The organism is Haladaptatus sp. R4, assembly GCF_001625445.1.
GTDB lineage: Archaea > Halobacteriota > Halobacteria > Halobacteriales > Haladaptataceae > Haladaptatus.
This window is the reverse complement of record NZ_LWHG01000021.1, coordinates 499,141-555,353: the sequence shown is the minus strand read 5'-3', so window position 1 is coordinate 555,353 and position 56,213 is coordinate 499,141. Positions and strand designations below refer to the sequence as shown.

The window sequence follows — 56,213 nt, the reverse complement described above, 5'->3', positions numbered from 1 at the left end:
AATTCCGTCTCCTCACGAACTTCCCGTCTCGCCGCCTCGACCGTCGTTTCCCCACTTTCGACACCGCCGCCGGGAAGGATCCATCCGTCCGACCACCCGTTCTTCACGAGGGCGATTCGTCCGTCGGCGTCCCGCACCCGCGCGGCGGCGGTCACCCCCGTCCCGTCGAGCGCCCACTCCCGAAGCGACTCCAGTTTCGACTCCGGAAGGTGGAGCGTCTGTCGTTCACGCGGTGCGCCGCGCGCGATTTCGTCGGACATGCCCGTCGATTCGTACTCCCCGACAAAAATCGGTCGGGAGAAATCACTCCTCGTCGCCGAACTTGGCACGGAGCGCCGCACCCAGACCGGCGATGCCGCCGACTCCGGCGAGGATGCCGAATCCGGGTTGTCCGTCCGAACTGGTCGTACTCGTCGCCGTGCTGGTATTCGTCCCGCTGCCAGCGGCGTCAGTCGTGTTCGTCATCCCCGTTCCGGGGCTTCCCTCCGTGGTCGTCCCCGTTCCGGTCGTGGTCGTTGTTCCAGTCGTGGTCGTTGTTCCAGTCGTGGATGTCGTCGTGTCGGTCGTCGAATCCCCAGTCGTCGTAGTCGCCGTATCCGTGGTGGTTCCCGTGGTTTTGGTCGTCGTCTCGTCGGTGGTCGTGGTATCCGAAGTCGTTTCCTCGGGCGTCGTAGTCGTCTCCGTGGTCGTCTCGTCGGTGGTCGTGGTATCCGTGGTCGTTTCCTCCGTCGTCGTGGTCGTCGGTTCGCCGTCGCTTCCGAGGACGTAGAAATCGCCGTACTTCGTGTATTCGTAGTCGATGGTCGACTTCATCGGGTACGTCGCGGTGTACACCTTCCCGTCGGCGACGACGGGCGAGTTGGCCGCGGGGCCGGTGTCCGCGGTATCCCACCCTCCGAACTCGTACTGCCAATCCTGTTCGCCCGACCGCCGCGTCGATGGCGAGGAGCACCGCGTTCCCCCCGTCGCCGCCGACCCGTCCACCGGCGTAAAGGGTCCCGTCGGCGACCGTCACCGCCCCGGCGAGCGTGGCGTTTGCCTCGCGTGTCCACACCGTCTCCCCGCTCTTCGCGTCGAGCGCCAGCAGCGTATCCCCTGCGTGGAAGTAGACACGTCCGTCCGCGACCGTGAGTCGATCGTGAGACCAGTAGTCCGAATAGTCGATCGACGTCGTCCACCGAACCGTCCCGTCGTCCACCGACCGCGCCGTGACGGCGTGATTCGTCTTGCCATCGTTGACGACTCCGTACACCACTCCATTGGCCACCGCTTGCAGTTCGTCGTCGTCGCCCGACGCGTCCCACAGAACGGACCCGTCACCCGTGTCGAGCGCGACTCCCGTCTCGGAGAACAGCGTTCCATCGGCGTAGCACGCGCTCCCGTTCGCGCTGTCGGTCTTCCAGATCGGGTCACCAGTTCCGGGGTCGAGTTGGGCCATGCCGTTCGCCACCTCGGCGAACAGTGTCCCGTCCACCACCATCGGATTCGAGAATCCGAGGGAGTCCTCCTTGTGCCACTTCGTCTCGCCGTTGTTGCTGTCGAGGGCGAAGAACCCGGTCGCTTCCGCGTCCTCGGAACCGTACGTTTCGAAGTAGATGGTCCCGTCGGCAAGCGTCGGCGTCCCCGGGCGCGAGATGTCGTCCTTCTTCCACACCGTCGCTCCCTCCCGTTGGTCGTAGGCGGCGACGTATCCCTCGCTGCCCGACGGGGAGTTCGTCGTCGTCACGGCCAGATATATCGTCCCGTCCGCGACGAGCGGTTCGACGGTGACCATCCCGCCGTCCAAATCGAACGTCCACTCCGTGTCCACGTTCGAGTTCGGTCCGCTATCGGTCGTCGCTCCGGTTCGCCCCGCGTTCCCCCGAAACGTCGTCCACGAACCGGCCGAGACACCGGTCTCTTTCGCCTGTACCGCGAAATCCGCGCCGACCGCGAGGGTCGCGCCGATAACGGTCGTCGCCTTGAGGAAATCACGCCGATTCGTTGCGCGCATGGAATATTCGAAAGTATGGCGTTTGGATATAGTTTTCGACCAATTTCGTGTGAAAATGGTTTCGAATGTTGGCAATTCTGGGATATGTCTCTAAGTTTGTTCGAGACCGTCCCGCTTCGAGTCGAATCGGCTTCGGCGTGTGATATCCTTCCTTCGGGAAGTATCTCATGACGGAAAAATAGCTTTCAATCGTCGACGTGCAAGCCGTCGAATGTGACCCAATGCAAACGCATTGAAAAGGTAGAATTATCGCCTTTACTACTATTCTTTTTCAGTCCTGTCGAACACGCAAATCAGAGATTTGCTGGCTCGACGAGACTCACGCCTCGTCAAACAACGTGAGTCGGAGGCTCACTGGCTCGACGAAGCTCACGCTTCGTCGAACAATTCCTCGCCCTCGACCATGTGCTCCTCGACGGCGTCGATGTCGAGCGTCAGGCCGAGACCGGGCTTCTCGGGGATCGTGATGTAGCCGTCCTCGATGACGTCCTCCTCCACGAGGTCTTCCCACCAGCCGAGCTGGTAGGAGTGGTATTCGACCGCCAGCGAGTTCGGGATGGCCGTGCCGACGTGCGCGCTCGCCATCGTCGCGATGGGCGAGGAGACGTTGTGCATGGCGACGGGGACGTAGTACTGGTTGGCGACGTCCGCGATTTTGCGGGTTTCGCGCATGCCGCCGACCTTGGGCAGGTCGGGCGCGATGATGTCCACGGCGAGGTTCTCGATGAGGCGGCGCTCCTCGGTGACGCGGTAGCGGTTCTCACCGACCGTGATGGGCGTCGAGGTGGACTTCGTGACCTCTTCCTGTACCTTGAGGTTCTCCGGCGGAACGGGGTCTTCGAGCCACCACACGTCGTAGTCCTCGATGGCTTTGGCGAGTCGTTTCGCGCTCCCGGCCGAGAAGGTCCAGTGACAGTCGAAGGCGACGTCGGCGCGGTCCTTCACGCGCTCGGTGACCGTCTCCACGATTTCGGCTTTGTGACGGATTTCGCCGGGTCGCAGGTGACGGTTCGCGCGGTCCTTTTCGAATCCGGACGGCACGTCGAGGTCGAACTTGAGCGCGTCGTAGCCCAGTTCCTCGACGACGCGCTCGGCCTCGTCGGCACACGCCTCGGGGTCGGCCTCGTCCGCGGTGTGGCAGTCACAGTAGACGCGAACCTTGTCGCGGTACTTGCCGCCGAGCAGTTGGTAGGCGGGAACGTCGAGAATCTTGCCCGCGAGGTCGTGCAGCGCGATCTCGATGCCGGAGATGGCGGTGATGGTCACGCCTTCGATGGAACCCTCGCCGGACATCTTCTGGACGAGGTGTTCGAACAGTCGGTCGATGTCGAGCGGGTTCTCGCCGATGACGAACGGCTTCATGCGCTCGATGAGTTCGGGGACACCCGCACCCCAGTAGGCTTCGCCCGTGCCGACGATTCCCGCGTCGGTGTACAGGCGGACGAGTGTCCACGGGAAGTTCCCGTCGATCATCGTCGTCTGGACGTCCGTTATCTCGATGTCGCGCTTATCGCCCCGCGAGGCCTTCGTTCCCATCGTCTCGCTGGAGAGATTGCGCATCGTGTACTCTGCGTTGGGGTCGTGCAGTGTCGCATAGTCGCGTCCCATACCCGCGGGTACTTCTTCGGTAGTAAAAGTTTACGTGGTATCGTCCGTAATTACTGGAGCACATCTACGGGGGTCTCCGCACTGATCCACGCGTGGATCGAATCCTCTGCGCGAAGTTCGTATCTCCCGCGTCGATAGTAGCCGACGACCAGCGAATCGGTCTGCTGATTGGGCATCTCGTGTATACCTTCGACCCTCCTCACCCTTACTATTGACCAGTTAACCGATTTCGTCCCCTGATAGTCCCACCGTTCCTGTCCGTTGAGATACCAATGTCGGTCCACTCTCGTTCCCAAACCCCCACCGTCTGCATGCGGTTATACAGGGGTTAATCCGGGAGTAGCGGGGGAAACACTCAGTGAGGTGACCCTATCGAAGGGACGTACTCCGATCCCCGATATCGACACGACGTTTTCGACGACGTGGCTCGCGCGGCGTTCCGACACTCGATACTCGGAAGCGGTTTTCCGTCCCATCAAACGGCCAACGACGGAAAATGTCAGACGAAAGGTTACTACTTTCAGGTGTGCGGCCGTTGTCGGCGATTTCATGACACGTCGGTGTACGAGACGGGGGTTTCTCGCCGGTGTCGCGTCCGCGGTGTCGCTTTCCGGATGCGTCGCAGACATCGGGACCCCTCCTGTGGACGTTCGGGGCGCGATGTATCTCCCCTCACGCGCGATGAATTCTTTTCAGATGTGGAACACGTACGACCGTGGGGTCACGGAGCGAGACATGGGGTTTGCCGACCGCTTGAACCTGAACGCGATTCGAACGTGGTTGAGTTACGAGGCGTGGAAACGCGACCCCGACTCGTTCGGCCGAGCGCTCGACCACTTTCTGGCGACCGCTGACGACCACGGTATCCGAGTTCTCCTCGGCGTCTTCGAAGGTGTCGGGCGTCCGCCGGTCCCGAAGAACCTCTACGACACCGACCCGTGGACGGGCACGTCGGTTTGGTCGCCCGGAAAGCACGTCATGCGAAATCCCGGCCAGTGGGACGAACCGAAGCGCTTCGCAGAGTGGGTGACGAACCGCTACCGCGACGACGAGCGACTGCTCGCCATCGAGGTGATGAACGAACCCGGCTGGCGGCCGTGGAAGAAGCGGTTCGCGCGCGCCATGTTCGACTACGTCCGCGAGCGACGTGGCGACGTCCCGCTGACGATCGGCGCGACGAGCTTTGCGAACGCCACCGATTACTACGACTGGGGGATCGACGTGATCCAGTTTCACTACAACTACCCGAACACGACGGACATCTATCGTGGCGTCCTCCGACAGGCGAACGAACTCCGCAACAGCATCAACATGCCCGTCTGGCTGACCGAGTGGCAACGCATCGCGAATTTCGGCTGGGGTCAAAAGGAGGTCTCCGTGGCCCAGCGCGGCCCGGATTACGCCTCGCTCGCCCCCGTCATCCGGAACTCGGGCGTCGGCAACTTCTTCTGGTCGCTCATGCTCAAACCCGCCTACATGCTGAGCCAGCGCAAACGTGGCATCCTCAACGGCGTCTTCCACGAGGACGGCGCGGTCTGGAGCACGGAGGACGCGAGCGCGCTCAAATCGATGTCTGGCGACGGCACGTTTCACGGAACCGAACGCAAGGAGTGGCCGGATTGGGCGAAGGAAGTCATCCGGAGGGCGTGAGTCCGGCGTAGGCCAACACGTCCGCTTGGTCGAAGTTACCGTCGCCGTCAAAATCCAGGGCCGACCGCTGTCGTGCTGGCACGTGTGCGAGGCCACTCGTCTCCGCGGCGGCGATGATCGGGAACGCAACCGCGTCCGAGACGCCCGTCTTTCCGTTTCCGGTCAGGTCCTCGTATCGTCCGTCCTTGTCGGGGTCGAGCGGCGGGCCGACGTTCAGTTGATACCCGAATCCGTGCACCAGTACCACCGGCGCGTAGATGTCGATGGCGCGATTGTGATGAATCCGGTTGTCGAGCAGCCTATCGTCCCACGAATCGTCGAGCGTGACGCCGCGGAGGTCGCCCCTCACGGTGTTGTTCACCAATCGAGTGTCTGACCCCGTCACGCCGATTCCGATGGCGTTGTTCACGGCGACGAGGTCGCGCATCCTCACGTCCGAGGCGTCCTCCACGTACATCCCGCGATTCCAATCCTGCGTTCGGAGATTTCGAACCGTCACGTTCGACGCCCCATCGACGTGGACGCCGCTGGTGTCGCTGACACCGTATCCGTCGAGGGTGTGTCCCTCGCCGTCGAGAACCACGTCGTTCGCGCGGATTTCGATACAGCCGGTCGAGATGGCGGTCTTCCCGTTGTGGACGTCGCGCGTCAGCACGTAGGTTCCCGGTTTCGTGATCTTCGTACAGGAATCGACGGTCGTGGCCGTTTGCGGTGTCGGCGTGGATGCGGCGGACGCAGTGGATGCGGCAGGCAGTCCGCCGTAGCTGGCACTGACGATGCAGAGGAGAACCAACCCGACGGCGAGAACGCGCGACTGAGGCATGATTCCACGCACGACGGCCCCCCTGTTATACGCTCTCCCGGTAAGGGCGGCCTACTCGTGGAAATCAGTGTTTAAAAGGGGGAAATCAGAGCACGCCGAGCGCGCGAAGGTCCGATTCGAGCGTCGCGCGGTCGGCGTCGTTCATCTTCCGAAGCGGGCTCCGGAGCGGCCGGGGGAGAAGTCCACGTCGAGCAGGTCGAGCGTCGTCTTCACACCGGCCATGTACGACCCGCCCTTCAGCGCGCTCCGAATCGCGTACACCTCGCTTTGGAGTTCGCGGGCGCGTTCCTCGTCGCCCTCGTCGTAGGCGTCGTAGAGGGAAACGATCAGTTCGGGGAAGGCGTTCGCCACTGCGCTCACCGTTCCGGTACAGCCGAGTTGGAGTCCGGGCAGAATCAGGGAGTCCGACCCCGAGAGGAACGTGAGGTCCGGGTTGTCGTCGATGGCCTGTCCGAGCCACGGAACGTCCTTGCTCGAATCCTTGAGTCCGGCGAGGTTCGGAATCTCGGCGAGGTCCGCGAGCGTGTCGAGCGACAGCGAGTTGCCGGTCTTGCTCGGGATGTGGTAGATGTACACCGGCAGGTCCACGGCCTCGCAGACGCGGCGGTAGTGTTCGAGTGCGCCGTCGTGGTCGAGCGGGTAGTAGTACGGCGTGATGACGACGAGTCCGTCCGCGCCGACCGACTCGGCGTGTTCCGCGTTCTGGATGGTTTCGTACGTGCTCGGCGCACCGACGCCCGCGATGACGGGAACGTCGTCCACCGCATCGACGACCGCTTCGACGACGCCGCGCTTTTCCTCGCCGGTCAGGAGCGGGAACTCGCCGTTCGTCCCGAGCGGGAAGACGCCGTGTGCGCCGCCCTCGACGACGTATTGAGCGTGGGCCGCCGTGGCTTCGTAGTTCACCGACTCGTCCTCGTGAAACGCCGTAATCGTGGGCGGAACGACGCCGTGCAGCGAAAGCGGGTCGTCCGTCCCCGGTTCTGGTGCGTGCGACATACTCGGACGCTTGTCCTCCGACCTGATAAGCGATTTCGTCTCGGCAGGGTTCTTTTCCGGAAACGAGTAAAATTCACCCGAGAGCTGTTTTTCGAGACTGAGTAAACTTTTTGTTGCAGGGGGGACAATGTGTGAGTATGAACGTCACAGTTAAGCTTACCGGACCGATGGTGGCGCGCACCGGGACTCGTGACGCACGTGTGGCAGTCCCCGACGAGGCAACCGTCGCGGACGTCGTCGACAAACTCGGCGAGCGTTACGGCCCGCAGGTCCGCGCCGGAATCATGGACGGACTCGGCCTCCGCTCGGACACCTGCCTCTTCCGGGAGTCCGACCACGAACCGCTCTCGGTCCGCAGTCCCGTCGAACCGGGCGAAACCGTCCGCGTACAGGTTCACGCCTGACGACGGTTCCCACGACCTCTACCTCGGTTCCTTCCGTTCGAACGAACGGACCTTTCCCTCGATTTTCACACCCTTCAGTCGCTACGCTCTACTTCCCTCGCTTCTTCGTGACGAAATAGTGCGCGATATCAGACGTATCCGCCTGGCGCTTCCTCGAACTGCGTTCGATGGTCGGCCGAGCAGAACCGATACTGTCGGCCGAGATGGCGCGCCACGAACTCCGTCTCCCGATCAACGTATAGTTCCGTACCACACACTGGGCATTCTTCCATGTTCGGTACTTCGAACGCCTACCGAAAACGCGCTGTGCTTGCACCCGCAAGCGTCGGCTATCCCAGTCTCGCCAGACGGTTCAACGCGTACACCGTCCGGAGCACGTCGCCCGCCTTCCCGCGGTCGAAGACGAGTTCGTCCGTCTGAATGACGTGGTTCAACACGTCGCGCGAGGCGTGTTCCGGCGCGGCACCGATGCCGCAGTCGTTCTCGTCGACCCACTGCATCACGCGGAGGTCGCTCTTGCTGTCGCCCATCACGAGGGTGAACGGTTCGTCCACGCCGAGGACGTCCAACGCGGCCTCCACGCCGACCACCTTGTTCAACTCCCGACTGCCGATTTCGGCGGCGTCACCCTCGTAGTACGCCACGTCGATTCTGTCGAAGGTGTCCCGCACGTCCGCCGGAATCTCCGAAACGTCCGCCTCGGGCATCCCGTTCGCCGCTTCGAGGACACCGCGGATTTCGGGGTCGCTGTCGGCGTAGTACGCTCGCGCCCACTCGCTGCCGTCTTCACCATCCCCGACCACCGTCTCGCCGAGCAAGTCGATTTGATAGACGAGCGCGCGGTCGATGACTTCGACCGCCCGCGAACTCCCCGTCTCGAAGTTCGGCTTCATCGTGATGTTGAACTCGTTGCCCTGCAGGTGGGTGCACCGCCGGAGTTCGTCGGGTGCCGAGGAGAGCACCTCCGAGCGTACCGTGTCGAAGACGGTTCGAATCTCGTCGTCCAACTCCTCGAACAGCAGTCGCTTCGTCTCCGCGCCGTGGCCGGGTGTAAACACGCCAGTTCCCGCCTCGTAGACGATGCTCAGAGTTCCAGAGTGAACGATTTCGTTGCCGAGTCCCTGTATGGCGAACCCCTTCACGTTCTCCAGCGTCTGGCCCGTACAGACGACGATGGGAACGCCCTTCTCGTGGAATTCGGTGAGCAGATTCAGGGTTTCGCGCGGAATCTCGTTGTCCGTCCCGCCCGCCGACCGCAGCGTCTCGTCCACGTCCAACACGAGCGCGTTCACCGACCGGCCGTACTTGGAGTAGAGGTCGAGCGCGGTGAACGCCTGGTCGCGGGTCGCGTGGGCCGCCACGTCCGCGTAGGTTTCGCCCGCGTCGAACCCGTCCCGAACCTCGTCCTTTCGCCGTTCCAGTTCGTCGCTCGCCGACTGCCAGTGCTCCAGCGCGACGCGGGAGTCGACCGGCGGGAACACATCCACGAAGTCCTGATACGCTCGAAGGGTCTTCGCGTCGAATTCGTCGTAGAGCCGATAGAGAGCATCGTACCGTTCCATACTGGATGTGGGTCTCATTCCGGGATAAAGGTCGGGGCAGGTGGCAGATAGTGTCGGATCGAGTATTCGACCGCAACCACGGTTCCGATACGGTAGAATTCGGCCTACGAGATGGTAACTTCGAATATCGCTCTCCCGTTCCCCCACGCCGATAAAAATCGATAGCATCTCCGCACCGGTGCTCGCGTCGCTCACTCCTCGACGGTACCGCCCTCCGTCTCGTCCACTCGCTTGCTGATGTCCACTTGGTAGTGTTCGAGGATGTCGCGGCCCAGCAGGACGGGGTTGTTCATGTGGCTCCTGTCCTCGACGTTCGCGGAAACCGTGTAGTGGTTTCCGGCGATGCCGACGACCACGTCCACGACCGGTCGGGTTCGGCTCGATTTCGAGCTTCCGGAGCGCACCCGCGAGATTCGCCGAATCGGTCCCGCGCCCACGTCGGCCGCGATTCCGGTGTCGATACTGGTTCGGCTCGCGCCCGTGTCGGACTTGGCGACGACGGTGCGCGACCCCGTCGTCCCGCTGACGACGACCTCGGTGGTGTAGCCGATGGTGGGCTGGTCCGACAGTCGTTGGCTACCCGTCGCCGGTTTGCAGTCGGGAACCGAATCGTCGAGCGTCGTCGTCAGTTCCGTAACGCGGCCCTCCTCGACGCCCCCGCCGCCCGCTTCGATGGCGCGCGTGCGATGTGCGGTGCCGGACTGTGGCCCGTGGCTCGGAAGAACCCTTTGAACCCCGCCGTCGGGTTGACTTCGAGCACGTACCACTCGTCCTCGTCCCGGATGAGGTCTACCCCAGCGTAGTCCAGCCCGAGGGCGTGGGCCGAATCGAGGGCGATTTGGACGATTTCGTCCGTGAGGACGTCCCCTGCCGCCGTCACGTCGCCGCCGAGCGCGACGTTCGTCCGCCACTCCTCGTCCGGGGCCGACCGGATCATCCCGCCGAGGACGGAATCCCCGACCACGTAGACGCGCAGGTCGCTGTGCGGGCCGTCGCCGTCCTGTTCGATGAGCTGTTGGATGAACGCCTGTCGCTTCCCGACCCGTGAACTGATGGGCGTGTTCAAATTCACCTTCCACGTTCCACCGCCGTGGGTCCCGATGGCGGTTTTGTACACCGCCTCGGTCCCGTACGTCTTGCCGATCTCGTTGAGCCGATCCGTGGAGAGCGCGAAGATAGCGTCGGGAACCGAAATCCCCTTGTCCGCCAACCGAACGGCCGCCGAGAACTTGTGAGTGGCCTGTAGGACCGACATCGGCGGGTTCAGCATCGGCACGAGGCTTTCGTACAGGTTCGCAAGCCCGAGGAGTTCCTCGGGGTTCTCCGTCTTCGACAACAACAACCGATTCGCGATGACGTCCACGTCCGGTTCGAGCACGATACGACCGTCCCGTATCTCGATGGACGTGTTCTCCCGCCGGAGCCAGACCGGATCGTGGCCCAACGCTTCGACGGCGTTCAAAATAGCCTTCGTCTCCTTGCTGTTGTGGAGACTGAGTACTCCCACTGACACTGCTTTTTCTCCCGGCATCAGTTTGCCATTCGCTAACGTATTGCAAAACAGTTATTGCTCTTTCGCTAATATTTCTCCCCCGTATCCCGTCCAACTATCGGCTATCGAATCTTGTCGAAGACCGTGCTCTGACAGCGGCCGCACTGTCGAGGGTTGCGCCAGTACTTCTTCCCGCACGAGTGGCATTTCCAGTTCGGCGTGAGGAAATCGGGTTTGAGCGATTCCAGGTTCATGGGACGAAGTAGGGTCCCGACGAATAAACGCGTCTCGCCGGGGTCCCTCGAACCCGAACTGTCCCTCGATTCGAGTTCGTGCCGTTTTCCGATTCGAACCCGAACCGTCCCCCAACTATTACTGTGGCGGCGTCGTCTCGGCGTCTATGACTGGGGGGAACCAACCAGCGAAGCGGTTCGGCTACATCACGCCCGAAAATTTGGGGCTGTTCACCGACCTCTACGAGTTGACGATGTTGCAGGGGTATCACGCCGCGGGCCACAACCCGCGGGCGACGTTCAGCCTCTTCTTCCGCAAACTGCCATCGGATAGGGGGTACGTCCTCGCGGCCGGACTCGAACAGGCGATGGCCTACATCGACTCCATCTCGTTCGGGGAGCGAGCAATCTCGTATCTCGCCGGTCGCGGGTTCGACGATGACTTCCTCTCCCGACTCGCGGAGTTCGAGTTCACCGGCACCGTGCGGGCGCTCCCGGAGGGGACGCCCGTGTTCCCGAACGAACCCATCGTGGAGGTGACCGCGCCCATCTTCGAAGCCCAACTGTTCGAGACCCTGCTGTTGAATCAGGTCGGCTTTCAGAGCCTCGTGGCGACCAAAGCCGCCCGGATGCGCGAAGCGGTCGAACGGCACGGTGACGGCCAATCGCTCGTGGATTTCGGTGCCCGACGCGCCCACGGCACCGACGCCGGGATGAAAGCCGCCCGCGCCGCGGCAATCGGCGGCTTCGACGGAACCTCGCTCGTCTCCGCAGGGGAGGCGTTTTCCCTCCCGGTGTACGGGACGATGGCCCACTCGTGGGTCCAGAGTTTCGAGAGCGAGCGCGACGCCTTCGAGACGTTCCTCGATCAGTATCACGAGGACACGATTCTGTTGGTGGATACCTACGACACCGTCGAAGGGGCGAAGTTGGCGATGGAACTGACCGACGAGCACGACGCCGAGGTCGGCGTGCGACTCGACTCCGGCGACCTCGTTTCCCTCTCGAAGGAGGTCGCCGAAATCGTCGGCGACCGACCGATTTTCGTCTCCTCCAGCATGGACGAGTACAAGATCGCCGACTTCCTGCGCGAGGGCGGCGTGGCGACCGGGTTCGGTCCCGGTACCGCACTGACGACGAGCGGGGATGCCCCGTCGCTCGACCTCGTCTACAAACTCACCGAAATCGAACGCGACGGCGAGATGCACCCGAGCATGAAGTTGTCGTCGGGGAAAGTCACCTACCCCGGAGCAAAGAGCGTCCGCAGAGTCGAGGAGGACGACGACGGTACCTACGAAAAGGACGTGCTCGCACTCCGTGGCGAGGACGCGCCCGGCGAGGACCAACTGGTGTTCGTCTACGAGGACGGGGAGCGCGCCGCCGACTCCTCCGAACTCGGCGCGATAGCCGAACGAGCGGGAAGACGACGGCGATGCCTCCCGGACGACTGTCGCGACCTCCGTGCGCCGGGTTCCTACCCCGTCGAAATCAGCGACGGCCTCCGTCAGCTAACCGAGGATTGCCGGGCCGACCTGCTGGACCGATGAGATATGCGACGTCGAACTCGTAGCGGCATCCGAGCAGACCGCTACGGAGTGCGGCGGAAGCGGACCGCCACGAAATCGAAATACGGAGGACGCCGATACGCGGACGCCGACCCGCCTCCGCTCATTCGTCCGTGTAGTCCGTTCCCGATCCAGTTTTATCGCGCTGACCCGTCGTCTGCTTTCGACTCAAAACCTCGCTCGCACTCTGCAGCACGCTGTTCTTCCACGCTTCGATGTCGTTTTCCTCCACCGACGCTCGTAGCGGCGCCATTCGGTTCGCTCGCTCCGATTCGTCCATCTCCAAGGCTTCCTCGATGCTATCCGCGAACGCTTCGGTGTCGTTCGGGTGGACGGTTATCGCCCACTCGCCGAGCGCCTCGTGTGCGCCGACGAGTTCGCTGAGGACCAACACTCCCGGGTCGTCGACCTGTGAGGCGACGAACTCCTTCGCGACGAGGTTCATCCCGTCGCGGAGCGAACTCACGAGAACCATGTCCGATTCCCGATAGAGCGCGGCCAGCGCGGCCGGTGAGAGGTGGTCGTCGATGTAGACGATCGGTTGCCACGTCGCCGTCCCGAAGCGGTCGTTGATCCGTTCGACTTCGCTCGTCACGTTCTCCTTGACGCGCTGATAGTCGTCGATCTGACTTCGACTCTCGCTCGCCTTCTGGACGTACGTGAACGTCTCGCGCCGCTCGGGATACTTCTCCCAGAGCCGTTCGAGTGCGGCGAGGCGTTGCTCGATTCCCTTCGTGTAGTCGAGTCGGTCAACCCCGACGGCCAACCGGTCGGCGTCGAGCGCGTACGTTTCGCGGAGCGATTCCCACGCGTCGTCGGCCTCCGACGACTCCGCGAGTTGTCGCCGTTCCGCGGCGTCGATACCGAGCGGGAAGGATGCGACCTGAATCGTTCTCCCTTCGTAGCGAACCCACCCCGTTTCGTGATCCACCTCGGCGTCGAACGTCCGTTCGACGCAGTCGAGGAAGTGCTCGCAGTAGCGGTCGGTGTGGAAGCCGAGCAGGTCGTTCGCCAGCAGTCCGTCGAGCAGTTCCTCGTACTCCGGACAGCTTCGAAACACGTCCCACGACGGCCACGGGATGTGCCAGAACTGCATGCAGAACGCGTCGGGACACTCCTCCCGAATCCGTCGTGGGGCGAGCGCGAAGTGATAATCCTGAAACCAGATCACCGCCTCCGACGGTCCACCTGCTCCCGTATCGCGTCCGCGAAGCGTTCGTTGGTGTCCCGATAGTGCTCCCAGAACTCCGGCTTCGGCGTCATCTTGGCCGTATCGGAGTGACACAACGGCCAGAGTACCTGATTGCTGTAACCGTAGTAGTAGTTCTGTACCTGTTCGTCCGTGAGCGAGACCCGCTTCAGGTCGTACGAGGGAGACTCCGGCGGAACCCGGACACAGCCGTTCTCGTCGCTCATCTCGTCGTCGCCGTCGCCGCTCCCCCACGCGACCCACGTTCCCCCGGTGTTCGCCATCATGGGATCGAGCGCGGACGTGAGGCCGCCGGTCGGTCGAACGACTCGAATTTCTCCGTCCACCCGCTCGTGGACGTACGGTTCCCTGTTCGACACCAGGACCAATTCGCGGTTTCCGAACTGAAGAGCGGTATCAGACATCGTGTCTTCCCTCCCTGCGTCGGCGGCAAATCCTTCAGCAGTCTCGTTCATTAGTTTTGTCGCTCATCACGCATATTCGGGTGTCGAACCAATCACTGCACGGGTTGCGTTTGCAAGTTTCTTTATTAGGCTCTGACCCCCCGTATCGACCCGATTCACCCCGTATCGATCCTACTCGAACAGTCCTTCGTGGCGCTCGGCGAGTCCCGTATACTCGCCCGACGAGTACGATTCGAAGATGTCCGCCGCGTCGATGGTCGTCTCCGAGAGCGGCGTCACCTGCGCGGGAACCCCCCGAACGAACGATTCCGGCGGGATGTCCGCCTCTTCGAGCGTGACGGTCCCTGCGGCGACGATGCTCCGCTCGCCGACGTGGACGTCCGTGTTTATCGTCGCGTTAAATCCGACGAGGGACCCGTCGCCGATCGTCGCTTCGTTCAGCACCGCGCCGTGACCGACCATCACTCGGTCACCGACGGTCGACGCGTGGAGCACCGCGTTGTCCCCGATGTGCGACTCCCGGCCGATTCGAACCGGTGCCGCATCACCGCGTAGCACCGCACCGGGCCAGACGCTGGCGTCGGCACCGACCGTCACGTCCCCGACCAACGTTGCCTCCCGGCAAACGTGGGCCTCCTCGTGTATCGACGGCTCACCCCCTTCGAACTCGTACGTTCGAACCATACACCTGACACGACGTTCGACCCCAAAGCTCTGGCGGGGAGACTAGCCTTCCGATCCGCTCCACTCGTGTTCGTCCAGATACTCCTCGAACAGCGTGAACCGTCCGTCGTGAGACGACCGCAACTCGGCGAGGTCGATGGGTGCATCCCCGCGGTTGAACCAGCGGTACATGGCCGCATAGTCCTCTCCCGCCCGCTTTTCGAAGGCGTCGATCGGAACGTGATCGGCGGTCACGTCGATTCCGATACTCTTCGACAGCCGAACCGCCATCGCCGACAACGTGAGTTCGTCACCCGCGAGGTCGATTTCCCGCTCGACGTAGTTCGTTCGCTTCTCGAAGGCCTCCGCGACGACTGCGCCGATGTCGTCCACGTCCACCATGTACAACGGCGTGCGCGGTTCGAGTGCCATCGAAAGCGTCTCGTTCATGATGTCGTCGCGCATGCCTTCCAAGTTCTGCATGAAGAACACGGGCCGGACGACCGTCAACGGCAGATCGAGATCCGACAGTCGGCGCTCGATGGTCGCTTTCGTGTCGAAGAACGGAACGCCCGACCCCTCGTTCGCACCCCACACCGAACTGAACACGAAGTGATCGACGCCGTGGTCGGCGGCGACTTCCCCGAGGTTCGTCCCCTGTTCGACTTCGGCGTCCAATCCGGCGACCGACGTGGTGACGCCGTACACGCCGTCCACATCGTGCACGGCGTCCACGAGCGACTCCTTCTCCCCGAGGTCTCCCTCCACGACGACCGCACCCCGTTCGTCGAGTTCTCGGGCAGCGTCGCTTCCCCCGTCCCTGGTCAGGGCGTGGACTTCGACGCCGCGTTCCAGGAGGTGGCGCGCGACGGCCCCACCCTGTCGCCCAGTCGCTCCCGCCACGAGTACGCGTTCCGGTGGCATAACGGACGGAAAACGCCACGAATTTGCTTAGTCGTTGTCGCCGTCGCGGGTACCCTCGCTCTGATTCCCCGACTGCTACAGCAACCTCGAAATCCTCCGCTCGCGGCAAATCCCGTAATCCCTGATCCCACGAATCAGCACGGATTTGTGCGCGGCGAAACGACTCATCGTATGACCGACATCGGGAAGATCGACCGCGATTTCTTCGACGAACACGTCTACCCCTATCTCGGCGCGGAGCGCGAGGACGAACTCCTCGGGCCGAAACACGGCGTGGACTTTGGCGTCATCGATATCGGCGACCACGTCGTCGCGCTCGCCACGGACCCGCTCTCGCTGCTCCCGGAACTCGGCTTCGAGAAGGCCGGATGGTTCGCGTTCCACGTCGTGATGAGCGACGTGGCGGTGAGCGGCCTGCAACCGAGCCACCTCGCGGTGGAGTTCAACCTCCCGCCGGAGATCACGGACGAGGAGTTCGCTGCGGTCTGGAAGACCTTCGACCGCGAGGCGAAAAAGCTGGACGTCAGCATCGTCACGGGCCACACCGCCCGCTATTCGGGGTGTCAGTATCCGTGGGTCGGCGGCGCGACGACGTTGGCCGTCGGAAAGAAGGAAAACCTCGTCCGCCCGGACGGCGCGAGACCGGGCGACCGCGTGTTGGTGACGAAGGGACCGGGCGTGGAGACGGCGGGCTTTCTGGTGACGCTGTTCGAGGACCGGATCGACCTGCCGGCAGACGATATCGAGGACGCCAAGGACCGGTTCTACGACATGAGTCCGGTCGAGGACGCGCTGGTCGCGGCCGATGCGGGCGGCGTGACGGCCATGCACGACGCGACGGAGTGCGGGATTCACGGTGCGCTGGTCGAGATGGCGCGCTCGGCGGGCGTCCGCTTCGACGTGCGCCACGACGACGTGCCGGTTCTGCCGGGCGTGCTGGAAGCCTGCGAGTTTTTCGACATCGACCCGTGGGCGTCCACGACCGAGGGGACGCTCGTCCTGACGGTCGAAGCCGACGCCGCCGAAACCGTCCTCGCCGCGTTCGACGACGCGGATATTCCGGCGGCCGAAATGGGGAAGGTGAGCGAGGGCGATGGCGTCTACGTTGATGGCGACCGAATCGAGCATCCCGATGTAGACCCCTCGTTGCAGGTGTTCGCCGAGTTGTCGGCCGACCGGGAGTGAACACCACCGCTAAATACAACCAAGTAATACCCCGACGTGATGACCGATCTCGGCAAAGTAGACAGCGAGTTCTTCGAGGAGTACATCTTCCCGCACCTCGGTGCGGAGCGCGACGACGTGACGCTGGGGCCACAGCACGGCGTCGATTTCGGTGTCATCGAGCTTGGCTCGATGGCCAGTCAGACGGAGTCTGACTCTGTTATGGAGGTCGGCGACGTAGCAATCGCCACCGCGACCGACCCCATCTACATCATGCCCTCGCTCGGCTTCGAGCGGGCGGCGTGGTTCGCGTTCCACATCCTGATGAGCGACGTGGCGGTGAGCGGCCTGCAACCCACCCATCTCGCGGTGGATTTCAATCTCCCGCCGGAGATCACGGACGAGGAGTTCGCCACGATTTGGCGGACGTTCGACCGGGAGGCGAAAAAGCTGGACGTCAGCGTCGTCACGGGTCACACTGCCAGATACGCGGGTTGTAACTACCCGATGGTCGGCGGGGCCACCGCGATGGCCGTCGGCGACCCGGACGACGTGGTCCGACCGAACGGCGCGCGTCCCGGCGACCGCGTCCTACTCACGAAAGGTCCGGCGGTCGAGGCGACCGGCCTCCTGAGCAACCAGTTCGAGGACCTGATGGACCTTCCGGAGGAGACCGTCGAGCAGGCGAAAGACCGGTTCTACGACATGAGTCCGGTCGAGGACGCACGGATCGCTGCGGAAGCGGGCGACGTGTCGGCCATGCACGACGCGACGGAGGGCGGCGTGCACGGCGCGTTGACCGAGATGGCGGCCGCGAGCGGGGTCCACCTCGACGTACGCCACGACGACGTGCCGGTTCTGCCGGGCGTGCTGGAAGCCTGCGAGTTCTTCGACATCGACCCGTGGGCGTCCATCAGCGAGGGGACGCTGTTGCTGGCCGTCGCGCCGGAGGACGCCGACGGCGTCCTCGGCGCACTCTCCGACGCCGGGATTCCGGCGGGCGACATCGGCGAGGTTCGGGACGGCACCGGCGTCACGGTGGACGGTGAGGAAATCGAGCATCCGGAGGTAGACCCGTTCTGGGGTGCCTTCGAGGAGTTCATGGAACATGAGTAGAGAACCAGCACCGGTCTCTCTCCCCGTCGCGCTGACCATCGCCGGAAGCGACTCCGGCGGCGGCGCGGGGATTCAGGCCGACCTGAAGACGATGGAAGCGCACGGCGTGTTCGGCACCAGCGCCATCGCGAGCGTTACGGCACAGAACACCCGCGGCGTCGAGGGCTTTACCACGCTCCCGGTCGAGGATGTCGAAGCCCAGTGTGAGGCCGTCCTCTCGGATTTTGACGTTCGGGCGGTCAAGACCGGTATGCTCGCGGAAGCCCCGGTCATTCGGAGCGTCGCGGAGCAGGTCGCGGACCTGGAAATCCCGGTCGTCGTGGACCCCGTGATGGTCGCGGCGTCGGGCGACCGACTGCTCGACCCGGCGGGCGAAGAAGCCTACGAGGACCTGTTCACCCACGCGACCCTCGTCACGCCCAACACGGACGAGGCCGAAGTCCTGACGGGCATCGAGCTAACGGACGACGAGAGCGCCGAGTCCGCAGGAACCGCGCTCCGCGAGATGGGTGCGGACGCCGCGCTCGTGAAGGGCGGTCACGTCCCCGGCGAGACGGTTCGGGACGTGCTCGTCACGGCCGACGGCATCGAAGTCTTCGAACATCCGCGCATCGACACAAACGCGACTCACGGGTCGGGATGCACGCTCGCCAGCGCCATCACCGCCCGACTCGCGCTGGGGGACGACCTTCGAACGGCGGTCGGCGGCGCGACGGCGTTCATGGAGCGCGCAGTCCGCTACGCCGTCGACGTCGGCGAGGGACCGGGTGCCGTTCACCACCTCGTCGAACTCCGGAACCGGGCGGCGCGGAACGACACGGCCGAGGCGGTCGAAGGCGTCGTTCAGTCGTTCGTCGAACGGGACGTGAGCGCCCTCGTCCCGGAGGTCGGGATGAACGTCGTCGGGGCGACGCCGTACGCCGAGGCGGTGGACGAAACCGCCGCCGTCGAGGGGCGAATCACACGAACCATGACCGGCGTGAAACCGAACCGCGGCGTGCGATTTTGCGCGTCGAGCCACGTCGCCCGGTTCCTGCTCTCGGCGCGGGAGAACGACCCCAGCCTGCGGTTTGCGGTCAATTGTCGATTCGATGGCGATGTCGGGGCGGCGCTCTCGACGCTCAGCGGCGAGGTCGCGGAGTTCGACCGCGCGGCGGAACCGGAGGACGTGAAGACCGAGGAGGGGAGCACGATGGGTTGGGGTGCTCGACAGGCGTTCGAGTCGGCGAGCGGAACGCCCGTCGCGATAATCGACCGCGGGGAGGTCGGCAAGGAAGCCATCGTGAAACTGCTCGCGGCGGACGCCGAGGAACTCCAGCGACGGACGCTGGCACTCCTCTCCGCGCTGGAGGCGCGGGAACCGGACGAGGAAGACGAGGAGGGGGCATCACCATGAACACCGACGTCGGCATCATCCTGCCCCAGTACGGCCACGAGTACGGGACGATTCGGGACGTGGCTCACGACGCCGAGGAGTGCGGGTTCGATGGCCTGTGGCTCGAAGACCACTTCCAGTCGTGGATCGGCGACATCGAGCAGGACACCTACGAACCGTGGACGACGCTCGCGGCGCTCGCGGAGGCGACCGACGACATTCGACTCGGAACGCTGGTGGACTGTCAGGCCTACCGCCACCCGTCGCTGCTTGCGAAGATGGCGGCGACCGTGGACCGCGTGAGCGACGGCCGCCTCGACCTCGGTTTGGGCGCGGGCTGGTTCCGGGACGAGTTCGAGCGCTTCGGCTACGAGTTCCGCGAACCGCCCGCGGCCCGCATCGAGCGACTGCGCGAGACTGTCGAGGTTCTCCACGGCCTCTGGACGAACGAGCGGTTCTCCCACCACGGCGAGCAGTTCGATCTGGAGGAGGCGTTCTGCCGCCCGGAACCGGTGCAGGAGCCCCACCCTCCCATCTGGATCGGTGGTGCTGGGGAGCAGTTCACGCTCCGGTACACGGCCGAACTCGCCGACGGATGGAACTACGGCACCCTCGACCCCGAGGGATTCGCGGAAAAGCTGGCCGTGCTGCGGGAGCACTGCGAGTCCGAGGAACGGTACGAGGACATCACGAAATCCGCGGAACTGTTCGCGTTCGTCGCCGACTCGCGAGAAGAGGCCGAGGCGAAGCGCGAGTGTTTCGCCGAGCGCCATTTGAACGGTGACCCGAGCGAACCGCGGGAGTTCTTCCTCGCGGGCTATCTGGAGACGGCGCTGGTCGGGACGCCGAACGAGGTTCGAGCGGAACTGGAGCGCTACGAGGACGTGGGTATCGAGACGTTCATGCTGAGCGTGCCGGATGCCCCGGAAGACGATAGTTTGGAACTGCTCGCCGACGTGCGTGACTGAACCGACGGAAATCCGTCGGTTCAGTCAATCTTCGTGGTAGTTCATCGTCGTTATCTTCCCTGTTTTCGTGATCGTGTATCTGGTGAACGAGCGGCGGTCTCCCTCGACAACCGGTAATTTGACGGTCGTGTTGGCGCGCTCGCCGTTCGTCTTCAGCCGGAACGAATACCGACCACTGTGGTTGATGACCGAGACGGTTCGTGATGAATTCGGTGCGACACGAACGGTGTTCGTGGACACCCGCTTACCCCCCGACATGACTACCAACACGGCGTCGTGAGGAACGGTATCCTCGTTTGTCATCACAATATGGTGGTTCGGCGTGCCGTTTTCGAACAACGTACATCCGGCCAATACAGGAGCAGTTAGCACTAAGAGAACGATAACATAGTTGCGAGAACCGTCGAGGGAAGGCATACGAAACAAATAATCAAACTTATGTAAATGTCTTCTGTTCGATATAAATTGGGCAGTTCGAAGGGAAATCAGCCGTTCGTTACGCCATCATGTTCCGACAGCTCTCCGCACAGTCCTCCAGCACGTCGGCACAGAGCTGACAGTGGTCGTGGTCGTGCCGCGAGCACTCCTCGGCACACTCCTCGCAGGCACCCGCGCAGGCTTCCGCGAGTTCGCTGTCGAAGTTCGAATCGCGGGCCATGAACCGGGCGTGCATGGTCGCCAGGTCGGCCACGTCACGACAGAGCCGGATGCATTTGGCCATGCCTTCGCCTTTTTCCGCACACTGATCGGCACACCACTCGCAGGCCTGTGCGGCGGCGAAACAGTCGTCGATACACTCGTCCTTCTCGGCGTCGAGGTGGTCTATCTGGGTGAGCGCCATGGTGGAAACCGACGAGGGAATCGTCGGTGGTAATTCTGGTTGCTCACGCAACGGACTTTTTCGACCCGCGGACGAACAGCCAGAGTCCGACGAGGAACGTCACGAGCGCGACGCCGCCGACGGCGACGTGCCACCCGGCGACCCAGTAGGGAAGCGAAACGACGTGCCGGGCGCTGTCGAGCAGGTAGCCGAAGACGGGAAGCTTCGTCGCCGACGGACCGATGTCGGCGCTCGAATTCACGGGCGGCCCGGCGGGATATTCGCCGGGGTAACGGTCGGCCTCGTACGGAAGCGAGTTGATGCGCGCGCTCCACACCAGTTTTCCGGACCGATTCAACTCGACGACGCGGTTGTTTCGGCTGTCGGTGATGAGCGTGTGGCCGTTCGGCAAACGGTCCGCATCGCGCGGCCAGTCGAAGCCGAGGCCGCCCGCGCCGTGCACCTGCCATGCGACTCCCCACGTTCCGTTTCGGCGGTGGAGTTCGACCACCCGGTCGTTCTCGCTGTCCGCGACGAGGACGGCGTTTTTCGAGAGGTATTGGGGATTGTGCTGTTTGTTCAGCAGTCGCCAATCCCCGTTCTCGTTGATCACGTTCACGACGCCCTTCCCGCGCTGGAGGACGACGAGTTCGTTCGCGTTCCGCACGCTGACGAGATACCGTCCCGGCCCGATACGGTCCACGTCGTTGATGTGGAGCCAGTCGGTTCGCGTGGGGTCGGACGGCGGGTCGTACCGCTCGCTCGCGTTCCACTGCCACGTGACCGTTCCGTTCGGCGCGACCGTGAACACCCGTTCCTTGTCCATGTCCGCGACCAGCAGTTCGCCCGACGGAAGCAACTCGGCGTCGTGAACCTCGCTGTTCAATCCCGAGCGGACCGGAAACGTCCACTGGTAGACGACGTGCGGCGACGGGTTCGGGTCGATGACCCGCACGCCGGTCCGAGCGCAGGGTGATTCGTAGGGTCCGCAGCGCCGATACCCGTCGTCGATGAACGACGCGAGGACCGTTCCGTTCGGAAGCCACGACACGTCGTGATAGCCGTTCGCGTGGCCGTACTGCCACACCTCTTTGCCATCCGAATCGAGCATCACGACCTTCCCGTCGGTCGAGGTCGATTGGACACCGACGACGGTTCGGCCGGACAAATCGGACGACGGAGCGTTCGAAATCGGCGGCGCGACGGCGGCGCTGACGACGAGCGTGAGGACGAACCCGACGACGGCGACCCCCATCAGCGTCGCGCCGAGTCGACGTGCGGAAACGGCGGAGACCACGTGAGGAAGGGACGACGACCCGAAGCGACAAAATCGTACCGACGTTTTGTAGGGACCGAATCCACACCGTTTTAGTCGCCGTCCCGCCCACGTTCGCACATGATTTCGGTTCTCGCTTCCGGAGGTGTCCGCCGTGAGTGACGGCGGCATCGTCGGGGAGTTCCTCTCGCTCAAAGACGAGACGGACGCGGACGTGCTGACGATGCAGGTCGGCGACTTCTACGAGTTCTTCGCTGACGACGCGGAGTTGGTCGGCGACGTGCTCGACCTGAACATCTCGCGGAAATCGAGCCACGGCAGTAGCTATCCGATGGCTGGCGTTCCGCTCTCGGAACTCACGCCGTACATGAAGCAGTTGGTGGAGCGGGGCTACCGCGTGGCCGTGGCCGACCAGTACGAGACGGACAGTGGTCACGCCCGGAAGATAACGCGGGTCGTGACGCCCGGCACGCTCCTCGAAACGTCCTCGGCGGACGCCCAGTATCTCGCCGGAATCGTCCGCGTGGACGACGGCTACGGGTTGGCGTTCGCGGACATCACGACGGGCAAGTTCCTCGTCACGGCCGTCTCCGGTTCCGACGCGGACTCGAAGGCGCTGACGGAGTTGTACCGGTTCGCGCCCGCCGAGGTGCTTCCCGGTCCGGAGATTCGGAACGACGATTCGTTCCTCGAACGGGTGCGCGACCGCACCGATGCGTCCGTCTCCGTTCACGACGCGAACGCGTTCGCACCCGGCAAGGCCACCCACGTCACCCGCGAGCAGTTCGGAGAGGAGACGCTGTCCAGTCTCGGATTGGATTCCGACGACGAAGCGGAGGTCCGGGCGGCGGGTGCGGTGCTCTCGTACGTCGAGGAGACCGGCGCGGGCGTCCTCGGGTCCATGACGCGCCTGCAGTCGTACCACGCGGACGACCACGTCGAACTCGACGCGACGACCCAGCGCAACCTCGAACTCACCGAGACCATGCACGGGGACCGCAAGGGGTCGCTGTTCGAGACGGTGGATCACACGAAGACGAGCGCCGGACGACGCTTGTTGAAGGAGTGGCTCCAGCGTCCCCGCCGGTCCCAAGCCGTGCTTCGGGAACGTCAATCGAGCGTCGGGTCGTTCGCCGAATCGGCGTTGGCCCGCGCGGAGATTCGCGAGACGCTCGCCGACGCCTACGATCTCGAACGCTTGGCGAGCAAGGCGGTGTCCGGAAGCGCCGACGCGCACGACCTCCTGCGGGTGCGCGACAGCCTTTCGGTTCTCCCGTCGGTCGCCGACGCTATCGCCAACGCACCCGGCCTGTCGAGTTCGCCGCTGTCCGAACTCGTCTCGCGCCCCGACCGTGCGCAGGCGGAAATGCTGCGCGAGGAACTGGCCGAGGCGCTCGCCGAGGACCCGCCGAACACGGTCACGCAGGGCGGCTTGCTGTGTCGCGGCTACGACGAGGAATTGGACGGGATCATCGACAAGCACGAGGAGAACTTGGAGTGGTTCGACACGCTGGCAGACAGGGAGAAGTCCCGAACCGGCATCTCGCACCTGCAGGTGGACCGCAACAAGACGGACGGCTACTACCTGCAGGTCGGAAAGTCTGACACCGGCAAGGTCCCGGAGGAGTACGAGGCCGTCAAAACCCTGAAAAACTCCGAACGGTACGTCACCGACGAACTCCGCGAGCGCGAGCGCGAGATTCTTCGACTGGAGGAACGGCGCGGCGAACTGGAGTACGACCTGTTCAAGGAACTCAGAAATCGAGTCGCGGAACACGCCGAACTGCTACAGGACGTCGGCCGGACGCTGGCCGAACTCGACGTGCTGGCGAGTCTGGCCGTCCACGCCGTCGAAAACGGCTGGGTGCGTCCGGAACTCGCCGAGTCGGGGCTCGACATCGAGCAGGGTCGCCACCCCGTCGTGGAGCGAACGACCGAATTCGTCCCGAACGACGTGCGGATGGACGACGACCGCGAGTTTCTCATCGTCACCGGGCCGAACATGAGCGGGAAATCGACGTACATGCGGCAGGTCGCGCTCATCACCCTGCTCGCGCAGGTCGGAAGTTTCGTTCCGGCGCGGGAGGCCCGCATCGGATTGGTGGACGGCATCTTCACCCGCGTCGGGGCGCTGGACGAGTTGGCGCAGGGTCGCTCGACGTTCATGGTCGAGATGCAGGAGTTGAGCAACATCCTCCACTCCGCGAGCGAGGACTCCTTGGTGATTCTGGACGAGGTGGGGCGCGGAACCGCGACCTACGACGGCATTTCCATCGCGTGGGCCGCGACGGAGTACCTGCACAACGAGGTTCGGGCGAAGACGCTGTTCGCGACCCACTACCACGAACTGACGACGCTCGCCGACCATCTGGACCGCGTGGAGAACGTCCACGTGGCCGCCGACGAACGGGACGGCGACGTCACCTTCCTCAGGACCGTGCGCGACGGGCCGACGAACCGCTCGTACGGGATTCACGTCGCGGACTTGGCGGGCGTTCCGATGCCCGTCGTCGAACGCTCGCGCGACGTGCTCGACAAACTCAGACAGGAGAAGGCCATCGAGGCGCGCGGTTCGGGGTCGAACGAGACGGTACAGGCCGTCTTCGACCTTGGGGCGGGTCAGTTCCAGGCGAACGGTTCGGGGGAAAGCGAGTCGGATGATGAAGAATCGAAGGACGAAGGGGATGCGCTCGACCCCGAGACGGAGGCCGTCCTCTCCGAACTCGCCGGGGTCGAAGTCGCCGACATCTCGCCCATCGAATTGATGTCGAAGGTACAGGAGTGGCAGGGGAAAGTCGGCAAGCGATAGGGGTTCGACCGTTTTACTCGACGAGAGAACAGCTACTCGCTCCCGTCACGTCGCTCTGTAACTCGTCGCTATCGGCTTTCTCACTACCGCGTTCGAAAAAAGTCCAAAATCGATGGTCGTCTTCGGGTGTTACTCGCTGGACGAGTAATCGACCGTCACCCACGCGACGCCGTAGATGTCGTCCCAGTCGGAGTCACGGTCCATCAGGAGGATCATGAGCTTGACTTTGCCGTCCGCACCCGCCTTGTCCAGCGCTTCGGGGTGGATTTCGATGGCGAAGTCGCCGTTCTTCTCCTGGCTGACGACCGGCGTTCGCTCGATGAGCGTCCCGCTGGTATCGGTGAAGCGTGACCCGTTGTCGAGGTCACCGTTGGCGTAGACGAGGAAGTATGGCTCGCCCCGCACGGTACCGTGCTCGGCGGGGTCCACGCGCTTCATCGAGGTGTTGGCGGAGAATGCCACGTCGAAGTTGGAGTAGCCGCCGTCACTCGCCTCCTCCTTGTGGATGACCTCGACGTTCGAGATTCGGCTCCCGTCGTTCTCGTCCATCTTGTTCTGGAGCGGCGTGTTCGGGGGCTTCGGCTTCGTCCACGAGTCAGCGGACGTCGTCGTGGTCGTTGTGGTCGTTGTGGTCGTGGTAGCCGTGGTGGTTGTAGTAGTCGCTGCCCCAGTCGTCGTGGTTCCCGTCGCCTCGCCCGTCGTTGTCGACGTGGATTCCGATCCACCGCCGTCCGCGCTGCTCGTGGTGGTGGTCGAGTCGGCCGCCTTCGTGGAGGTTTGGCTGACCGACGTCTTGCTAGTCGTACTCGCCGAATTGCCGCCGAGGGACGAACACCCGGCGACCATCAGCGCGAGAACCAGTACAAGTGTGATACTCGTTCGCTTCATGTATTTAGACATCCTCGTCTCGGAAATTCACGCAACGCCGCATAACTTTGTAACACTGTTTCGTTAGTTCTACGGATTTAAGAATGGAATACATGTAGATAAACCGGAAGGGGGCTTCGATTTGATGATTGGAACGCGTCCGCTCCTCAGTTCGCTGATATCGTGATGTTATGTATGTATTAAGGAGAGGTATACTGGACGATGGGATCTGATATATAGGCGTATTATCTCTTTTCTGGAATCATGTTAGTATTTGTGTGACAGGGATGGGAACGGCGAATGAATAAAACTCAGACATATCTATCCATGTGACAAAAATTCCGTTCTCCTTCTGCCGTGTCAGGAATTTACACGACGCTGATCGTCACGTCGAACGCTGTCGAACGATCGGTGCCGTCCGTGGCAGTCAGCGTTACGGTGTCGATGCCCGCCGAATCGTGGCGGTGGGCGTTCCACCAACCGGTGTCGGTCGCGCCGTCACCGAAGACCGTCCGATACGACGTGCCGTGACTCCCCGTCCGCCGAGTCCTGACAAACGTTGTTCAATCCAGTATATTTATTTAATATATGTTCAGTAGGTAATATATGGCCTCGGTGCTCAGATTTCGCGGTGGTGGTGACGACGCGAACTTCCAAACGTGGTTAGAGCTGTTGAAGAAGCGTGGAAGCAACATCCTCATCACCGGTAACGTGCCGGATTGGCTGTCGGCGAAGGCGGCCCGTGTCCTGTTCGGCCACGGTCAGCGACGGTATCGAATCCTCGCGCTCGTCGATCGAACCATCGACAGTCCCGAATCCCGACTGCCGGAATCGGTCTCACCCACCGATCCGACGACGTGGATAATCGATCAGCGAAACGGTGAGCGCTCGATTCCGGTCGACGCGACGTCGGCGGCGTCCTATCTTCGCCCGCCGGAAAAGGACAACGTTCGGCAACTCCGCGACGAAATCCAGACCGCCATCAGTTTCTACGAGGAGCGTTCCGAAGGGCTTCTCCCTGCGGAACTCCGTGTCGGTATCGACTCGCTCTTTCCCCTGCTCCAACGGGACGGACGGGCGACCAAACAATCGCTACGGACCCTCACCGCGACGATTCGTGGCGTTCACGGGATTGGCCAGTATCATCTGCGCGTCCACGATGAGGAGACATCGTGAGCGAGTTGACGCCGCTGTTCGATGCGCGCATCGAGCTTCGACGGAAACCGGGGATGAAGGCCGAACAGCGCTGGCACGTGCCGGAACTCGACAAGACGACGGTGTGGGTAGAACTATAATCGTCCCGAGACATACCGTTCACAATTAGTACGCATGGAGTTCGATACACTCGACAGGCGTTCCGGTCTCGCTATTTTCGATCCGGTCGAGAACGTCCGATTCGAACTCTACACTACCGAACCGCTCACTACCGAACCCATCGACACGACGGGATTTTACTTCCCCATCGACGCGGCAGTGAGCTTCGAGTCCACCGCCATCGAGATTCCGAACCACCTGTCGGTCGTCGTGCGAACGCAAGACGGCGAGATCACCACCGACGCCACGACGTTCGACGATCTGTCGCTCGACTTCGATAGCTACCTGCTGGAAGTGCAGAGCACGCCGATGAAACTCTACATCGCCGTCGAAAGCGCGCTGACGTTGAACCACGGGACGACATCCGCAATGATCGAATTCGACGGATGTCGTCGGGCCCGCGTCGGTGCACGCTCGTTTCACGAGCGTCCGGCGGGGACGATCACCGTCACCAACGATGTGGACGACGCGATGGCCGCCGTCTCGTATCTCGGGTCGGCGCTGAAGACCACCACTTGTGAGCGGTCGTTTCCGACGCTTCGGGGTCATCCGCCGCTCATCGAACGCGGTGAAGCGTTCGACGTTCCGAACGGTATCGAGCGCCCGGAGACCGGCGTTCGACTCGTGTTACCGTCCGAACGGCGCTACGTGTATCCCGCCGCGTCGCTGGCGTACTATCTCGGCGCTGACGTCGTGCCGGGAAGCGCGCCACGGTTGGTTGCGGATTCGTTCGAGTATCCGCTCGCGGGAGCAGGCGGATACGAAGCGACAGTCAATCGCGTCCTCAGACAGGCGTTCTTCCTCGACTGTCTCACGCGGACGGAGGGGTACTACCAAGTCGAACTGCACGAGCGCACGCAGGTCGAGCCGCTCGTGGACCTCGATTTCGCCGAACTGTACGACCGTCCGCTCGCCGAACAGCTTCCGGAGTACCTCTCGATTCCGTTCGAAACGCTGGAACCGCACCTCCTCGATTGGCATCTCACGACCGACGTGGTGCCGACGGCGGAGACGATTCCCGCGCTCCCGTACTTCGCGAAGGAACTGTCGTTGCTCCGGACGCCGCACAACCCGGAGTCACACACAGTCGCGCCGAAGCCAAAGATGTTGGACGATTTCACGCGGACCGCAGTTCCGGCGGGCGACTTCACGCGGAGCACCGACGAGGCGTGGGACTGGGGCGACGACGAACTGTTCCAAGTCGAATCAGCGGACACCACCGAACACGCGTGGGTCGGCAACGGCTACCCCATCGGGGCGAACAAGGTCCCCATCGAGTCCCTGCGCCAGACCGTCGATTACACCGAACCGGACGATTCGGCGCTGAAGGTCCACGTCGTTTGCAACGACGTGGCGATGGACGAGGAGAACGTCGTGGAGCGCTTCTACGGCCTGCGTGACTTCGTGGCGTTCGACGTCTCGATTCACGAGGAGATCACGACGGACGAACTCGCGGCGCTGTTCAAATCCGATGCCGACTTTTTGCACTACATCGGTCACGTCGACGACGGCGGGTTCCGCTGTGCGGACGGCTTCCTCGACGCGAACTCGCTCACAACCGTCAACGTCGATGCCTTCCTGTTGAACGCCTGTCGGTCCTACCGGCAGGGCGAGATGCTGGTCGAGAAGGGAAGCAAGGGCGGTGTCGTCACCCTCGCCGAAGTCGTCAACTCCTCGGCGACGAAGATCGGTCGGTCACTCGCCCGTCTGCTGAACTGTGGCTTTTCGCTTCGTGCCGCGCTCAGTATCGCAAAGGAGGAACTGGTCGTCGGCGTGGAGTACGTGACGATCGGTGACGGTGGGGTGACGTTGTGTCAGAGCGAGAGCGGGACGCCTGCTATGTTTCGAGTTGATCGGGAGGGTACCGAGTTCGTTGTGACTCATTGTTGCTTCCCAACTTCGACTTATAGTTTGGGTACGATGGCAGCATCAAACATAGAAAAATCAGTCACACGCTATCTGGCCTCAGATCTGTTCGCAAAATTTCGATTGTCAGAACAAGAATTCAGAGATTCATTAAAGATGGAACTGCTTCCAGTTATCGTTGATGGGAATCTCCGTTGGAGCGACGAGATTACCGATCTCGATATTTAATTTATCACGGTCCGTTTGTAGTCAGTGTGACTGCCCCCATCGCATTCCCCGCCTGTGATAACAACAGACAGATTGCGAACAGTACGCCGATCATTCGTGGATTCTCCGCCAAGTACGCTTTCAGGTCGTTCTCTGACATGCATTAAAATACATTACACACTTGGAGGAATACTTTTCTTAAGACTACCAACTGTTGTAATATATAAATAAACGCAAAAGGACACGACGAGATCCGTGATCCCGGGATGGTCTATCGAGCAAACACACAGCAGGCGTCGGTGGAAAACGAATTTGTTGTCTCGATCTTTTCGAGGGCGTTCGCTGTGGGAGTCTGTTTTCCCGTTCCGCTCGAACTACTGGACGAATCCGGTGAGCGCGTCGGCGAGCAGCGAGTCCGTGTTTTCGAGTTTGGTCTCCAGTACGTCGTGGAGTTCGACGAGCAGGTTGACCTGTTCCGTATCGGCGAGTCGGTAGGTGGGGAACGTGTGGCCGTCGGCGCTTTCGTCACGTCGGGCCAGGATGTCGAAGCCGAGGAGGAGGGATTTGTGATCGCGGTGGAAGCCCGACCGGGAAACTCCCGCCCGTTCGCACAGTTCGGCGGCAGTGAGCCACTCGTCGGGATTCTCGGCGAGGATAGCGAGGAGGTCACACCGCGCCTCCGAGCCGAGTACCCGTGACAACCCCGGACTGAATTGATCTGCACACATCGGTTGTATGGTACTGGGCTGTTGATTGCAATAAACACCTCGCTCATGTTTATAAAGGGGTTGTTGCCAAATAGTCGACCGGAAAGATATGCGTCGTCGTCCTCTCGATGGCGGTTCCGTTGGACGCTTCCCCCGTTCTGACCACCACATGAAAAGCTACGAGTAACGCGACCGGGTATCGTTCGATGACACCCCGCCGTCCGAAGACTTCCCTCCCCCCACAACGATGAAACAGTATCCGTCCATTCCGACCGTAGACGCGGCACCCGAATCCCTGCTCGAACGCGGCCACCTCTGGATTCAAGAGAAAATCGACGGAGCGGGCGTCAGATTCCAACTGCGAGATTCGGGCATGATCCGGCTCGGCGACCGAGAACGGGTTTACAAAGCCGACGACGTTCCGCCGTCCTACCACCACCTACTGCGCCACCTCCGGGAGAACCTCGACCGAGAGGCGTTGCACGCCGCCGTCGAGGACGTCGAATCCGTCGTCTTCTTCGGGGACGCGACGGTGAAACGGACCATCGACTACGACTGGGAACGAACCCCGTCGTTTCTCGGGTACGACGTGTGGTTCGCCGACGAAGAACGATTCCTCCCGCCGGACGCCGTCGAGAAGGTGTACGCGAGCCTCGGCTTGCGCTCGGTAAACACCTTCCAGAAGGAAGTTCGAGCGGTCGATTTCGACCCGCAATCCTACGAAATCCCGGACTCGAACTGGTACGACGGCCCGGCGGCTGGCGTCGTCCTTCGGAACAAAACCGGCGACAGGGCGCAACTGAGCAGGAACTTCGAGACGGAAGACGGGCCGTCCCCCGCCAGGCAACCCGCCGATGTACTGGCCGACGAACTCGGAACCGACCGCAGGTTCCGACGGGTCGCAACTCGGCTCGAAGCCCGAGACAGACCGGTCACCGTCGATAGCCTCTACGACCGCGTCTTCGAGGACATCGCGCGGGAGGAGAACGACCGGCTGTTTCAGGGGCGCGGCTATTTCGACGTCGGGGCGTTCCGTTCGGAACTCGCAGCTCTCACCAGTGAGTTCGTGGCAGACCGTCCGAAGTAGTCGTTTCGTTTTCTGGTCTAAAACAAAATGGCTAATCTGACGCGGTACACGCCTTTATCGCGTGATCTCCATCTCTCGTGCTTCCCCGGCGACGATCCAATCCTCGTCGCCGAGGCTGTAGTGGCGGACTTCGGGCGGCGTCCACGACCCATCGACGTAGACCGCGCTCACTTCACATCGCCGAATCCGCTCGTGTTTCGGTTCGATTTCGAGTCGGAACCGGTCGCCGGGCATGTAATCGATCGGGCTTGCCGGGCCTTCGAACGCCTCCCCGTCTTCGAGTTCGATTCGAACGTGATTACCCAGCCTCACGAGTTCCAGTGTTTCGGTGAACGATTCCATAGCAAGCGCGTACATGCCACGGACGGGAGTAAACGTTGCGATTTTATCCCTATTATTCATTATATTATTGCGGGCGACACACCAACCTTGATTACGTCGGGACGAAAGGGTTCGAGAAATGAGCGACGGGGAGACGGACATCCGGGCGCTGTCCGAGACGACGATCCAGCGCATCGCGGCGGGGGAAGTGGTCGAGCGACCGGCCTCGGTGGTGAAGGAACTGGTCGAGAACAGCCTCGACGCCGATGCTTCGCGGATTTCCGTGCAGATCGATGGCGGCGGGACGGGGCGTATCGCCGTCACGGACGACGGAACCGGGATGAGCAAAGCGGACGTGCAGGTCGCCGTCGAAGAGCACACGACGAGCAAAATTCGGGACATCGACGACCTCGAAGCGGGCGTCTCCACCCTCGGTTTTCGCGGCGAGGCGCTGTACACCATCGGTGCCGTATCGCGGACCAAAATCAGGACGAAAGCGAGGGGTGGCGACACGGGCACCGAACTCCGCCTCGTCGGCGGCGAGGTTGAAGCCGTCGGTCCCGCGGGCTGTCCCGAGGGGACGACCATCGAAGTCACTGATCTCTTCTTCAACACCCCGGCGCGCCGGAAGTACCTGAAGACCGATTCCACCGAGTTCGCGCACGTCAACCGCGTCGTCACGCAGTACGCGTTGGCGAACCCGGACGTGGCGTTCTCGCTGGAACACGACGACCGCGAGGTGTTCTCGACGACCGGACAGGGCAACCTCCAGTCCACGATTCTTTCGGTGTACGGGCGGGAGGTCGCCACCGCGATGATTCCGGTCGAGGGAGACGCCGAGGTCGGCGTGTCGGGGCACGTCAGCCACCCCGAAACCACCCGAAGCACGCGCGAGTACGTCGCAACCTACGTCAACGGGCGCTACGTTCGCTCCGCGGTGATTCGGGAGGCCATCCTCGACGCCTACGGCAACCAACTCGCGCCCGACCGCTACCCTTTCGCCGTCCTCTTCCTCGACGTGCCGGGCGACGCCGTGGACGTGAACGTCCACCCGCGAAAGATGGAAGTCCGGTTCGGCGACGAAGGACGCGTCAAAACGGCGGTCCGTGAGGCGGTCGAGAACGCTCTGCTCGATAACGGACTGATCCGTTCGTCCGCTCCGCGCGGGCGCTCCGCGCCCGACGAGGCGGACGTCGCACCCGAATCCGTGCAGTCGAACTTAGAGGGCGAAGACGAGGAACCGGCGGACGCCGGTTCCTCGTCGGAGGACGAACGGACGACAACCGCTTCGGAACCCTCCCGGACGACGTCCGACCCGACGGACGGTCGGTCGGCGGCGAGGGACTCGCCGCCGACCGGGACGGGACGGACGGAGCAGACTGGGCAAACGGAGAGGACAGGACGAACGGAGCGAGATGAACGAACGGAGCGAACGGGACGAACCGAACAAGCGGGACGAGCAGGGCGAGCGGCGTCCGCCCCGGCGGACGCGCTCGCTCCGCATCCGACGCGGGGTCGGTATCGAACGGCGAACGCAACGGTTCGGAAGCGAGCGGGAGCACGCCGTCGGCCAGCAACCGAACCGCAACCGCGGAGGGTACGGCCACCGACGACGCGGACGATTCTGCCCACCGAGCGAACGCCGCGGGTTCGGCATCGACATCCGAACCGGAACGGAAGTTCGGCGCGCCGACGGCGGCGACGACGCTTTTCGGGACGGGTGGGGAGACGCAGCGGGAGTTCGAGCGACTGCCGAGCATGCGAATTCTCGGGCAGTTACACGACACCTACGTCGTCGCCGAAACCGGTGATGGACTGGTGCTCATCGATCAGCACGCGGCGGACGAACGCGTGAACTACGAACGGCTCTGTCGGGAGTTCGCAGGGGAGACGACTTCCCAAGTTCTCGCTTCGTCGGTCGAACTCGAACTCACGGCGGCGGAGGCGGCGCTGTTCGAGGAGTACCAGGAAGCCTTGGCGCGACTGGGCTTTCACGCCGCGCTCGTGGACGACAGGACGGTCGAGGTGACGACGGTTCCGGCCGTCTTCGAGAAGACGCTCTCGCCCGAGTTGCTCCGGGACGTGCTGAACGAGTTCATCTCGACTGAGTCCGACGAGCGGGAGGGGAACTCGGCGGAGGCGGTCGCCGACGAACTCATCTCCGATTTGGCCTGCTATCCCTCCATCACCGGCAACACGTCGCTTCGGGAGGGGGACGTGGTGAACCTGCTCGCCGCGCTGGACGACTGTGATAACCCCTACGCCTGCCCGCACGGTCGCCCCGTCGTCATCGAGTTGAACCGCGAGGAGATCGAGGACCGGTTCGAGCGCGACTATCCGGGTCACACCGGACGACGGGCAGAGTAATCTTTTCTGATTGGTACGTTTTCGGACCCGTAAGGAGAACCTTCATATCGACGGGCTGAATGGAATCACGATATGTCACGCGGGACGAGTCAGGGAGGACTCATCGACGCAATACGATACGATATCGCACAGTTACACACCGGTTGGATGGCATTGTTCTTCCCGCGACAGAGACAGCAATCCCACTCGGTTCTCGGAAAGTGGCGACCACAGAGCACGTCGGGCAAGGTAGCCTACAGCGGGTGGAGCATCGTCGGGAGCTTCATCGTCGCGCTGTTGTATCCGTTCGTCCTGTTCGGCTTCGCCACGCGCTACTACACGAGTCGCATCGACCGCACGGCGGCGAGCCTCGGCGTGCTGGGCGTCATCCTGCTCTCGGTCGTCGTCTGGGGCGGGCTGGCGGCGCTGGCGAGGTATCGCTTCTCGACGGAAGGGTTCTACGCCGTCGCCGCCGCCGGTGGCGTCGCAACCGTCGCAGCAGCGCTGGCCTATCTCACTAGCCGATACGGCGGTCGGATAACGACGGTGCTGTTCGCGTATCCGTTCGGCATGACGGCCATCTTCCTACCGCCGGTCGTCGCCGCGCTGTACTCGCCGACGCTCTCGAACGTGATTTTCCCGAACAGCACGAACCTCGCGGTGTGGTTGCTGGACAACGTGCTCACCTACCGCAACATCGACGAGGTTCTACGGGCACGGTTCAACCTCGAAGGACTCGCCTACGTCGGCATGTGGTTCGGCATCGCCGTGCCGGTCGGTTGGGTTCTCGGGTTCTTAGTTACGCTGGCGAATCTCATGCGCCCGAAATCGGCATAACGCTTTTCCTCTGTTCACCGAACGCTTCCGTATGGAGTTCAATACAACGACGACAGCAATCGGATTCATCGTCCTGTTCCTCATCATCGCAGTCGGGACGTTCATGAGTCCCATGTCGACCAGCACGGTTACCATGGTTCTCGGCGGCTTGGCCGTCTTCGGCCTTCTGACGCTCGCACTCGGCGTGAAACACGGCGAGTATCGCGCGACACGGTAGCTCCGCCGCTCGTTTTTCAAAACCTCCCCGGGACTTATTCGACCCGCCCGACCGCGAGGATGTGGTTCGACAAATCCGCGATAGTCGGGTCCTCCCGAAGCGTCCGAACAGCCTGCGCCACGTTTTCCTGTGCATCCGCGTCGATATCTTCGATGTTCGCCCCGAAGTTCGAGGCCGGACCTTCGAGTCCGGCGACGGTTTCGACGGCGATTTCGTGTCGTTCCAGCAGTCGGCGGAGTTCGTCCGCGCGGAAGAAATGACACTCCACGAACGACGGATTCTCGCCCTCGTACTTCTCGGCGAGTTCGGGCGAGTAGGTCGCCGTCTCGATCATTTCGGGGAGTTGCCGAACGCCCGCCTCGAACTGTGGGGCACACTTGATGAGGTTCTGGACGACGGCGACGTACCCCATCACGGAAGCGAATACGGGCGCGCCGGGGCGGGAAACACGACGGAGTTCCCGAACCGCTGTATCCCGTTCGTCGGCATCGATAACGTGCGAAAGCGGCCCGCCGAGACAGAGCGTCGCGTCGAACTCGTCGTCCGGGAAGGGAAGCCGACGAATGTCCCCCTGTTGTACCGTGACTCGTTCGCCGAGGTCACGCTCCGCGACGCGCTGCCTCGCGATGGCGACTTGCTCGGCCGACAGATCGAGAAGGGTCACGTCGTATCCACGCTCGGCCAACCAAATCGCGTACCTTCCCGCGGCCCCACCAGCGTCGAGGACGTGTCCCGATTCTGGGAGGTACTGTCTCGACTCGGGAAGGTATTGTCCCGACTCGGGGAGGTATCGGTCGAGATACTCCGTGGTGTTCTCGAACTCCAAGCCGTTTTTGAACGACTCGTCGAGGCGTTCCCACTCGCCCTCGCCGAGGCGGTCGTAGTAGTTCGAGGGATCGATTCGTTCCTCCGGATCGCCGGTCATGCGTGTCTCTACAGACAGAAAACGAACGCAAAACGGTTATTGTGTACTGTCAGCACGCAGCACGGCTTTCGTCGGGTTAGCGACGCGACTGACGCCACGCGAGCGCGCCGAGTCCGGTCAGTGCCGTTGCGACGCCGAAGCCGGGTTGTCCGCTCGATTTCGTCGTGCTCGTCGATTCGTCGTTCGACGTCGTCGTTTTCTCGGACGAAGTCGTCGTGGTCGTCGTAGTCGTTTGCCGTTCTATGATGCCCATATCGACCATCGCGTCGCGGAGCGTGAGTATCTCGATGTCGCGGTCCTTCGCCATCCGAATCGCGGTTCGAACGCGCTTCGGGTCGAAGTCTTCGTACGAACTGTGGCCCGCGAGGATACCGAGGAAGTCACCCTTCGCGACGGTGTCGAGATACGTACCGAGTTTCTTCTTCGTCTCGGAGTCGGGCTTGAAATACGCTCGGCTGAGGTGGTACGGGTCGAAGCCGGTGATCGGATTCAGGCCGTCCGCGATCTTCGCGTTCGCGAGTGCGTCGTACTCCTTCTGTATCATCGCCTCCGCACGCTGTCCGTTGATACCGTACGGGAGTACCATGCTCGTGACGTCGAATCCGTCCTTCTCAAGCTGTTTCTTCGAGTCGAAAATCTCGGAATGTAGTATCTCGTCGGTGTACCGCATCGTCGAGTTATCCGCGATGAACGATTTTTCGAGGGGATTCTTGAGGGTGACGTACTCGCCCGTATCGTCCGACCCCTCGCCCGCGATGGTGACGGTTTCCTCTTTCGTCCCGTTCGAGATGATGACCTCGTCGCCGGGATGGTCGCCGTGGCGGTTGGAGCGTTCGTAGACTTTCGTATCTCCCTTCGACGCGTCCTCGGCGAGTTGGAGTGGCCCCATCGCTCGGTGGTGAACCGTGTGAGACATGACTTCCCACCCCGCGTTGTTCATCTCTTGCAACTGTTTTACCGTCAGTCGGTCCTTCTCCCCGAGTTGGCCGGAAATCGCGGCGGAACAGGCGGGAACGCCTTCGTCCTGATGGACCGGGAACGTTTTCGTGTAATCCTCCGCCACGCTGTCGTCGTAGATGAAGACGAGTTTTCCGGAAGACGATTTTGCGGCAGCGCGAGAAGCGAGCGACACGGGAGCGGTGAGTGCAACGCCAGTAACGCCGGCGCTTCGGAGAAAACGACGGCGACTCCCGTTCACTGAAGAGTGCATACTAGCACGAAACTGTACAAATTCAAAAGCTCACTGGGGTAAAGTGTGACATAGTGTCATGAAATAGATACTTTCTTGAAATGATGAATTGTCAAGTACGAGTGACAGGAACTCTCCTAATTTGCCCCTCCGACGTTCTAAAACGGCGCTAGATGGATATATGAGATAACTTTGCTCCACAAAGTAAATTCTATTGCAAACCTATATGTGTTACAGAATCAATGTTCAGCGAGAAATGTCATCGAAGTAAGAATCGGATCAGACCCAAGTTTGGCCTCGTCTTTCTCTCGGGAATCGTGGTGCAACTCGTCACGAACCCCTTGGGAGCGCTCGGCTACGTCGATGGACGTGGTACGTGTTCAGCATCTGGGTGACGTTGACGGGTATCGGCTACCACATCTCCGCCAACAGCCTTCGTGCCTATCGGATTCGGCGCAAGGACCGGCTTGCGCTCTCGCTGGGCGGCGTGCTGATGATCGGCTACGTCGTGTTGCTCACCTACTGGGAACCGCTCCGTCCGTTGGCGTACGTCGTCTTCGGAATCTCGTACCTCATTTATGCCGTCGCTTCTTACGGAATCCTACGCGGGGCATGAACTTCGACAAACTCGTCCACCAACCGACGCGGTTGCAGTTGTTCGCACACCTCTACGCACACGGCGAAGTGAGTTTCAACGACCTCCGAGAAGCCTTGGACGTGACCGAGGGAAACCTCAGCAGCCACCTCGGCCGAATGGAGGACGCGGGCGCGGTCGAAGTGAAAAAGGAGTTCGTGGACAAGAAGCCTCGAACGACCTATCGACTGACCGACGAGGGCCGCGAACTGTTCGAGGAACACGTCGAGACGCTCGAAGCACTCATCGACGGTCTGGATACGTAGGGCGAATGTACGTGAATTACGCCGAGGACACAACCGCTGGAAGTCGGCCGTAAATGGGATGATCGGGTATCCGCAGACCGCACTCGCAGAAGTCACGATCGACATAAACGTCAAAAGCAGCGTTCCGTAGAGCCGACAAAAATCGGCAATCTCCACAGCCGCTAGTCATCAGCGCTCCCACCGGAAAATCTCCGATTTTCCGGGCTAAACGACGACCAACGGGAGGAGTGCAATGCTTTTGGTCCAGCTTTTTCCAGGGAAGTAGGCCGAATCCCGCGTCACCGTGACGCGGGATTCGGCTCCTGACCGCAGAAAAAGGTGGTTTCTACATGTAACCGAGGTCACGCAGGCGTTCCATCAGGTCCTCTTTGTCCTGTGCGCGGCCTGCGCGCTCGGTGGTGTTCTCCATGTCCTGCAACCAAGCCGGTTCCTGGTCGCTCTTTTGCGTGCTGACTTCGCTGCCGAGGGAACGGAATCCCTCGAAGTACTTGGGCGAGACGGGGATGTCGTCCTGTCCGAGTCCGTTCGGCAGGTCGTCGAATCCCTGCGGCACGTGGCCGTCGTCCGGGTAGTCCTCGACGGTGTCCGGGACGACGAAGTACCAGAAGGCGTCCCAGACGGCGGGTTCGTCGAAGTGGAGGATGGGTTGAATGCGGTCGTGCGGCGGGTAGATTTCGGGGTCGTGACGCGGGCTGAAGAACGTCTCGTCGGCGCGCGCTTCCTGTTCGTCCCAGCGGACGCCGGAGATGACGCCGTCCACGTCGTACTCTTCGAGCGCGTCGTTGAGCGCGACGGTCTTCAGCAGGTGGTTGCCGACGTAGGTGTCGAGCAGGAACGGGAACGTGTCGTCCTCGTATTCGAGGAGGTCACGAACGTGGTGCTGGTTGTGCTCCGAGAGGGCGCCGATTTCGATGTCGTCGCCCGGTTCGAGACCGTGCTCGTCCACGTAGCCACCCACGTCCTCGTTACGGGCGTAGATGACGTCGAGGTCCCACTCGTCGGCCCAGTGTTCCACGAAGTCGTGGATCTCCTGGAAGTGCTGGTAGTGGTCGATGAACACTGCCGGGGGGACTTCCAAATCGTAGCGCTCCGCGACTTCCTTGATGAAGTACAGCGTGAGCGTCGAGTCCTTCCCACCCGTCCACATGACGGCGGGGTTTTCGTACTCTTCGAGACCCTTGCGGGTCACGTCGATGGCTTTCTCGATTTTATCTTCGAGCGAAGGGTAATCTTCGGGATTCTCGCCTTCGCCGTCCGTGTAGTCCACGTCGAGATAGTCGGGGAAGTCGTTTGGCATGGCGTGTAATTACATATAATTAGATGGCTAAAGTGCTTTTCGGCTCGTCGTGAAGAACCGTTTGGGTTAGTGAGGGGTCGAACTCGAATTTTCGGACCATCGTTCGACAGAGTTCGGGTTCCCGGAAAACAAATAGCGAATTCGGCCCTTGGATCATCTCTGAAGAGCGTATACATGCATAAATACGTTTTTGTGAACAGTTCTCAATCGTGAATCGCTCTCAGTTCGGTTCACGAACGGCGAAGTATCGGATGCGTCGAAGTCCACATCGTCGATACCGCGTTTCTAACAAGCAAATCGAAGAAATAGCTACACTCTACACCCTGCGAAGGCCGCGCGGTATCCGATTAGCTGATGAACTTGTTGTCGCGCCAGTTCACGCCGCTGGACGACGAGTTCTCCTTGCGCGGCCCCTCGACGACTTCGATGGACGCCGGTCGGTCGTCGCCGTCGACAATGCGGGTGGCTTCGAGTTCGCCACCGACTTCGGCGATGGCGGTCAGCGTGCCTTTCTCGGCCTTGCGCGCGATGGTGCACAGCACTTCGAACATCGGGTACTGCACCGCGGTGTTCTGGAGCACCGTCTCGCGGTCGCCTTTGAACGCGGCCATCTCGATGAGTTCACCGGTCGGTTCCTCCTCTTCCTCCTCCTCCGGCGTGCCCCATCGTGGTGCGTTGCGTCGCGCTTCCTCCTCCTCGGTGAAGACGCGCGTTTCCGAGACGCTGGCTTTCAGTTGCGCGGTCGGGGTGTACTTGCTGATGCTTTCGTCCGTCGAGACCGCACTGATGATGAGTGTGTTGTTCCGGCGGGTGATATCGACGCTGTCGATTCCGTCCGGTAGGTCGGGGTCGCTTTCGAAGTGGTCGTAAACGGTTTCAAGCGGCAATTCGAGCGTCGAATGTAGTCGGTATACCTGGCTCATTTGTAGTCGTGGGTTCCGTCTCCCGTCGGCGGTACGTATTTGTCTACGCGCCCCGTGCTTATAGGGTCTACTCTTTCGGTTGCAAGTGCAACCTCCGCAATGACATCAGTCCGTTCGGAGTGTCGATTCGAGTTCATCTCGTTCTTCCATTTCGGCGAGGATGTCGCTGCCGCCGATGAATTCGCCGTCGACGTACGTTTGTGGGATCGTTTCCCATCCGCTGTACTCCGAGAGCGCCTCTCGGTAGGCGTCCAGGTTGTCGAGCACGTTCACCGTCTCGAACTCCTCACCACGATGTTGGTCCAGGAGTTCGACCGCGCGCATGGAGAACCCACACTGCGGCATGAGACGCGTCCCCTTCATGAAGAGCACCACTTCGTTTTCCTCGATTGCCGAATCGACCCGTTCCTCGACTTCCTCGGCGGATAGCGCTTCGCCGGGTGTGAAGGTCATACGCTTGCGTAGGCACCCACGCCGCAAAGAAGTTGCGCCCGCGTCACGACGTGCCGTTGATAGGACGGTAGCGAGCCATGGATGACTCGGGGTTCTCGATGGTCGTCGCCTCGCTCGGCCGTTCGAAAAAGGAGTACGTCGATCGTCTACGGGTTCCGCCCTATTCCTCGCTGCCGACGCCGATGACTTGCACCAGCGAGTAGACGGGCACGCCGTTCAGTTCCTCGATACCGCTCTTGTCGGCGAGGACGATACACGCGACCGGTTCGCCGCCGCGGTCCTGGATGGCCTCGATGGTCTCGGTCATCGTCGTCCCGCTGGTGATGGTGTCGTCCACGACGTAGCATTCGCGGTTCCGAATCTGTGCGAAGTTACGCGAGAAACTGCCGCCGTACTCGTTGATGTCCCCCTCGTCCCACTGGTGCTTGCGCGGCGCGTAGGTCCCGAGGTCGGTGTCGAGTTCGCGGGCCACGGTGGTCGCGAGCGGGGCACCTGCCTTCTCGATACCGATGGTCAGATCGACCTCCTCGCCGTGTTTCGAGAGCATGTCGGCCATCGCCGCTCCCACGTGGGAGAGGCGACTGCTGTCGCGGCCGATGGCGCTCCAATCGACGTGGATGTCCTGCGGCCCGCCCGTCGGTTCGTGACTCGGCGTACTGCCGCTACGCTCGACCAGCCAACTGGCTGTCTCGCGCGACACGTTCAGTTCGTCAGCGATCTCTCCCTTCGAGAGGCCGCGTTCCGCGAGTTCGGCCGCACTTTCGATGAGGTCGTCAACGTTCTTCATTGTCGTAGAATTTCACCGCCGTCTTTATTGTCGTTTCGTCGTCCGCAAAAGCCTCTTCGACGTTCGACGAATCGAAAATCCCCGTCACCAGATCGTCCAACAACCACTCCGGAAGCCCCGAGAGCGTCTCTATCGCCGCCTCGAAATGCCGATAACCGGAGTTGACGCTCCCGACGAGCGCCTTGTTGTGCATCACGAGTTCCCGGTGAAGAGCGCCGCCGTCCACCTCGAACGTCCATTCGTCCGGGACGCCGAGCAGGGCGGCGACGCCGTTCGGCGCGAGCGCGTCGATGCTCTCGAAGGCGTGTTTCGGGTACCCGGTCGCCTCGAAGATGAAGTCCATCGGTTCGTACACGCCGGGAATCTCGGAGACGGGCGTCTCCCGGGAATCGACGTACGTCGCGCCGAGTTCCTCGATGATGTCGATGGTCGGGTCGGGTCGGTCGCGGCGGCCCAGACAGTACACTCGGTCGAACGACTCTGTGAGCATCGCCGTCGTGAGCAACCCGAGCGACCCGTTTCCGAGAACGAGCGCACTCTCCGGTTGCCAGTCGAACGCCGAGCGCGATGCGCGGGCGAGTTCGATGGCCTTCTCGGCGATGCTGATGGGTTCGACCAGAAATCCCCACTTCGCGAGTTCGTCCGGGATAGGAAGCAGGAACTCGGCGGGACTGGTGAAGTACTCGCTCATGAAGCCGTGACCGCCGGTGATGCCCCGTTCGATGACGTCCTCCGGAGGGGACATGTCGGGTTCACCGCGTTCGAAATACTCGGTCGGGCCGTCGGGAAGCGGACGGCGGACGGTCGGGACGACGATATCACCCTGCTTGAACGCCGTGCCGTTCGGATCCTCCACGACGCCGACGGCTTCGTGGCCGAGAACGAGGTGGTCGTCGCCCGCGGGAAAGCCACCGTGATGCCCGGCGATGACTTCGTGGTCCGTCCCGTCGACGCCGACCTGAAGCGTCCGCACCAGAACCTCGTCCGTGTCGGGTTCCGGTCGGGGTGTTTCGATTACTTTCGGCGCGCGTGCCCCGCGCCTGAGTGCGATTGCATGCATACTGCTCCCTATCCACTAGGTGTTCAAAACATTTATTCTTTATCGAGTAAAAAGTTCGAGTGCAGTCAGACGGCCGCGAGCGTACGATTCCGATCACATCGAACCTGAACACCTGTCCGACACGTCGCTTTCGGTCGTCCCGTTTTTCGACCCGACGAAGTGCCACAACACCTGTCCCTCTGCGTGTCATGATTCGTGAGCATGCGTGCTGCACGACTCCACGAGTACACCGACGAGATGGACGACGCGCTCACTATCGAGGACGTCGACCGACCGTCGGCGACCGAACCGAACCACGTCGTCGTGGAAATCGAGGGAGCGGGCTGGTGTCAAACGGACAATCACGCCATCGAAGGGATGTGGGAGGAACGGATGGATCAAACCCTCCCGATGACGCTCGGGCACGAAAACGCCGGAACCGTCGCGGAAACGGGCGACGACGTGACGTTGGTGTCGGAGGGGGATACCGTCATCTGCCATCCGGCGATGACCTGCGGTATCTGTCGGGCCTGCCGTCTGGGACAGGACATGCACTGTGAGAACCTCGCCTTCCCCGGCCTCTCGACGGACGGCGGGTTCGCGGAGTATCTCCTGACGAACGAGCGTGCGGTGATTCCGCTCCCGGAAGGGGTCGATCCGAAGCAAATCGCCCCCCACGCGGACGCCGGAATCACGGCGTACCACGCGGTGAAAAAGGCGGTTAGGGAACTGAACCCCGGCGAACCCGCTGTCGTCGTCGGCGTCGGGGGACTCGGCCACATCGGTCTCCAAGCGCTCCGGGCGATGAGCGCCGCCGAGATAACGGCCATCGACGTGAAAGAGGAAGCGCTAACGCTCGCGACCGACCTCGGTGCGCACCACACCGTGAATTCACGAACGGAGGACGTGGCCGAGCGATTGGACGCCCTCACCGACGGAGCGGGCGTCCAGCAGGTCATCGACTTCGTCGGTGCCGACGAGACCTTGGACTACGCGCCGGACGTGCTCGCGGGCGGCGGGGACCACCACGTCGTCGGCTACGGCGGCCACATTCACGAACCTGCCCAAGCGCTCGTGGACGGCGATTTCGCCTACCGCGGGACGCTCGTCGGAACCTACCCCGAACTCCAAGAACTGTTGTCGCTCGTCGCGCGCGGCGAGGTGAGCCTGCGAACCTCGCGGTACGCGCTGGAGGACATCAACGACGTCGCGGCAAAACTGGAGCACGGGGAAATCGAGGGGCGGGCCGTCATCGTTCCCTGAGCACTCGCCCGTCAGTCTTCGACGCGCACTCGTTTTCCCGTTTCCGCAGACTCGTAAATCGCTTCGATGGCCCGCATATCGACCAGTCCGTGTCGTCCGTCGGGTTCCGGGTCGCGGCCCGAGAGCAAGCGGTCGGCGAAGTAGTCGAACTCCTCGACTTCCTCGTTCACGGGTTCGACGGACAGCGCGGCTTTCGTATCGCCCCGCTCGACCGTCAACTGGGACTCGCCGAAGAACGCCGGGGAGAGCGTGAGTCCCCCTTCCGTTCCGATCACGCTGAACCGACTCTCCCGCTGGGCGTACTGGCTGGCGACGCACGCCGCCGTGACGCCGTTTCCGAACTCGACTTCGAACGAGACGTGCTGGTCCACCTCGGAAAAATGTTCGTGTGGACTCTTCGTCGTCCCCTGTGCGCTCACCGGGTCGGAATCGAGGACGAATCTGGCCGTGTTCAGCGGGTAGATACCGAGGTCGATGAGCGCCGACCCGCCCGCGAGGTCGGCGTCGAGTCGCCACTAGGTTCGGGTCCGGCGAAATCATCTCGAAGACGTTCTGGCACATCGATCCCTCGACCAGTGCGGGCGTGCCGATGAACCCGTCCCGCACGAGTTCGCGCATCCGTCGGACGGCCGGATTCGTGTGCATTCGATAGCCGACCATCAGCGGAATACCCGCCGTCTCGGCGACCTCGACCAGTCGTTCGGCGCGCGCCGCCGAGGCCTCCATCGGTTTCTCACAGAGGACGGCCTTACCGAGGTCCGCGGCCGTCTCCACGAACGCCAGATGGGTGGCGTTCGGCGTGGCGACGTACACCGCGTCGTAACTGTCGGTCCCCTCCCCGTCGTGGAATTCCTCGTAGCTCAGCGCTCGGTCGGCACCCGTTTCGTCGCGGAGTCGAGCGGCCTTTTCGGGTGATCCGCTGACGACCGCACCCACCTCACAAAGCGTACTCTCGCGCAGGGCGGGAACGACCGCCTCCGTCGTGAACCAGCCAAGACCGATCAGCGCGAAGCGAACCGTTTCCTCCGGTTCAGTTATCGTCTGCCAATCTCGTCGAGTGATCGTATCGAGGTGCTCTGCGAGTTCCATTTTGGAACGGGACGACCGTGAGTTGGTTAGCGTTTTGGGCTTACGGGCGACGCCAAGGAGACGTGTTTGGTGGATTTGTGAGTGGAATCACCGGGAATACTTCTTCGAAAGCCCCCGCCAGCTCTCTCAACGTTGTTTCTGGTAAGGCCGTGATTACAACGGCCGAACCGCATGAGTACCGCCGCAACCTCCCACGTGTCTCCCCAACCATATTCCTTCGCGCGCGCCGCTTGGCTGAATGGGATGGGTGATACTAATCGACCACACGGCACGCGAAGGCGCACCCGTGGTGCGCCCGCGTGAGGGATGACCGAAGTGAGTGAAACGAACTGAGGGAATCGGTTGGGGAGGCGTGTGGACCGTTGCGGTGGTGTGGGTGGATTGAAAGGGGCCGTCCGCTCGCGCTCGTCTGGTCGCTTGCACGGGCCAGTATTTTGGCCGTGCGGTGCGGGGAGGCCAAAATATCCCGTGCAACGACCACGAGCGTGGCGGGGGCTTTCGAAGTCTACTTCTCAGTAACTGCAACCACACATCAATCAAACTCTTCTCTACGTAGCGAACGGGCGGGGGCGTTCTTAACTCGTCATCGTCGGTGCTGCACTCGCAATTCCAGAAAATTGTCTCTGTTCGGAGTATCGACGTGATTCACTCTCAGAACCCGGTGACGGATTCGAGCGTCGTGCTGGCGACTTCGGGATACTCATCGACCCCGGCGAACAGGACGAGTCGCTCGCCGAGTCGCTGGACGCGGTCCGCGGTATCTTCGTCCGTGATTTCCCCATCCTCGATGTTCGAGCGGGCGTCGGGAATCCCGACTTCCACGGGGAGCGTCCACGCGTTCAGCGCCCGGCAGACCGACCGCAGGTGTTCGAGCGCGGGAGTCGGGAACCCGCACCCCGAAACCGCGAGCAGGCCGACCGTCTTCCCCTCGAACTCCTCGAATCCGCAGTAGTCGAGGGCCGTTTTCAGCGGCGAGGAGTACGAACCGTGGTACATCGGCGTGGCGAGGAGCACCGCGTCGGCGTCCCGAACCGTCTCCCGGAGCGCTTCGGCGTCGGGCGGTGTCGCCTCGTCCCCATCGAGCAACGGGAGGTCGTACGTTCGCAGGTCGACGAGCGTCGTCGTCGCGCCCATCGACTCCGTCGCGTCGAGCGCGGTTCGGAGGGCAACTCGTGTTTCGCTCCCGTCGCGTAGGCACCCACACAATCCAACGACGTGAATATCGAGTTCCATACGACAGATACCGGAGAGTGCCACTAAAGCACTCGCTGAAGTGCGATTCAGTTGGAATTTTTTCACTTCCGGGATGATCGGAAGGGATTACCCGCTCGCCCGAGGAGTACCGACGAATGCAGGACGATCCCGAACCGACGACGTACGGCGCGGTGACGCCGGACGAGGCGTTCAGCCTCATCGGGAACGACGTACGAGCGGAAATCCTCCGGGCGCTCAGCGACGAACGGGGCGGTGATGGAACCCCACCGACGCTCTCCTTCTCGGAACTGCGCTCGCGCGTTGACAGCGAGGTGGACAGCAGTCGGTTCAACTACCACCTCCAGCAACTCGTCGGCCGGTTCGTCGAGCGCCGGGAGGACGGTCACTCGCAACTCGTGGATTCCGTCGTCGATCCCGACGACGGAGGGTACGCATTGCGCCCCGAAGGAACGATGCTGACCCGGACGATTCGCGCCGAAACGGCAACCGGTGAAGCGACGCTTCCCCCTACCGCGCTCGATCTGGACTGCTACTTCTGTGACGGGACGGTCGAGGCGACCTACGAGAACGCGCTGTTCAAGATACAGTGTGCCGACTGCGAGTATCTCTACGAGTACGACCTCACGCCACCCGGAATCCTGAACGGGGACGCGGAAACCGCCATCTCGAACGCCAGCGAGTACAACCGGGCCGTTCGCCTCGCGTTCGCGCGCGGCGTCTGTCCGCTCTGTGGAAACGGCGTCGGGACGACGTTCGTCGCCCCTTCGGAAACGGGATACCCGCGGCCGGACAGGCGCGAAGCCTGTATCAACCGTTCGTGCGATCACTGTGGCCGCATCGACATCCTGCGGGTCGCGAGGCGCTCCTCGCCGACCCCGGCTTACTCTCGTTCTGCCACGAGCACGGCCTCGACGCGACGACGACGCCGATCTGGCGACTCGAATTCGCCATCACAGACCGCAACGTGACCGCCCGCTCGACCGACCCATGGGAAGTCGCGTTTGGGCTCACGTTCGACGGCGACACCCTCGAACTCGTCGTCGATGACGAGTTGAACGTCATCGAGCGGTCCCGTTCGTAGCCAAACGGCGATTCTCGGCGCTGATACTAACCTGGCTACTCCCAGAGCTGATACAGATCGTCGCGCGGCGGGTCGACGATGGTCTCGTCGTCCAGTACGAGTTCGCCGTCCCCATCCCCTTCGACGGCGTGACCGATGACGGCGGCCGAAATTCCGGCGTCCCGAATCGCGTCGAGTGCATCCTCGACCCCTTCTTCGGGAATCGCCGCGAGGAGCGCGCCCGAGCCGAAAATTCGGAGCGGGTCCACGGACATCGTGTCACAAAGCGTCCTCGTCACGTCCCGAACCGGAACGTCGTCGCGCGCGACTTCCAACCGGATTTCGGACGCCTCCGCCATCTCCAGTAAGCCGGTAATCACGCCGCCTTCCGTGGGGTCGTGCATGGCGTGGGCGTACTCCCGGAGGACGCGGGCGTCCTCGGCCACGCTGATCTCCTCGAAGAACGATTCACCCGCTTCCACCGCCGATTTCCCGTCTACCGCCGCAGATTCCCCATCCACCGTCGTATCCGTCCCGACTTCGTCGCGGAAATCCGTGGCGAGGATAGCCGTCCCCTCGATTCCGGCCCCTTTCGTCAACACGAGTCGGTCGCCGGGTTCCACCCCGCCGGTCGGGATGTACTCGTCCGCCAGTCCCATCGCTGTCATCGTCACCGTCGGCCGCGGCAGGTCGGGGGCGTACTCGGAGTGACCGCCGACGATGGCGACATCGAGATTCTTCGCCGCTTCGTCTATCTGTTCGGTCACGATATCCAGCGTCTCCCGGTCGTCGTCGGGGAGAAACACCACGTTCGTCAGCCAGCGCGGGTCGCACCGGAGCAGGCCACGTCGTTGCAGGCGACGTTGACGGCCAGCGTGCCGAGTCGTTCGCGGGCCAGCGAAAGGGGGTCGGAGCTAACGACGAGGGTCTCGTCGCCGATTTCGATGGCGGCGGCGTCCTCACCGTAGCCGGGACGACCAGCACATCGTCGTCCCGCGCACCCGTGCGCGAGACGACGAGCGCGAGGTCGTCCGGGTCGAGTTTGCCGATCATGGCACGAACTTTCGAGGGAGCCCCAATGTGCGTTTCGTCGTCGTCCGCACCGGTCCCGCTTCGTACCGATTCCATTCCGCACCGGTTCCGTTCCGCACCAGTCTTTTTTGCCGGATGCCGTCGTACCCTGTTCGGGGGTATCATGGCAGACAGAATGCAGACCGGACCGATTCTGATACTGGGGGAGGAGGCACAGCGAACCAGCGGGCGGGACGCCCGCGAGATGAACGTCACCGCCGGGCGGGCGGTCGCCGAGGCGGTACGAACCACGCTCGGCCCGCGCGGGATGGACAAGATGCTCGTCGATTCGATGGGTGACGTGGTCGTGACGAACGACGGGGTGACCATCCTCACGGAGATGGACATCGAGCATCCGGCGGCGACGATGATGGTCGAAGTCGCCGAAACACAGGAGGACGAGACCGGCGACGGGACGACGACGGCGGTCATCCTCGCCGGAGACCTCCTCCGACGGGCGGAGGACTTACTCGAACAGGGCGTCCATCCGACGACGGTCGCACGCGGCTACCGCCTCGCCAGCGAGGAGGCGTATCGGCTGCTCGAAGCGGCGTCCCATCCGGTCGAGGAACGGGACCTCCTCACGGAGATAGCACAGACCGCGATGACCGGGAAGGGTGCGGAGGCGGCCAAAGAGGCGCTCTCGGAACTCGTCGTGCGGGCGGTTCGGGCCGTCTACGACGAGGACGGTGACGGCGGGGACATCGACCTCTCGAACGTCACCGTGGAGACGGTCGTCGGGGGCGGCATCTCAGATTCGGAACTCGTGGAGGGCGTCGTCGTGGACAAAGAGCGCGTCAACGACGACATGCCGTGGCGCGTCGAGGACGCCACCATCGCACTCGTGGACACGCCCATCGAGGTGCAGGAGACCGAGACGGACACGGCGGTCAGCATCACCGACCCCGACCAGTTACAGGGCTTTTTGGACCGCGAGGAAGCCCAACTGCGGGAGATGGTCGAACGCATCACCGACAGCGGCGCGAACGTCGTCTTCTGCCAGAAGGGAATCGACGACATGGCCCAGCACCTGTTAGCACAGGAAGGGGTTCTCGCCGTCCGCCGGGCCAAGAAGAGCGACGTGCAACACCTCGCGCGGGCGACGGGGGCACGCGTCGTCTCAAGCCTCGGCGACATCGACTCCGACGACCTCGGCCACGCCGGAATCGTCGAGGAACGCAACGTCGCGGGCGACACCCGAATCTTCGTGGAGGGGTGTGACAACCCGCGAAGCGTCACCCTCCTGCTGCGCGGCGGGACCGAACACGTCGTCGAGGAGGTCGAGCGGGCGGTCCACGACAGTCTGGGCGTCGTGCGGGTCACCCTGCTGGACGGGCAGGTTCTCCCCGGCGGGGGTGCACCGGAAACGACGCTCGCACTCGGATTGCGGGAGTACGCCGACGGCGTCGGCGGTCGGGAGCAACTCGCCGTCGAGGCGTTCGCCGACGCGATGGAGACGGTGCCGAGGACCCTCGCGGAGAACGCGGGAATCAGTCCCATCGACGGCGTGACCGACCTCCGAAGCCGTCACGACGCGGGCGAGGAAAACGTCGGTCTCGACGCCGAAACCGGCGAGGTCGTGGACATGCTCGACGTTGGCGTGGTCGAACCCCGCCGCGTCAAATCCCGGGCCATCGGGAGCGCGACCGACGTGGCCGAACTTCTCCTCCGCATCGACGACGTGATTTCCGCGGGCGACCTCGGCGGAAGCGACGAAGCGGAAGCTCCGGAGCCGGGCGGTATGGGAGGAATGGGCGGCATGGGTGGCGCGATATAGACTGGAAACGAGACGGGAAACGGGAGCGCTATTTTTTCGAGGGCGGTCTCGGAGACGCGAAAATTCACGATCCCGATTACTGTAGCGGCGCGAGTTCCTTCTCCATCTCTGGTTCCACGTTCGCGAAGACGGAGTGGGAACCCTCCCGCTCTCGGGCACTCGGAGCGACCTGAATGAACTCGGCGTTCTCGCGGGCGGCGGGGATGTCGTGGCCGCCGCAGTAGCTCAACCCCGACCGGATTCCGGCGAGGAAGGTTTCGGTTTCGTCGGCGAGCGGGCCTTTGTACTCGGTCAGCCCCGCGATGCCCTCGTCGGCGTCAGGGGTGAGGTTCTTGTCGGTGCGATTCTCGTTCGCGGCGGTGGAGGCCATCCCGCGCGAGCGCTTGAACGTCTTCCCCTCGACGGTGACCGTCTCGCCGGGTGCCTCGTCGGTTCCGGCGAAGAAGCTCCCCATCATGACGGTGTCCGCTCCGGCCATGAGCGCCTTCACGGCATCGCCGGACGTTCGGATGCCGCCGTCCGCGACGATCGGGATTCCCAACGCTTCGGCTCGCTCCGAACAGTCGTCCACGGCGGTGAGTTGCGGGACGCCCGCTCCGGCGACCTTTCGGGTCGTGCAGTGGGAACCGGGACCGACGCCGACTTTCACGCCGTCCGCGCCCGCGGAGTAGAGGTCCGAGACGGCCTCGGGCGTCACGACGTTCCCGGCGACGAGTTCCGCGTCCGGGAATTCGGCGTCGATCTCCGCCACGGCGTCGAGACAGCGTTCCATGTGGCCGTGTGCGACGTCGACCATGATGCAGTCCGCGCCCGCCTCCAGCGTCGCTTCCGTCCTTTCGAGGAACTCCTCGTTGATGCCGACGGCGGCACCGACGAGGCCGCCCGCATTCTTCACGTCCCGAACCTGCTCGGCCTGTTCCTCGATGCTCAAAAATCGGTGAATCGTGCCGAAACCGCCCATCTCCGAGAGTGCGATTGCAGCGTCCGTCTCGGTGACGGTGTCCATCGGCGCGCTCAACAGCGGCGTGTCGAGTTCGAGGTTCGCAGTGAGATTCGTCGTCAGCGAGACGTCGCTCCGGCTATCGACCGGGGAGCGTTGCGGCACCAGCAGTACGTCACCATACGAAAGACCTGTCCGAACGTTCATCGGTAACCTTCACTCCCGAGTCGCCGACTCCACTTAACTCCTCTGCAACGACGCGAACGACGGACGATGGACGACATCGACCGGAAGGGTATTTCCGACGGAACGAGAACTCGACTCCGATGCCAGCGACGGACAGGACGCCGCCACGCGACACGTACGAGAGCCTGATGGATGCCACGTATCGTGCACTGGCCAAGGACGGGTACGCCGATCTCACGCTCCGAAGCATCGCCGCGGAGTTCGACGGGAGTCGGTCCCTCATCCACTATTACTACGAGTCGAAAGACGATCTGCTCGCGGCGTTCCTCGACTCCCTCCTCGACGAGTTCGAGGGCACGATCGAAGACGACGCATCGCCCCGAGAGCGCCTCGATGCGCTCATCGACTGGATCGCTTACGGGCCGGAAGCGCGACCGGAGTATCACCGTGTCCTGTTCGAACTCCGCGCACAGGCCCCGCACAACCCCGAGTTCGCGACGCGGTTGGAGGCGAACGTCCGAGGGATTCGGAGCGCGCTCGAAACGGCGATCACGGACGCGGTAGCGAACGGAACGTTGCCGCCACGGGACCCGGAACGGACCGCCATCCTCGTCCTCACCGCTATCGACAGCGCGCGAACCACCGACTACGTGCTCGGCACCGACGACATGCTCGACCGGACGCTGGACGCGGTCGCCGTCCTCCTCCTGCCGGACGAGTGATTTCTGTCCGTAGCGATACTCGAACTCCGTCGAACGCGCTGTTGGCCACTCGGCCAATATTTAAATAGCCGGTGAGCGTAGCGGACAGCGACATGACGACCATCGACGAAACGACGGACTTGACGACGCTCATCAACGTGTTCACCGTGGCTCCCGAAAGGCAGGACGAACTCGTGGAACTCCTCGCGGATGCGACGGATGAGACCATGCGTCACCTCCCCGGATTCGTCTCCGCGAACCTCCACCGGAGTCGCGACGGCGAGCGCGTCGTCAACTACGCCCAGTGGGAGAGCGAAGCCGACTACGAAGCCATCTTCGAGCGCCCCGACGTGCGCGAACACATGGACGGGGCGCTCGAACTCGCCACGGCGGACTACCACCTGTACGACGTGGCGTTCGTGGACGAGCGATAGCCCAAGCTTTACCGAGATTCCGGCAGCTTATTGCCGCGCGGGCACTGGTTTTCTCGCATGGACGCGGCGCTGGGGGCACCCGAGAAGATGGCCGAACACAGCGACGAGTTGACGCCGATGATGCGTCAGTACTTCGAGTTGTGTCGGCAGTACGACGATTCGATGGTACTGTTTCAGGTCGGTGACTTCTACGAGACGTTCTGCGAGGCGGCCGAGCAGTGTTCGAGGATTCTGGAAATCACGCTCACGCAACGCGAGGACAACACGGGGACGTACCCGATGGCCGGGATTCCCATCGACAACGCCGAATCGTACATCGAAGCCCTCCTCGACGCGGGGTATCGCGTGGCAGTCGCGGACCAAGTACAGGACCCGGCGGACGCCTCCGGCGTGGTCGAACGCGCCGTCACCCGGGTCGTCACACCCGGAACGCTGACCGAGGACGAACTGCTCCACGGCGACGACAACAACTTCGTCGCCTGTCTTTCCCACGACGAGGGCTACGGGCTCGCCATCCTCGACGTTTCGACGGGTGACTTCTACGCGACGACCGTCGAAACCGAGAGCGAGGTCCGAAGCGAGGTGGAGCGGTTCGCCCCGACGGAGGCAATCGTCGCCCCCTCGATCACGGACGAAACTACCGAATCCGACGTCTTCGACGCCGAATGCATGGTCACGACCTACGAGGAGGCCACGTTCGACATCGACGGCGCGACGGACCTCGTGGCCGACTACTTCGGCCCGCCGGAACGACTCCTCGCCACCGACGCCGAAATCCGCGCCTGCGGCGCGCTGCTCTCGTACGCCGAGTACGTCCGCGGCGGCGAGGGAATGGGCGATGACGCGGACGACGGATCGTCCCGACTCGACTACCTCAATCACCTCACGCGCTACGACCCGCGGTCGTACATGCTCCTCGACGCGGTTGCGCTCACGAGCCTCGAACTGTTCTCGCCCCGTGCCGTTCACGGACAGGACGAAGCCACGCTCGTCGGTGTGCTGGACGAAACCGCGTGTGCGCTCGGCAGCCGAAAGCTCACCGACTGGCTCCGGAGACCCTTGCTGGAACGCGACCGAATCGAGGATCGACTCGACGCGGTCGAGGAGTGGACCACGACGGTGCAGGCGCGCGAGGAAGTCCACGAACTCCTCCGGAACGTCTACGACATCGAACGGCTCATTTCCCGCGTCTCGCGCGGCCGAGCCAACGCCCGCGACCTGCGCTCGCTGAAGGCCACGCTCGACGTGGTGCCCGACATCGCGGCGGCGATGGAGGGCGTCGAATCCGCGAAACTCCGTACTCTCCACAGGAATCTGGACGAGATGGCCGACGTGCGCGACCGGATCGGCCGCGCGATTCCCGAGGAACCGCCCATCGAAATCACGGAAGGCGGCGTCATCAAGTCGGGTTACGACGGCGAACTGGACGACCTCCGCGAGACCGAACGCTCCGGAAAGGCGTGGATCGACGACCTCGAAGCGAGCGAACGCGAGCGAACGGGCATCGGCTCCCTGAAGGTCGGCTACAACCAGGTCCACGGCTACTACATCGAGGTCACCGACCCGAACCTCGACAAGGTACCCGATGACTACACCCGGCGACAGACCCTGAAGAACTCCGAGCGGTTCTACACGCCGGAACTCAAGGAACGCGAGGACGAAATCGTCCGCGCCGAACAACGTGCCGACGAGTTGGAGTACGACCTGTTCCGCGAGGTGCGCGACGCCGTCGCCGAGGAGTCCGAGCGGGTGCAGTCGCTCGCTGAGACGTTGGCCGAACTCGACGTGCTCGTCGGGTTGGCCGAAGTCGCCGCCAAGCACGGCTACTCGCGCCCCGAAATCGTTTCGGACGGCATCGAGATTCGAAACGGTCGCCACCCCGTCGTGGAGCGAACCCAGTCCTCGTTCGTGCCGAACGACACCCGCTTCGAGGGCGACACGCTGGCGGTCATCACGGCCCGAATATGGCCGGAAAATCCACCTACATGCGGCAGGTCGCGCTCATCTCGATTCTGGCGCAGGTCGGGAGTTTCGTCCCCGCCGACGAGGCACGGGTCGAACTGGTGGACCGCGTGTTCACCCGCGTCGGCGCGAGCGACGACATCGCGGGCGTCGCTCGACGTTCATGGTCGAGATGACCGAACTCGCCGACATCCTTCAGAACGCCACCGACCGCTCGCTGATCCTGCTGGACGAAGTCGGTCGGGGAACCAGCACAACTGACGGCTTCGCCATCGCCCGCTCGGTGACCGAACACGTTCACGACGAAATCGGCGCGAAGACGCTGTTCGCCACGCACCACCACGACCTCACCCACGTCGCCGACGACCTGCCGAACGCCATCAATCTCCACTTTGCCGCGACGGAACGCGACGGCGAGGTGGTCTTCGAACACCACATCTCTGAGGGCGCGACGATGGCTTCGTATGGTGTCGAAGTCGCCGGACTTGCGGGCGTTCCGGAGTCGGTCATCCAGCGGTCGAAGGAACTGCTGGCGGAGGGGAACGGCGAGGCGGAAGACCCGATGACGGAGGACACGACCACCGCCGAGTCCATGCCGTCCAATTCGGACGACGTAGTGGACGAACTCCGACGAACCAACGTTGCGGCGACGACGCCGCTCGAAGCGTTGCAACTGCTCGACAGGCTGAAATCGCAGTTGGACTGATTTTCAGGGTGCCAACGAGACGAATTCGAGTCCGCTCTCGGCGAGCATGCTACGGGCGCGTTCGGTGACCGAGGGGGCGACCAGCACGCCGCGAACCTCCGCTCCGGCGTGGAGGTCCCGATGGAGTGCGTCCACGTACCGCCGCAATTGGCCGACCGCGTCCGGACCGACGCGCTTGCGCTTGAGTTCGACCACCATCGTGATTCCGTCCGCGTCCTTGCCGTAGATGTCGATGGCTCCCGCCGCAGTCTGGCGCTCGGTCGCCAGCGGGGTGAACCCCTTCTCCACGAGGTCCGGGTCGTCCAGAATCCGCTGTCGGAGGTCTTCCTCGGTTCCGGCGAGCGAGAGTTCCTTGGCGTCGGTAACGTCGAACGACGAAACCTGCCTTAGCTCCTCGAAATGGACGTCCAGCGATTCGGAAGGGCTGTCCCTGCGACTGCGACGCGGAGGCGGCCATCCGCGAGTTCGGCGGAGACGGTTCCGCCCGGCGGTTGCCAGTTGACGGGTTTCTGGCCTTCCTCGGTGTGAACCAGCGTTGTCCCGTCGGGTTTGAGCACGACGAGGCGGTCGCCGGGTCCGAGATAGCTCTCGGCCCGACCGTCGTACTCCACGGTACAGCGGCCGAACAGGGTGAGGAGGTCCCCGTTCCCGATGGCCGCTTCGATGCGGGCCAACGCCGCTTCGTGCGTCGGTGTCAGGAGCGTGTCGGGTGCGTTCTCCTCGTTCGTCTGCGTCACTGACCGATGGTAGACGGTAGGCGGATAAAAACCGATTGCCATCAACGCGTGAAAACCACCTCCCGACGGTCACCCGCCCATTCGGTGACGCGCGAATCGAGGTAGTCGATGGCGTCGGCGGCGTCGAGCACCTCCTCACCGACCATGTCACGGACGACGGCTCGGGTCGCGCGAAACCATCGGCGAGCGTCTCTCGTGTCGGCTTCGTCGTAGACTTCCACGAGCGCGCCCGCGTCGGAATTCGCGTCGATGGTCGTGCCGAACCACAGCGGCAGGTAGGCGGTGACGTCCCACGAGAGCGAGACGACGAAGAACGCCTCGAAGGTTCGATAGTCGAATAGAACGGCGTCCTCGAACGTCAGCGCAGTCGCTTGCGGCGTCGGATCGACGGCTGGCCTCCATCGTTCGTCTCGCTCATTCGTTCCCTTCGCGCGTCCGTTTCGTCCACCGCCCGCGAATGGCGTTTCGGCGGTGATTCGATGCCGTAGCGAGAGGTCCGTTGCGCCCCACTGTGCGTACCCCCGGTCGTAGCGGCCGTCCGGTCGCTCGTAGGCGACGAGTGCTCGGTGTCCCACTGGGCCGGTGTGGTCCCGTTATCGCATAAAAATCTACGTCGCTCTCCGGTCGAATCGATGTCACCCTGCCCAAAGGTTCAATTCCCTTCTACGGAGAGTTATAGATATGAAGCGGTTTTCCGCAGGGTGGTGGCCATGACAGGATATTTTCCCATCG

50 protein-coding genes and 8 pseudogenes (2 of these 58 only partly in view) are annotated in these 56,213 nt (G+C 62.8%); 24 read left to right on the top strand and 34 right to left on the bottom strand.

Annotated elements, in window-relative coordinates; all coding sequences use genetic code 11:
* The 5 genes from A4G99_RS12355 to A4G99_RS28750 form a co-directional block, all read right to left on the bottom strand.
* A protein-coding gene (locus A4G99_RS12355) for an NUDIX hydrolase (protein WP_066143962.1) crosses the window boundary here: on the bottom strand, positions 1 to 260 show its 5' portion. It extends 232 nt beyond the left edge of the window; 260 of the gene's 492 nt are visible here — the first part of the coding sequence; its start codon is at positions 258 to 260; its stop codon lies beyond the left edge, outside the window.
* Between the two features lie 43 nt (positions 261 to 303).
* On the bottom strand, positions 304 to 465 hold the full coding sequence (locus A4G99_RS25945) for a hypothetical protein (RefSeq protein ID WP_190303751.1): 162 nt from the start codon (positions 463 to 465) through the stop codon (positions 304 to 306).
* A complete protein-coding gene (locus A4G99_RS12350; RefSeq protein WP_066143960.1) occupies positions 449 to 1,993 on the bottom strand; it encodes a PQQ-binding-like beta-propeller repeat protein in 1,545 nt (514 codons plus the stop codon). Before A4G99_RS12350 ends, A4G99_RS25945 begins: the two co-directional genes overlap by 17 nt.
* Positions 1,994 to 2,362: 369 nt before the next feature.
* Positions 2,363 to 3,601, bottom strand: a complete 1,239-nt coding sequence (locus tag A4G99_RS12345; RefSeq protein WP_066143957.1) for a mandelate racemase/muconate lactonizing enzyme family protein — start codon at positions 3,599 to 3,601, stop codon at positions 2,363 to 2,365.
* A gap of 50 nt (positions 3,602 to 3,651) precedes the next feature.
* Positions 3,652 to 3,777: a hypothetical protein gene (locus A4G99_RS28750; protein WP_255359095.1), complete on the bottom strand. Its 126-nt coding sequence runs from the start codon at positions 3,775 to 3,777 to the stop codon at positions 3,652 to 3,654.
* 373 nt (positions 3,778 to 4,150) lie between these two features.
* Between A4G99_RS28750 and A4G99_RS12340 the strand changes: the two genes are divergently transcribed.
* Complete coding sequence (locus A4G99_RS12340) at positions 4,151 to 5,251, top strand: cellulase family glycosylhydrolase (RefSeq protein WP_223301856.1); 1,101 nt, start codon at positions 4,151 to 4,153, stop codon at positions 5,249 to 5,251.
* Here the strand turns inward: A4G99_RS12340 and A4G99_RS12335 are convergent.
* Together A4G99_RS12335 and A4G99_RS12330 are read right to left on the bottom strand one after the other, a co-directional pair.
* Positions 5,235 to 6,074, bottom strand: a complete 840-nt coding sequence (locus tag A4G99_RS12335; RefSeq protein ID WP_066143954.1) for a NosD domain-containing protein — start codon at positions 6,072 to 6,074, stop codon at positions 5,235 to 5,237. The genes A4G99_RS12340 and A4G99_RS12335 overlap by 17 nt on opposite strands.
* A gap of 141 nt (positions 6,075 to 6,215) precedes the next feature.
* On the bottom strand, positions 6,216 to 7,073 hold the full coding sequence (locus tag A4G99_RS12330; RefSeq protein ID WP_223301855.1) for a dihydrodipicolinate synthase family protein: 858 nt from the start codon (positions 7,071 to 7,073) through the stop codon (positions 6,216 to 6,218).
* 137 nt (positions 7,074 to 7,210) lie between these two features.
* On the opposite strand from A4G99_RS12330, the gene A4G99_RS12325 reads away from it, so the two are divergent.
* Positions 7,211 to 7,477: a MoaD/ThiS family protein gene (locus A4G99_RS12325; RefSeq protein WP_066143953.1), complete on the top strand. Its 267-nt coding sequence runs from the start codon at positions 7,211 to 7,213 to the stop codon at positions 7,475 to 7,477.
* Positions 7,478 to 7,605: 128 nt separating this feature from the next.
* Here A4G99_RS12325 and A4G99_RS12320 read toward each other — a convergent pair whose 3' ends face one another.
* From A4G99_RS12320 to A4G99_RS28745, 4 genes and pseudogenes are all read right to left on the bottom strand, one after another.
* The gene (locus A4G99_RS12320) at positions 7,606 to 7,749 is read right to left on the bottom strand and encodes a TRASH domain-containing protein (protein WP_066143951.1); all 144 of its coding nucleotides are present in this window, start codon (positions 7,747 to 7,749) and stop codon (positions 7,606 to 7,608) included.
* Positions 7,750 to 7,806: 57 nt separating this feature from the next.
* Positions 7,807 to 9,039 carry an HAD hydrolase family protein gene (locus A4G99_RS12315; RefSeq protein ID WP_066143948.1) on the bottom strand — a complete coding sequence of 411 codons (1,233 nt, stop codon included), beginning with the start codon at positions 9,037 to 9,039 and terminating at the stop codon, positions 7,807 to 7,809.
* Between the two features lie 191 nt (positions 9,040 to 9,230).
* Positions 9,231 to 10,570, bottom strand: a pseudogene (locus A4G99_RS12310) (RimK/LysX family protein).
* Between the two features lie 83 nt (positions 10,571 to 10,653).
* Positions 10,654 to 10,785, bottom strand: coding sequence for a hypothetical protein (locus A4G99_RS28745; protein WP_255359094.1), 132 nt, complete (start codon positions 10,783 to 10,785; stop codon positions 10,654 to 10,656).
* 146 nt (positions 10,786 to 10,931) lie between these two features.
* Here A4G99_RS28745 and A4G99_RS12305 point away from each other — a divergent pair, with 146 nt between their 5' ends.
* Complete coding sequence (locus A4G99_RS12305) at positions 10,932 to 12,311, top strand: nicotinate phosphoribosyltransferase (protein WP_066143946.1); 1,380 nt, start codon at positions 10,932 to 10,934, stop codon at positions 12,309 to 12,311.
* A gap of 121 nt (positions 12,312 to 12,432) precedes the next feature.
* Here the strand turns inward: A4G99_RS12305 and A4G99_RS12300 are convergent.
* The 3 genes and pseudogenes from A4G99_RS12300 to A4G99_RS12290 form a co-directional block, all read right to left on the bottom strand.
* Positions 12,433 to 13,943, bottom strand: a pseudogene (locus A4G99_RS12300) (trehalose-6-phosphate synthase).
* 171 nt (positions 13,944 to 14,114) lie between these two features.
* Entirely contained in the window at positions 14,115 to 14,627 is a 513-nt protein-coding gene (locus A4G99_RS12295; RefSeq protein WP_066143943.1) for a gamma carbonic anhydrase family protein, read from the bottom strand.
* Between the two features lie 42 nt (positions 14,628 to 14,669).
* The gene (locus A4G99_RS12290) at positions 14,670 to 15,530 is read right to left on the bottom strand and encodes an NmrA/HSCARG family protein (protein WP_066143941.1); all 861 of its coding nucleotides are present in this window, start codon (positions 15,528 to 15,530) and stop codon (positions 14,670 to 14,672) included.
* Positions 15,531 to 15,701: 171 nt separating this feature from the next.
* Between A4G99_RS12290 and A4G99_RS12285 the strand changes: the two genes are divergently transcribed.
* From A4G99_RS12285 to A4G99_RS12270, 4 genes are read left to right on the top strand one after another with little or no spacing between them, the layout of a single operon-like run.
* Positions 15,702 to 16,715, top strand: a complete 1,014-nt coding sequence (locus A4G99_RS12285) for an AIR synthase family protein (protein ID WP_066143937.1) — start codon at positions 15,702 to 15,704, stop codon at positions 16,713 to 16,715.
* Between the two features lie 39 nt (positions 16,716 to 16,754).
* On the top strand, positions 16,755 to 17,810 hold the full coding sequence (locus tag A4G99_RS12280) for an AIR synthase family protein (protein ID WP_066143935.1): 1,056 nt from the start codon (positions 16,755 to 16,757) through the stop codon (positions 17,808 to 17,810).
* Positions 17,803 to 19,206 carry a bifunctional hydroxymethylpyrimidine kinase/phosphomethylpyrimidine kinase gene (gene thiD / locus A4G99_RS12275; RefSeq protein WP_066143933.1) on the top strand — a complete coding sequence of 468 codons (1,404 nt, stop codon included), beginning with the start codon at positions 17,803 to 17,805 and terminating at the stop codon, positions 19,204 to 19,206. Before A4G99_RS12280 ends, thiD begins: the two co-directional genes overlap by 8 nt.
* On the top strand, positions 19,203 to 20,153 hold the full coding sequence (locus A4G99_RS12270; RefSeq protein ID WP_066143930.1) for an LLM class flavin-dependent oxidoreductase: 951 nt from the start codon (positions 19,203 to 19,205) through the stop codon (positions 20,151 to 20,153). Before thiD ends, A4G99_RS12270 begins: the two co-directional genes overlap by 4 nt.
* A gap of 24 nt (positions 20,154 to 20,177) precedes the next feature.
* Here A4G99_RS12270 and A4G99_RS12265 read toward each other — a convergent pair whose 3' ends face one another.
* The 3 genes from A4G99_RS12265 to A4G99_RS12255 form a co-directional block, all read right to left on the bottom strand.
* A complete protein-coding gene (locus A4G99_RS12265; protein ID WP_082837804.1) occupies positions 20,178 to 20,456 on the bottom strand; it encodes a hypothetical protein in 279 nt (92 codons plus the stop codon).
* Positions 20,457 to 20,649: 193 nt separating this feature from the next.
* Positions 20,650 to 20,994, bottom strand: a complete 345-nt coding sequence (locus tag A4G99_RS12260) for a four-helix bundle copper-binding protein (protein ID WP_066143921.1) — start codon at positions 20,992 to 20,994, stop codon at positions 20,650 to 20,652.
* 43 nt (positions 20,995 to 21,037) lie between these two features.
* Positions 21,038 to 22,228: an aryl-sulfate sulfotransferase gene (locus tag A4G99_RS12255; RefSeq protein ID WP_066145192.1), complete on the bottom strand. Its 1,191-nt coding sequence runs from the start codon at positions 22,226 to 22,228 to the stop codon at positions 21,038 to 21,040.
* A gap of 175 nt (positions 22,229 to 22,403) precedes the next feature.
* Here A4G99_RS12255 and mutS (A4G99_RS12250) point away from each other — a divergent pair, with 175 nt between their 5' ends.
* Positions 22,404 to 25,058 carry a DNA mismatch repair protein MutS gene (gene mutS / locus A4G99_RS12250; protein ID WP_066145190.1) on the top strand — a complete coding sequence of 885 codons (2,655 nt, stop codon included), beginning with the start codon at positions 22,404 to 22,406 and terminating at the stop codon, positions 25,056 to 25,058.
* Between the two features lie 129 nt (positions 25,059 to 25,187).
* Here the strand turns inward: mutS (A4G99_RS12250) and A4G99_RS12245 are convergent, their stop codons facing one another.
* Positions 25,188 to 25,946, bottom strand: coding sequence for a hypothetical protein (locus A4G99_RS12245; RefSeq protein ID WP_066143917.1), 759 nt, complete (start codon positions 25,944 to 25,946; stop codon positions 25,188 to 25,190).
* 585 nt (positions 25,947 to 26,531) lie between these two features.
* On the opposite strand from A4G99_RS12245, the gene A4G99_RS12240 reads away from it, so the two are divergent.
* The 3 genes from A4G99_RS12240 to A4G99_RS12235 are packed head-to-tail and all read left to right on the top strand — an operon-like array spanning position 26,532 to position 29,333.
* Positions 26,532 to 27,101 carry a hypothetical protein gene (locus tag A4G99_RS12240; RefSeq protein ID WP_223301854.1) on the top strand — a complete coding sequence of 190 codons (570 nt, stop codon included), beginning with the start codon at positions 26,532 to 26,534 and terminating at the stop codon, positions 27,099 to 27,101.
* Entirely contained in the window at positions 27,098 to 27,220 is a 123-nt protein-coding gene (locus A4G99_RS28740; RefSeq protein ID WP_255359093.1) for a hypothetical protein, read from the top strand. The genes A4G99_RS12240 and A4G99_RS28740 overlap by 4 nt, the downstream gene beginning before the upstream one ends.
* Positions 27,221 to 27,254: 34 nt before the next feature.
* Positions 27,255 to 29,333 carry a hypothetical protein gene (locus tag A4G99_RS12235; protein WP_066143914.1) on the top strand — a complete coding sequence of 693 codons (2,079 nt, stop codon included), beginning with the start codon at positions 27,255 to 27,257 and terminating at the stop codon, positions 29,331 to 29,333.
* Between the two features lie 4 nt (positions 29,334 to 29,337).
* Here A4G99_RS12235 and A4G99_RS28735 read toward each other — a convergent pair whose 3' ends face one another.
* Together A4G99_RS28735 and A4G99_RS12230 are read right to left on the bottom strand one after the other, a co-directional pair.
* Complete coding sequence (locus A4G99_RS28735) at positions 29,338 to 29,472, bottom strand: hypothetical protein (RefSeq protein ID WP_255359092.1); 135 nt, start codon at positions 29,470 to 29,472, stop codon at positions 29,338 to 29,340.
* A gap of 214 nt (positions 29,473 to 29,686) precedes the next feature.
* Positions 29,687 to 30,040 carry a hypothetical protein gene (locus A4G99_RS12230; RefSeq protein ID WP_066143912.1) on the bottom strand — a complete coding sequence of 118 codons (354 nt, stop codon included), beginning with the start codon at positions 30,038 to 30,040 and terminating at the stop codon, positions 29,687 to 29,689.
* Positions 30,041 to 30,266: 226 nt separating this feature from the next.
* On the opposite strand from A4G99_RS12230, the gene A4G99_RS12225 reads away from it, so the two are divergent.
* Positions 30,267 to 31,106, top strand: a complete 840-nt coding sequence (locus A4G99_RS12225; RefSeq protein WP_066143908.1) for an RNA ligase family protein — start codon at positions 30,267 to 30,269, stop codon at positions 31,104 to 31,106.
* Positions 31,107 to 31,160: 54 nt separating this feature from the next.
* On the opposite strand, the gene A4G99_RS12220 is transcribed toward A4G99_RS12225, so the two are convergent.
* The gene (locus A4G99_RS12220) at positions 31,161 to 31,448 is read right to left on the bottom strand and encodes a hypothetical protein (protein WP_066143904.1); all 288 of its coding nucleotides are present in this window, start codon (positions 31,446 to 31,448) and stop codon (positions 31,161 to 31,163) included.
* A 118-nt stretch (positions 31,449 to 31,566) separates the two neighbouring features.
* Between A4G99_RS12220 and mutL the strand changes: the two are divergent.
* From mutL to A4G99_RS12205, 3 genes and pseudogenes are all read left to right on the top strand, one after another.
* Positions 31,567 to 33,794 (top strand): annotated as a pseudogene (gene mutL, locus A4G99_RS12215) (DNA mismatch repair endonuclease MutL).
* Between the two features lie 72 nt (positions 33,795 to 33,866).
* Positions 33,867 to 34,610: a hypothetical protein gene (locus A4G99_RS12210; RefSeq protein WP_066143900.1), complete on the top strand. Its 744-nt coding sequence runs from the start codon at positions 33,867 to 33,869 to the stop codon at positions 34,608 to 34,610.
* Between the two features lie 31 nt (positions 34,611 to 34,641).
* On the top strand, positions 34,642 to 34,827 hold the full coding sequence (locus A4G99_RS12205; RefSeq protein WP_066143895.1) for a hypothetical protein: 186 nt from the start codon (positions 34,642 to 34,644) through the stop codon (positions 34,825 to 34,827).
* Positions 34,828 to 34,861: 34 nt separating this feature from the next.
* On the opposite strand, the gene A4G99_RS12200 is transcribed toward A4G99_RS12205, so the two are convergent.
* Positions 34,862 to 35,752, bottom strand: a complete 891-nt coding sequence (locus A4G99_RS12200; protein ID WP_066143890.1) for a bifunctional 2-polyprenyl-6-hydroxyphenol methylase/3-demethylubiquinol 3-O-methyltransferase UbiG — start codon at positions 35,750 to 35,752, stop codon at positions 34,862 to 34,864.
* Positions 35,753 to 35,828: 76 nt separating this feature from the next.
* Positions 35,829 to 36,884, bottom strand: coding sequence for a polysaccharide deacetylase family protein (locus A4G99_RS12195; RefSeq protein WP_066143887.1), 1,056 nt, complete (start codon positions 36,882 to 36,884; stop codon positions 35,829 to 35,831).
* 433 nt (positions 36,885 to 37,317) lie between these two features.
* On the opposite strand from A4G99_RS12195, the gene A4G99_RS12190 reads away from it, so the two are divergent.
* Both A4G99_RS12190 and A4G99_RS12185 read left to right on the top strand, forming a co-directional pair.
* Complete coding sequence (locus A4G99_RS12190; RefSeq protein WP_066143884.1) at positions 37,318 to 37,557, top strand: hypothetical protein; 240 nt, start codon at positions 37,318 to 37,320, stop codon at positions 37,555 to 37,557.
* The gene (locus tag A4G99_RS12185; protein ID WP_066143882.1) at positions 37,554 to 37,841 is read left to right on the top strand and encodes a transcriptional regulator; all 288 of its coding nucleotides are present in this window, start codon (positions 37,554 to 37,556) and stop codon (positions 37,839 to 37,841) included. Before A4G99_RS12190 ends, A4G99_RS12185 begins: the two co-directional genes overlap by 4 nt.
* 325 nt (positions 37,842 to 38,166) lie before the next feature.
* On the opposite strand, the gene A4G99_RS12180 is transcribed toward A4G99_RS12185, so the two are convergent.
* The 5 genes from A4G99_RS12180 to A4G99_RS12160 all read right to left on the bottom strand — a co-directional run bounded on the left by A4G99_RS12180 (position 38,167) and on the right by A4G99_RS12160 (position 42,361).
* On the bottom strand, positions 38,167 to 39,138 hold the full coding sequence (locus A4G99_RS12180; RefSeq protein ID WP_066143876.1) for a phosphoadenosine phosphosulfate reductase family protein: 972 nt from the start codon (positions 39,136 to 39,138) through the stop codon (positions 38,167 to 38,169).
* A gap of 347 nt (positions 39,139 to 39,485) precedes the next feature.
* Positions 39,486 to 40,061: a hypothetical protein gene (locus A4G99_RS12175; protein WP_066143872.1), complete on the bottom strand. Its 576-nt coding sequence runs from the start codon at positions 40,059 to 40,061 to the stop codon at positions 39,486 to 39,488.
* 105 nt (positions 40,062 to 40,166) lie between these two features.
* On the bottom strand, positions 40,167 to 40,514 hold the full coding sequence (locus A4G99_RS12170; protein WP_066143871.1) for a glutaredoxin: 348 nt from the start codon (positions 40,512 to 40,514) through the stop codon (positions 40,167 to 40,169).
* A gap of 160 nt (positions 40,515 to 40,674) precedes the next feature.
* Positions 40,675 to 41,301, bottom strand: coding sequence for a transcriptional regulator GfcR (gene gfcR, locus A4G99_RS12165; protein WP_066143867.1), 627 nt, complete (start codon positions 41,299 to 41,301; stop codon positions 40,675 to 40,677).
* Positions 41,288 to 42,361, bottom strand: a complete 1,074-nt coding sequence (locus A4G99_RS12160) for a glucose 1-dehydrogenase (RefSeq protein WP_066143865.1) — start codon at positions 42,359 to 42,361, stop codon at positions 41,288 to 41,290. The genes gfcR and A4G99_RS12160 overlap by 14 nt, the downstream gene beginning before the upstream one ends.
* Before the next feature lie 201 nt (positions 42,362 to 42,562).
* Between A4G99_RS12160 and A4G99_RS12155 the strand changes: the two genes are divergently transcribed.
* Complete coding sequence (locus A4G99_RS12155; protein WP_066143862.1) at positions 42,563 to 43,603, top strand: NAD(P)-dependent alcohol dehydrogenase; 1,041 nt, start codon at positions 42,563 to 42,565, stop codon at positions 43,601 to 43,603.
* Positions 43,604 to 43,614: 11 nt separating this feature from the next.
* On the opposite strand, the pseudogene gfo6 reads toward A4G99_RS12155, so the two are convergent.
* Positions 43,615 to 44,692, bottom strand: a pseudogene (gene gfo6, locus A4G99_RS12150) (D-xylose 1-dehydrogenase Gfo6).
* A gap of 651 nt (positions 44,693 to 45,343) precedes the next feature.
* Positions 45,344 to 45,925, bottom strand: coding sequence for an NADPH-dependent FMN reductase (locus A4G99_RS12145; RefSeq protein ID WP_066143858.1), 582 nt, complete (start codon positions 45,923 to 45,925; stop codon positions 45,344 to 45,346).
* Between the two features lie 116 nt (positions 45,926 to 46,041).
* On the opposite strand from A4G99_RS12145, the gene A4G99_RS27240 reads away from it, so the two are divergent.
* The gene (locus A4G99_RS27240; RefSeq protein ID WP_223301851.1) at positions 46,042 to 46,875 is read left to right on the top strand and encodes a helix-turn-helix domain-containing protein; all 834 of its coding nucleotides are present in this window, start codon (positions 46,042 to 46,044) and stop codon (positions 46,873 to 46,875) included.
* A gap of 148 nt (positions 46,876 to 47,023) precedes the next feature.
* Here A4G99_RS27240 and A4G99_RS12135 read toward each other — a convergent pair.
* Positions 47,024 to 48,020: pseudogene (locus A4G99_RS12135) on the bottom strand (AIR synthase family protein).
* Positions 48,021 to 48,174: 154 nt separating this feature from the next.
* Here A4G99_RS12135 and thsA point away from each other — a divergent pair.
* Entirely contained in the window at positions 48,175 to 49,815 is a 1,641-nt protein-coding gene (gene thsA, locus A4G99_RS12130; RefSeq protein ID WP_066143854.1) for a thermosome subunit alpha, read from the top strand.
* A 76-nt stretch (positions 49,816 to 49,891) separates the two neighbouring features.
* Here thsA and A4G99_RS12125 read toward each other — a convergent pair whose 3' ends face one another.
* Entirely contained in the window at positions 49,892 to 50,962 is a 1,071-nt protein-coding gene (locus tag A4G99_RS12125) for a guanosine monophosphate reductase (protein WP_066143852.1), read from the bottom strand.
* A 119-nt stretch (positions 50,963 to 51,081) separates the two neighbouring features.
* On the opposite strand from A4G99_RS12125, the gene A4G99_RS12120 reads away from it, so the two are divergent.
* The 3 genes and pseudogenes from A4G99_RS12120 (at position 51,082) to mutS (A4G99_RS12110) (ending at position 54,744) form a co-directional block, all read left to right on the top strand.
* On the top strand, positions 51,082 to 51,663 hold the full coding sequence (locus A4G99_RS12120) for a TetR/AcrR family transcriptional regulator (RefSeq protein ID WP_066143849.1): 582 nt from the start codon (positions 51,082 to 51,084) through the stop codon (positions 51,661 to 51,663).
* 71 nt (positions 51,664 to 51,734) lie between these two features.
* Positions 51,735 to 52,076, top strand: coding sequence for an antibiotic biosynthesis monooxygenase (locus A4G99_RS12115; RefSeq protein WP_223301849.1), 342 nt, complete (start codon positions 51,735 to 51,737; stop codon positions 52,074 to 52,076).
* A gap of 57 nt (positions 52,077 to 52,133) precedes the next feature.
* A pseudogene (gene mutS / locus A4G99_RS12110) lies at positions 52,134 to 54,744 on the top strand (DNA mismatch repair protein MutS).
* A 3-nt stretch (positions 54,745 to 54,747) separates the two neighbouring features.
* Here mutS (A4G99_RS12110) and nucS read toward each other — a convergent pair.
* Positions 54,748 to 55,523 (bottom strand): annotated as a pseudogene (nucS, locus tag A4G99_RS12105) (endonuclease NucS).
* Positions 55,523 to 56,056 carry a DUF6735 family protein gene (locus tag A4G99_RS12100; protein ID WP_066143847.1) on the bottom strand — a complete coding sequence of 178 codons (534 nt, stop codon included), beginning with the start codon at positions 56,054 to 56,056 and terminating at the stop codon, positions 55,523 to 55,525. The pseudogene nucS and the gene A4G99_RS12100 overlap by 1 nt, the downstream one beginning before the upstream one ends.
* A gap of 135 nt (positions 56,057 to 56,191) precedes the next feature.
* Here A4G99_RS12100 and A4G99_RS29835 point away from each other — a divergent pair.
* Positions 56,192 to 56,213: pseudogene (locus tag A4G99_RS29835) on the top strand (glycoside hydrolase family 15 protein) (it continues 1,849 nt past the right edge of the window).

Bases quoted from the DNA above. Each gene is read 5' to 3' on its own strand.
- A4G99_RS25945 (WP_190303751.1), bottom strand. From the start codon at position 465: ATGACGAACACGACTGACGCCGCTGGCAGCGGGACGAATACCAGCACG.
- A4G99_RS12350 (WP_066143960.1), bottom strand. From the start codon at position 1,993: ATGCGCGCAACGAATCGGCGTGATTTCCTCAAGGCGACGACCGTTATC.
- A4G99_RS12345 (WP_066143957.1), bottom strand. From the start codon at position 3,601: ATGGGACGCGACTATGCGACACTGCACGACCCCAACGCAGAGTACACG.
- A4G99_RS28750 (WP_255359095.1), bottom strand. From the start codon at position 3,777: ATGCCCAATCAGCAGACCGATTCGCTGGTCGTCGGCTACTATCGACGC.
- A4G99_RS12340 (WP_223301856.1), top strand. From the start codon at position 4,151: ATGACACGTCGGTGTACGAGACGGGGGTTTCTCGCCGGTGTCGCGTCC.
- A4G99_RS12335 (WP_066143954.1), bottom strand. From the start codon at position 6,074: ATGCCTCAGTCGCGCGTTCTCGCCGTCGGGTTGGTTCTCCTCTGCATC.
- A4G99_RS12330 (WP_223301855.1), bottom strand. From the start codon at position 7,073: ATGTCGCACGCACCAGAACCGGGGACGGACGACCCGCTTTCGCTGCAC.
- A4G99_RS12325 (WP_066143953.1), top strand. From the start codon at position 7,211: ATGAACGTCACAGTTAAGCTTACCGGACCGATGGTGGCGCGCACCGGG.
- A4G99_RS12320 (WP_066143951.1), bottom strand. From the start codon at position 7,749: ATGGAAGAATGCCCAGTGTGTGGTACGGAACTATACGTTGATCGGGAG.
- A4G99_RS12315 (WP_066143948.1), bottom strand. From the start codon at position 9,039: ATGGAACGGTACGATGCTCTCTATCGGCTCTACGACGAATTCGACGCG.
- A4G99_RS28745 (WP_255359094.1), bottom strand. From the start codon at position 10,785: ATGAACCTGGAATCGCTCAAACCCGATTTCCTCACGCCGAACTGGAAA.
- A4G99_RS12305 (WP_066143946.1), top strand. From the start codon at position 10,932: ATGACTGGGGGGAACCAACCAGCGAAGCGGTTCGGCTACATCACGCCC.
- A4G99_RS12295 (WP_066143943.1), bottom strand. From the start codon at position 14,627: ATGGTTCGAACGTACGAGTTCGAAGGGGGTGAGCCGTCGATACACGAG.
- A4G99_RS12290 (WP_066143941.1), bottom strand. From the start codon at position 15,530: ATGCCACCGGAACGCGTACTCGTGGCGGGAGCGACTGGGCGACAGGGT.
- A4G99_RS12285 (WP_066143937.1), top strand. From the start codon at position 15,702: ATGACCGACATCGGGAAGATCGACCGCGATTTCTTCGACGAACACGTC.
- A4G99_RS12280 (WP_066143935.1), top strand. From the start codon at position 16,755: ATGACCGATCTCGGCAAAGTAGACAGCGAGTTCTTCGAGGAGTACATC.
- thiD (WP_066143933.1), top strand. From the start codon at position 17,803: ATGAGTAGAGAACCAGCACCGGTCTCTCTCCCCGTCGCGCTGACCATC.
- A4G99_RS12270 (WP_066143930.1), top strand. From the start codon at position 19,203: ATGAACACCGACGTCGGCATCATCCTGCCCCAGTACGGCCACGAGTAC.
- A4G99_RS12265 (WP_082837804.1), bottom strand. From the start codon at position 20,456: ATGACAAACGAGGATACCGTTCCTCACGACGCCGTGTTGGTAGTCATG.
- A4G99_RS12260 (WP_066143921.1), bottom strand. From the start codon at position 20,994: ATGGCGCTCACCCAGATAGACCACCTCGACGCCGAGAAGGACGAGTGT.
- A4G99_RS12255 (WP_066145192.1), bottom strand. From the start codon at position 22,228: ATGGGGGTCGCCGTCGTCGGGTTCGTCCTCACGCTCGTCGTCAGCGCC.
- A4G99_RS12245 (WP_066143917.1), bottom strand. From the start codon at position 25,946: ATGAAGCGAACGAGTATCACACTTGTACTGGTTCTCGCGCTGATGGTC.
- A4G99_RS12240 (WP_223301854.1), top strand. From the start codon at position 26,532: ATGGCCTCGGTGCTCAGATTTCGCGGTGGTGGTGACGACGCGAACTTC.
- A4G99_RS12235 (WP_066143914.1), top strand. From the start codon at position 27,255: ATGGAGTTCGATACACTCGACAGGCGTTCCGGTCTCGCTATTTTCGAT.
- A4G99_RS28735 (WP_255359092.1), bottom strand. From the start codon at position 29,472: ATGTCAGAGAACGACCTGAAAGCGTACTTGGCGGAGAATCCACGAATG.
- A4G99_RS12230 (WP_066143912.1), bottom strand. From the start codon at position 30,040: ATGTGTGCAGATCAATTCAGTCCGGGGTTGTCACGGGTACTCGGCTCG.
- A4G99_RS12225 (WP_066143908.1), top strand. From the start codon at position 30,267: ATGAAACAGTATCCGTCCATTCCGACCGTAGACGCGGCACCCGAATCC.
- A4G99_RS12220 (WP_066143904.1), bottom strand. From the start codon at position 31,448: ATGGAATCGTTCACCGAAACACTGGAACTCGTGAGGCTGGGTAATCAC.
- A4G99_RS12210 (WP_066143900.1), top strand. From the start codon at position 33,867: ATGTCACGCGGGACGAGTCAGGGAGGACTCATCGACGCAATACGATAC.
- A4G99_RS12205 (WP_066143895.1), top strand. From the start codon at position 34,642: ATGGAGTTCAATACAACGACGACAGCAATCGGATTCATCGTCCTGTTC.
- A4G99_RS12200 (WP_066143890.1), bottom strand. From the start codon at position 35,752: ATGACCGGCGATCCGGAGGAACGAATCGATCCCTCGAACTACTACGAC.
- A4G99_RS12185 (WP_066143882.1), top strand. From the start codon at position 37,554: ATGAACTTCGACAAACTCGTCCACCAACCGACGCGGTTGCAGTTGTTC.
- A4G99_RS12180 (WP_066143876.1), bottom strand. From the start codon at position 39,138: ATGCCAAACGACTTCCCCGACTATCTCGACGTGGACTACACGGACGGC.
- A4G99_RS12175 (WP_066143872.1), bottom strand. From the start codon at position 40,061: ATGAGCCAGGTATACCGACTACATTCGACGCTCGAATTGCCGCTTGAA.
- A4G99_RS12170 (WP_066143871.1), bottom strand. From the start codon at position 40,514: ATGACCTTCACACCCGGCGAAGCGCTATCCGCCGAGGAAGTCGAGGAA.
- gfcR (WP_066143867.1), bottom strand. From the start codon at position 41,301: ATGAAGAACGTTGACGACCTCATCGAAAGTGCGGCCGAACTCGCGGAA.
- A4G99_RS12160 (WP_066143865.1), bottom strand. From the start codon at position 42,361: ATGCATGCAATCGCACTCAGGCGCGGGGCACGCGCGCCGAAAGTAATC.
- A4G99_RS12155 (WP_066143862.1), top strand. From the start codon at position 42,563: ATGCGTGCTGCACGACTCCACGAGTACACCGACGAGATGGACGACGCG.
- A4G99_RS12145 (WP_066143858.1), bottom strand. From the start codon at position 45,925: ATGGAACTCGATATTCACGTCGTTGGATTGTGTGGGTGCCTACGCGAC.
- A4G99_RS27240 (WP_223301851.1), top strand. From the start codon at position 46,042: ATGCAGGACGATCCCGAACCGACGACGTACGGCGCGGTGACGCCGGAC.
- thsA (WP_066143854.1), top strand. From the start codon at position 48,175: ATGCAGACCGGACCGATTCTGATACTGGGGGAGGAGGCACAGCGAACC.
- A4G99_RS12125 (WP_066143852.1), bottom strand. From the start codon at position 50,962: ATGAACGTTCGGACAGGTCTTTCGTATGGTGACGTACTGCTGGTGCCG.
- A4G99_RS12120 (WP_066143849.1), top strand. From the start codon at position 51,082: ATGCCAGCGACGGACAGGACGCCGCCACGCGACACGTACGAGAGCCTG.